This window comes from Micromonospora sp. WMMD723 (assembly GCF_049863385.1).
Taxonomy (GTDB): domain Bacteria; phylum Actinomycetota; class Actinomycetes; order Mycobacteriales; family Micromonosporaceae; genus Micromonospora; species Micromonospora wenchangensis.
Genome location: NZ_JBMKNR010000001.1, coordinates 5,964,732 through 6,021,917, shown reverse-complemented (window position 1 = coordinate 6,021,917; position 57,186 = coordinate 5,964,732). Strand labels below are relative to the sequence as shown.

Annotated in this window: 51 protein-coding genes (1 of these 51 cut by a window edge); 38 read left to right on the top strand and 13 right to left on the bottom strand. The window is 74.1% G+C overall.

The features are described from left to right. Positions 1-228: 228 nt before the first annotated feature. Entirely contained in the window at positions 229-441 is a 213-nt protein-coding gene (locus ACN261_RS26180; protein WP_425852651.1) for a hypothetical protein, read from the top strand. Positions 442-480: 39 nt separating this feature from the next. Further along, positions 481-1,452 (top strand): DNA polymerase domain-containing protein, encoded by a 972-nt coding sequence (locus ACN261_RS26175; protein ID WP_421482315.1) that lies wholly within the window; start codon positions 481-483, stop codon positions 1,450-1,452. Positions 1,453-1,560: 108 nt separating this feature from the next. Here the strand turns inward: ACN261_RS26175 and ACN261_RS26170 are convergent, their stop codons facing one another. Next, complete coding sequence (locus ACN261_RS26170) at positions 1,561-2,067, bottom strand: Lrp/AsnC family transcriptional regulator (protein WP_421482314.1); 507 nt, start codon at positions 2,065-2,067, stop codon at positions 1,561-1,563. A 72-nt stretch (positions 2,068-2,139) separates the two neighbouring features. On the opposite strand from ACN261_RS26170, the gene pdhA reads away from it, so the two are divergent. The 6 genes from pdhA to ACN261_RS26140 all read left to right on the top strand — a co-directional run bounded on the left by pdhA (position 2,140) and on the right by ACN261_RS26140 (position 9,738). Continuing rightward, positions 2,140-3,339, top strand: a complete 1,200-nt coding sequence (gene pdhA / locus ACN261_RS26165) for a pyruvate dehydrogenase (acetyl-transferring) E1 component subunit alpha (protein ID WP_425853653.1) — start codon at positions 2,140-2,142, stop codon at positions 3,337-3,339. Beyond that, positions 3,339-4,355 (top strand): alpha-ketoacid dehydrogenase subunit beta, encoded by a 1,017-nt coding sequence (locus ACN261_RS26160; RefSeq protein ID WP_421482313.1) that lies wholly within the window; start codon positions 3,339-3,341, stop codon positions 4,353-4,355. Before pdhA ends, ACN261_RS26160 begins: the two co-directional genes overlap by 1 nt. Further along, the gene (locus ACN261_RS26155; protein WP_425852648.1) at positions 4,352-5,836 is read left to right on the top strand and encodes a dihydrolipoamide acetyltransferase family protein; all 1,485 of its coding nucleotides are present in this window, start codon (positions 4,352-4,354) and stop codon (positions 5,834-5,836) included. The genes ACN261_RS26160 and ACN261_RS26155 overlap by 4 nt, the downstream gene beginning before the upstream one ends. A gap of 233 nt (positions 5,837-6,069) precedes the next feature. Continuing rightward, entirely contained in the window at positions 6,070-7,749 is a 1,680-nt protein-coding gene (locus ACN261_RS26150) for a right-handed parallel beta-helix repeat-containing protein (RefSeq protein WP_421482311.1), read from the top strand. 175 nt (positions 7,750-7,924) lie between these two features. After that, positions 7,925-9,202, top strand: a complete 1,278-nt coding sequence (locus tag ACN261_RS26145) for an Ig-like domain-containing protein (protein ID WP_421482310.1) — start codon at positions 7,925-7,927, stop codon at positions 9,200-9,202. 167 nt (positions 9,203-9,369) lie between these two features. Continuing rightward, complete coding sequence (locus ACN261_RS26140) at positions 9,370-9,738, top strand: STAS domain-containing protein (protein WP_421482309.1); 369 nt, start codon at positions 9,370-9,372, stop codon at positions 9,736-9,738. A gap of 175 nt (positions 9,739-9,913) precedes the next feature. Here the strand turns inward: ACN261_RS26140 and ACN261_RS26135 are convergent, their stop codons facing one another. Together ACN261_RS26135 and ACN261_RS26130 are read right to left on the bottom strand one after the other, a co-directional pair. After that, positions 9,914-10,297 carry an FKBP-type peptidyl-prolyl cis-trans isomerase gene (locus tag ACN261_RS26135; RefSeq protein ID WP_088646491.1) on the bottom strand — a complete coding sequence of 128 codons (384 nt, stop codon included), beginning with the start codon at positions 10,295-10,297 and terminating at the stop codon, positions 9,914-9,916. 237 nt (positions 10,298-10,534) lie between these two features. Then, complete coding sequence (locus tag ACN261_RS26130; protein ID WP_421482308.1) at positions 10,535-11,101, bottom strand: hypothetical protein; 567 nt, start codon at positions 11,099-11,101, stop codon at positions 10,535-10,537. Positions 11,102-11,326: 225 nt separating this feature from the next. On the opposite strand from ACN261_RS26130, the gene ACN261_RS26125 reads away from it, so the two are divergent. Beyond that, on the top strand, positions 11,327-12,016 hold the full coding sequence (locus ACN261_RS26125) for a CBS domain-containing protein (RefSeq protein WP_421482307.1): 690 nt from the start codon (positions 11,327-11,329) through the stop codon (positions 12,014-12,016). A gap of 33 nt (positions 12,017-12,049) precedes the next feature. Here the strand turns inward: ACN261_RS26125 and ACN261_RS26120 are convergent, their stop codons facing one another. Together ACN261_RS26120 and ACN261_RS26115 are read right to left on the bottom strand one after the other, a co-directional pair. Then, the gene (locus tag ACN261_RS26120; protein WP_421482306.1) at positions 12,050-12,766 is read right to left on the bottom strand and encodes a helical backbone metal receptor; all 717 of its coding nucleotides are present in this window, start codon (positions 12,764-12,766) and stop codon (positions 12,050-12,052) included. An 18-nt stretch (positions 12,767-12,784) separates the two neighbouring features. Beyond that, complete coding sequence (locus ACN261_RS26115; protein ID WP_421482305.1) at positions 12,785-13,894, bottom strand: DICT sensory domain-containing protein; 1,110 nt, start codon at positions 13,892-13,894, stop codon at positions 12,785-12,787. A 142-nt stretch (positions 13,895-14,036) separates the two neighbouring features. Here ACN261_RS26115 and ACN261_RS26110 point away from each other — a divergent pair, with 142 nt between their 5' ends. Both ACN261_RS26110 and ACN261_RS26105 read left to right on the top strand, forming a co-directional pair. Beyond that, a complete protein-coding gene (locus ACN261_RS26110; protein ID WP_421482304.1) occupies positions 14,037-14,909 on the top strand; it encodes a hypothetical protein in 873 nt (290 codons plus the stop codon). A gap of 321 nt (positions 14,910-15,230) precedes the next feature. Beyond that, positions 15,231-16,538 (top strand): hypothetical protein, encoded by a 1,308-nt coding sequence (locus ACN261_RS26105; protein ID WP_420115493.1) that lies wholly within the window; start codon positions 15,231-15,233, stop codon positions 16,536-16,538. Between the two features lie 218 nt (positions 16,539-16,756). On the opposite strand, the gene ACN261_RS26100 is transcribed toward ACN261_RS26105, so the two are convergent. Then, entirely contained in the window at positions 16,757-17,104 is a 348-nt protein-coding gene (locus ACN261_RS26100; protein ID WP_145922814.1) for a histone-like nucleoid-structuring protein Lsr2, read from the bottom strand. A gap of 243 nt (positions 17,105-17,347) precedes the next feature. Here ACN261_RS26100 and lon point away from each other — a divergent pair, with 243 nt between their 5' ends. Together lon and ACN261_RS26090 are read left to right on the top strand one after the other, a co-directional pair. Continuing rightward, a complete protein-coding gene (lon, locus tag ACN261_RS26095) occupies positions 17,348-19,684 on the top strand; it encodes an endopeptidase La (RefSeq protein WP_425852643.1) in 2,337 nt (778 codons plus the stop codon). A gap of 131 nt (positions 19,685-19,815) precedes the next feature. Beyond that, complete coding sequence (locus ACN261_RS26090; protein WP_421486828.1) at positions 19,816-20,181, top strand: DoxX family protein; 366 nt, start codon at positions 19,816-19,818, stop codon at positions 20,179-20,181. A gap of 56 nt (positions 20,182-20,237) precedes the next feature. Here ACN261_RS26090 and ACN261_RS26085 read toward each other — a convergent pair whose 3' ends face one another. After that, the gene (locus ACN261_RS26085; RefSeq protein WP_421482302.1) at positions 20,238-21,956 is read right to left on the bottom strand and encodes a DEAD/DEAH box helicase; all 1,719 of its coding nucleotides are present in this window, start codon (positions 21,954-21,956) and stop codon (positions 20,238-20,240) included. Between the two features lie 99 nt (positions 21,957-22,055). Between ACN261_RS26085 and ACN261_RS26080 the strand changes: the two genes are divergently transcribed. The 3 genes from ACN261_RS26080 (at position 22,056) to ACN261_RS26070 (ending at position 26,138) form a co-directional block, all read left to right on the top strand. Next, a complete protein-coding gene (locus ACN261_RS26080; protein WP_425852641.1) occupies positions 22,056-22,583 on the top strand; it encodes a 2'-5' RNA ligase family protein in 528 nt (175 codons plus the stop codon). Between the two features lie 115 nt (positions 22,584-22,698). Next, complete coding sequence (locus ACN261_RS26075; protein WP_421482300.1) at positions 22,699-24,972, top strand: glycoside hydrolase family 9 protein; 2,274 nt, start codon at positions 22,699-22,701, stop codon at positions 24,970-24,972. Positions 24,973-25,181: 209 nt separating this feature from the next. Continuing rightward, on the top strand, positions 25,182-26,138 hold the full coding sequence (locus ACN261_RS26070; protein ID WP_421482299.1) for a hypothetical protein: 957 nt from the start codon (positions 25,182-25,184) through the stop codon (positions 26,136-26,138). Positions 26,139-26,165: 27 nt separating this feature from the next. Here the strand turns inward: ACN261_RS26070 and ACN261_RS26065 are convergent, their stop codons facing one another. Beyond that, the gene (locus tag ACN261_RS26065) at positions 26,166-27,392 is read right to left on the bottom strand and encodes an SLC13 family permease (RefSeq protein WP_421482298.1); all 1,227 of its coding nucleotides are present in this window, start codon (positions 27,390-27,392) and stop codon (positions 26,166-26,168) included. A gap of 151 nt (positions 27,393-27,543) precedes the next feature. On the opposite strand from ACN261_RS26065, the gene ACN261_RS26060 reads away from it, so the two are divergent. Continuing rightward, positions 27,544-28,578, top strand: coding sequence for a linear amide C-N hydrolase (locus ACN261_RS26060; RefSeq protein ID WP_421482297.1), 1,035 nt, complete (start codon positions 27,544-27,546; stop codon positions 28,576-28,578). Between the two features lie 63 nt (positions 28,579-28,641). Here the strand turns inward: ACN261_RS26060 and ACN261_RS26055 are convergent, their stop codons facing one another. Then, positions 28,642-30,096: an LVIVD repeat-containing protein gene (locus tag ACN261_RS26055; RefSeq protein WP_425852638.1), complete on the bottom strand. Its 1,455-nt coding sequence runs from the start codon at positions 30,094-30,096 to the stop codon at positions 28,642-28,644. A 139-nt stretch (positions 30,097-30,235) separates the two neighbouring features. On the opposite strand from ACN261_RS26055, the gene ACN261_RS26050 reads away from it, so the two are divergent. The 4 genes from ACN261_RS26050 to ACN261_RS26035 all read left to right on the top strand — a co-directional run bounded on the left by ACN261_RS26050 (position 30,236) and on the right by ACN261_RS26035 (position 35,592). After that, positions 30,236-30,916 (top strand): DUF305 domain-containing protein, encoded by a 681-nt coding sequence (locus ACN261_RS26050; RefSeq protein WP_421482295.1) that lies wholly within the window; start codon positions 30,236-30,238, stop codon positions 30,914-30,916. A gap of 58 nt (positions 30,917-30,974) precedes the next feature. Next, positions 30,975-32,204, top strand: a complete 1,230-nt coding sequence (locus ACN261_RS26045) for a sensor histidine kinase (RefSeq protein WP_421482294.1) — start codon at positions 30,975-30,977, stop codon at positions 32,202-32,204. Continuing rightward, positions 32,201-32,866, top strand: a complete 666-nt coding sequence (locus ACN261_RS26040; RefSeq protein ID WP_421482293.1) for a response regulator — start codon at positions 32,201-32,203, stop codon at positions 32,864-32,866. Before ACN261_RS26045 ends, ACN261_RS26040 begins: the two co-directional genes overlap by 4 nt. A gap of 248 nt (positions 32,867-33,114) precedes the next feature. Continuing rightward, positions 33,115-35,592 (top strand): ABC transporter permease, encoded by a 2,478-nt coding sequence (locus tag ACN261_RS26035; RefSeq protein ID WP_421486827.1) that lies wholly within the window; start codon positions 33,115-33,117, stop codon positions 35,590-35,592. Positions 35,593-35,644: 52 nt separating this feature from the next. Here ACN261_RS26035 and ACN261_RS26030 read toward each other — a convergent pair whose 3' ends face one another. Together ACN261_RS26030 and ACN261_RS26025 are read right to left on the bottom strand one after the other, a co-directional pair. Then, positions 35,645-36,907 (bottom strand): nucleotide sugar dehydrogenase, encoded by a 1,263-nt coding sequence (locus tag ACN261_RS26030; RefSeq protein WP_421482292.1) that lies wholly within the window; start codon positions 36,905-36,907, stop codon positions 35,645-35,647. Positions 36,908-37,020: 113 nt separating this feature from the next. Beyond that, positions 37,021-38,418: a protein kinase domain-containing protein gene (locus ACN261_RS26025; protein ID WP_421482291.1), complete on the bottom strand. Its 1,398-nt coding sequence runs from the start codon at positions 38,416-38,418 to the stop codon at positions 37,021-37,023. 490 nt (positions 38,419-38,908) lie between these two features. On the opposite strand from ACN261_RS26025, the gene ACN261_RS26020 reads away from it, so the two are divergent. The 10 genes from ACN261_RS26020 (at position 38,909) to ACN261_RS25975 (ending at position 46,717) form a co-directional block, all read left to right on the top strand. Further along, positions 38,909-39,532, top strand: a complete 624-nt coding sequence (locus ACN261_RS26020; protein ID WP_421482290.1) for an RNA polymerase sigma factor — start codon at positions 38,909-38,911, stop codon at positions 39,530-39,532. A 16-nt stretch (positions 39,533-39,548) separates the two neighbouring features. After that, entirely contained in the window at positions 39,549-40,301 is a 753-nt protein-coding gene (locus ACN261_RS26015; protein WP_421482289.1) for a hypothetical protein, read from the top strand. Between the two features lie 141 nt (positions 40,302-40,442). Then, a complete protein-coding gene (gene egtA, locus ACN261_RS26010; RefSeq protein ID WP_421482288.1) occupies positions 40,443-41,678 on the top strand; it encodes an ergothioneine biosynthesis glutamate--cysteine ligase EgtA in 1,236 nt (411 codons plus the stop codon). Then, positions 41,675-43,012 carry an ergothioneine biosynthesis protein EgtB gene (gene egtB / locus ACN261_RS26005; protein WP_425852632.1) on the top strand — a complete coding sequence of 446 codons (1,338 nt, stop codon included), beginning with the start codon at positions 41,675-41,677 and terminating at the stop codon, positions 43,010-43,012. The genes egtA and egtB overlap by 4 nt, the downstream gene beginning before the upstream one ends. A gap of 16 nt (positions 43,013-43,028) precedes the next feature. Continuing rightward, positions 43,029-43,802 (top strand): ergothioneine biosynthesis protein EgtC, encoded by a 774-nt coding sequence (egtC, locus tag ACN261_RS26000; protein WP_421482286.1) that lies wholly within the window; start codon positions 43,029-43,031, stop codon positions 43,800-43,802. A gap of 40 nt (positions 43,803-43,842) precedes the next feature. After that, complete coding sequence (egtD, locus tag ACN261_RS25995; protein WP_421482285.1) at positions 43,843-44,814, top strand: L-histidine N(alpha)-methyltransferase; 972 nt, start codon at positions 43,843-43,845, stop codon at positions 44,812-44,814. 324 nt (positions 44,815-45,138) lie between these two features. Beyond that, complete coding sequence (locus tag ACN261_RS25990; RefSeq protein WP_425852630.1) at positions 45,139-45,726, top strand: TMEM165/GDT1 family protein; 588 nt, start codon at positions 45,139-45,141, stop codon at positions 45,724-45,726. Positions 45,727-45,765: 39 nt separating this feature from the next. After that, entirely contained in the window at positions 45,766-46,176 is a 411-nt protein-coding gene (locus ACN261_RS25985; protein ID WP_421482284.1) for a DUF1622 domain-containing protein, read from the top strand. Continuing rightward, positions 46,173-46,517 carry a hypothetical protein gene (locus tag ACN261_RS25980; RefSeq protein ID WP_425852628.1) on the top strand — a complete coding sequence of 115 codons (345 nt, stop codon included), beginning with the start codon at positions 46,173-46,175 and terminating at the stop codon, positions 46,515-46,517. Before ACN261_RS25985 ends, ACN261_RS25980 begins: the two co-directional genes overlap by 4 nt. Then, a complete protein-coding gene (locus ACN261_RS25975) occupies positions 46,514-46,717 on the top strand; it encodes a hypothetical protein (protein ID WP_204922861.1) in 204 nt (67 codons plus the stop codon). The genes ACN261_RS25980 and ACN261_RS25975 overlap by 4 nt, the downstream gene beginning before the upstream one ends. A gap of 46 nt (positions 46,718-46,763) precedes the next feature. Here the strand turns inward: ACN261_RS25975 and ACN261_RS25970 are convergent, their stop codons facing one another. Then, positions 46,764-48,641, bottom strand: coding sequence for a polysaccharide biosynthesis protein (locus ACN261_RS25970; protein ID WP_421482282.1), 1,878 nt, complete (start codon positions 48,639-48,641; stop codon positions 46,764-46,766). A gap of 188 nt (positions 48,642-48,829) precedes the next feature. Here ACN261_RS25970 and ACN261_RS25965 point away from each other — a divergent pair, with 188 nt between their 5' ends. The 7 genes from ACN261_RS25965 (at position 48,830) to ACN261_RS25935 (ending at position 56,704) form a co-directional block, all read left to right on the top strand. Further along, entirely contained in the window at positions 48,830-50,287 is a 1,458-nt protein-coding gene (locus ACN261_RS25965) for a polysaccharide biosynthesis tyrosine autokinase (protein WP_421482281.1), read from the top strand. Positions 50,288-50,444: 157 nt separating this feature from the next. Continuing rightward, positions 50,445-51,662, top strand: a complete 1,218-nt coding sequence (locus ACN261_RS25960) for a glycosyltransferase family 4 protein (protein ID WP_421482279.1) — start codon at positions 50,445-50,447, stop codon at positions 51,660-51,662. 110 nt (positions 51,663-51,772) lie between these two features. After that, positions 51,773-53,557 (top strand): DUF4012 domain-containing protein, encoded by a 1,785-nt coding sequence (locus ACN261_RS25955; RefSeq protein ID WP_425852625.1) that lies wholly within the window; start codon positions 51,773-51,775, stop codon positions 53,555-53,557. A 12-nt stretch (positions 53,558-53,569) separates the two neighbouring features. Then, positions 53,570-54,202 (top strand): hypothetical protein, encoded by a 633-nt coding sequence (locus tag ACN261_RS25950; protein WP_088646458.1) that lies wholly within the window; start codon positions 53,570-53,572, stop codon positions 54,200-54,202. 124 nt (positions 54,203-54,326) lie between these two features. Continuing rightward, positions 54,327-54,638: a MazG-like family protein gene (locus ACN261_RS25945; RefSeq protein WP_421482277.1), complete on the top strand. Its 312-nt coding sequence runs from the start codon at positions 54,327-54,329 to the stop codon at positions 54,636-54,638. Positions 54,639-55,170: 532 nt separating this feature from the next. Beyond that, complete coding sequence (locus tag ACN261_RS25940; protein WP_425853652.1) at positions 55,171-55,761, top strand: hypothetical protein; 591 nt, start codon at positions 55,171-55,173, stop codon at positions 55,759-55,761. Positions 55,762-56,290: 529 nt separating this feature from the next. Continuing rightward, positions 56,291-56,704 carry a protein-tyrosine phosphatase family protein gene (locus tag ACN261_RS25935; RefSeq protein ID WP_421482276.1) on the top strand — a complete coding sequence of 138 codons (414 nt, stop codon included), beginning with the start codon at positions 56,291-56,293 and terminating at the stop codon, positions 56,702-56,704. Between the two features lie 91 nt (positions 56,705-56,795). On the opposite strand, the gene ACN261_RS25930 is transcribed toward ACN261_RS25935, so the two are convergent. Then, positions 56,796-57,186, bottom strand: partial view of an ATP-binding cassette domain-containing protein gene (locus ACN261_RS25930; RefSeq protein WP_421482274.1) — the 3' portion only. The gene runs 1,886 nt beyond the window's last position; only the last 391 of its 2,277 coding nucleotides appear in the window; the start codon falls outside the window, past its right edge — the gene reads right to left on this strand; its stop codon occupies positions 56,796-56,798.

The following is a 57,186-nucleotide window of genomic DNA, read 5'->3' as shown; positions in this document are numbered from 1 at the left end:
GGTGCTGGGCCAGCACCCGCTGCGCGGTCCAGACGACCAGAGCGGGCGTGACCGGTCCGTCGTCCATCGGCATGGGGACCCCTCCCGGGTACGGGCAGCCGGGCACCGATCCCCGATCAGGTACCCGGACCGCTACCGGATGTGCCCCGTCAGCATCACCTGCAACGTGAACACCGTCAATGTTGGAAGTGGCAACGTGTGCACGGGGCACGTACATACGGTCGGAGCGTGAGACTCGTGGCCCTCTCCGACATCGCGGACATGCTCGGTGGCGTGTCGCGCACCAGGGCCACCGAGATCACCAACCGTCCGACCTTCCCGGCACCTATCGACACGGTGGCCAGCGGCAAGGTCCGCGTCTGGGACCGGGCAGCGGTGAACGCGTGGATCAGGCGGTACCGGCCGAACCAACCGCGTGGCGCAGACGACGACGAACGCTGAACGGCTCCGGGTGTCGGGGGTGGCCGTTACCGTGTGAGCGTGGCGACGGCGGCCGAGGAGATCCAGGTGGGGGAGCGGCTGGTCCGCGTCTCCAGCCCCGACAAGCCCTACTTTCCGGAGCGCGGGCTGACCAAGCGGGACGTGGTCGGCTACTTCCTCGCCGTCGGCGACGGCATCCTGCGCGCCCTGCGGGACCGCCCCACGATGCTGGAGCGCTGGCCGCGCGGCGTGTTCGCCGGGGCGAAGATCGGCACCCGGCAGGACAACCGGGGTGACGCCTTCTATCAGAAACGGCTTCCGGCCGGCGCTCCCGACTGGGTGCGCACCGCACACCTCACCTTCCCCAGTGGCCGTACCGCCGACGAGATCGCGCCGGGCGAGCTGGCGGTGGTGATCTGGGCGGCCAACCTCGGCACCCTGCGGTTCCACCCGTGGCCGGTGACGGCGGCCGACGTGGAGCGCCCCGACCAGCTCCGGATCGACCTGGACCCGCTGCCGGGTGTCGGCTTCGAGCAGGTGGTGCCGGTGGCGCACGAGGTCCGGGCGTTCCTCGCCGAGCTGGGCATGGTCGGCTACCCCAAGACCACCGGCGGGCGTGGCCTGCACGTCTACCTGTCCATCGAGCCCCGGTGGAGCTTCGGGGAGTGCCGGCGGGCGGTGCTCGCCCTCGGCCACGAGCTGGCGCGGCGGCTGCCCGACCTGGTCACCACCACCTGGTGGCGGGAGCAGCGGGACCGGCCGGTCTTCATCGACTACAACCAGATGGCCCGCGACCACACGGTGACCTCGGCGTACTCGATCCGGCCCACCCCGGCGGCGCTGGTGTCGGCCCCGCTGGACTGGGCGGAGCTGGACGACGCCCGCCCGGAGGACTTCGACGTGCTGAGCATGCCGGCCCGGTTCGCCGAACGTGGCGACCCGCACGCCGGCCTGGACGGCGACCGCTTCTCGCTGGAGCCGCTGCTGGCCCTGGCCGACCGCGCCGGCCTGGCCGCCCCGCCGGAACGCTGACCCACCGCGCCGGCCTGGCCGGGGCGTCCGGGTGGGCGAGGCGGCGCAGTCCCGCCGGAACGCTGACCGACCGCGCCGGGCGGGCCGTCGCACCGGCCGGGCCGCCACTCAGGCCCAGGGGCTGCCGGCCCCGTCGAACTCGTCGAAGACCAGCCAGGTGCGGGTGGACAGCACCCCGGCGATGCCCTGCACCCGGCTGAGCACCACGTCCCGCAGGGTGGCGTTGTCGGGCGCGCGGACCAGCGCCAGCACGTCGTGTTCCCCGCTGAGCAGCGCCACGTGCTCGATGTAGCGCACCCGGGCCAGCTCCGCCGACACCTCCCGCCAGGTGTTCTGCTGGATGGTCAACGAGATGTACGCCGAGGTGCCCAACCCGGCCGGCTCCGGCGCGACCAGTGCCCGGAAGCCGGTCACCACCCCGTCGCGTAGCAGCCGTTCCAGCCGGGCGTACGCGTTGGTGCGCGACACGTGCACCCGTTCGGCGAGGGTGCGCACCGACATCCGCCCGTCGCGGACCAGTTCGGCGAGGATGCGCCGGTCCACCTCGTCCAGCGGCGTGGCCGAACGTCCCGTTCCGCCCGTCCCGGCCCCGGCGGGGGTGGTCTCCTGGCCCATCAGCAGCTCCTTGAAATGCCAATCGTCCCGCGTTGGGCGCGCATGTTGAGTCAATCATCCGACGGCTGGAGCATAGGGCCACCACACGTCCAGGAGGTCCCCGCCGTGACGACCACACCCCAGGCGGTCCGCAGGGCATCCCCGCGTACCCGTCGACCGGCCACCCCGGTCGCCCCCGAACCCACCGCCGGCCTGCTCCCGCAGACCGAGCCGGTCCGGCTGCTCGACCCCGACGGCACCCCGCTGCCACCCCGCGCCGACCTGCCCGAACCACCTGTCGAGACGCTGCGCGAGATGTACCGCCGGATGGTCGTCGGCCGGCGCTTCGACGCGCAGTCCACCGCCCTGACCAAGCAGGGCCGGCTCGCCGTCTACCCGTCCTCGCGTGGCCAGGAGGCGTGCCAGGTCGGCGCGGTGCTGGCGCTGCGCGACGACGACTGGGTCTTCCCCACCTACCGGGAGTCGATGGCGCTGACCGCCCGGGGCATCGACCCGGTCGAGGTGCTCACCCTGCTGCGCGGCGACTGGCACTGCGGGTACGACCCGACGGTGGTCCGCACCGCGCCGCAGTGCACCCCGCTGGCGACCCAGTGCGTGCACGCCGCCGGCCTGGCCTACGGCGAGTCCTACCAGGGGCGGGACACCGTCGCGCTGGCGTTCATCGGCGACGGCGCGACCAGCGAGGGCGACTTCCACGAGGGGCTCAACTTCGCCGCCGTGTTCAAGGCCCCGGTCGTCTACTTCGTGCAGAACAACAAGTACGCGATCAGCGTCCCGCTGTCCCGGCAGACGGCCGCGCCGAGCCTGGCCTACAAGGGCGTCGGCTACGGGGTGCCCAGCGAGCAGGTCGACGGCAACGACCCGGTGGCCGTCCTGGCGGTGCTCACCCGGGCGGTGGCGTACGCCCGCGCCGGGCACGGGCCGTACCTGGTGGAGGCGCACACCTACCGGATGGAGGCGCACACCAACGCCGACGACGCCACCCGCTACCGGGACCCCGACGAGGTCGAGGCGTGGCGGGACCGTGACCCGGTGGCCCGGCTGGAGGCGTACCTGCGCAGCCGGGGCGAGCTGGACGACGCGGCGGTCGCGCAGATCGCCGCCGAGGCCGAGGCGTACGCCGCCGACCTGCGGGAGCGGATGCACGCCCAGCCGGCCGTCGACCCGCTGAGCCTGTTCGAGCACGTCTACGCCGAGCCGACCCCGCAACTGGTCGAGCAGCGCGAGATGGTCCGGGCCGAGCTGGCCGCCGACGCGGAGGGGGACGCCTGATGGCCACCATGACCATGGCGAAGGCCCTCAACGCGGCGCTCGCCGACGCGATGCTCGACGACGAGCGGGTGCTCGTCTTCGGCGAGGACGTCGGGCAGCTCGGCGGGGTCTTCCGGATCACGGACGGGTTGCAGGCCCGGTTCGGTGACAAGCGCTGCTTCGACACCCCGCTCGCCGAGGCCGGCATCGTCGGCTTCGCCGTCGGCCTGGCCATGTCCGGGCTGCGGCCGGTGGTCGAGATGCAGTTCGACGCGTTCGCCTACCCGGCGTTCGAGCAGATCGCCTCGCACGTGGCGAAGCTGCGCAACCGCACCCGGGGCGCGCTGAGCGTGCCGATGGTCATCCGGGTGCCGTACGCGGGCGGCATCGGCGGGGTCGAGCACCACTGCGACTCGTCCGAGGCGTACTACGCGCACACCCCCGGGCTGAAGGTGGTCACCCCGGCGACGGTCGAGGACGCGTACTCGCTGCTGCGGGAGGCCATCGCCGACCCGGACCCGGTGGTGTTCCTGGAGCCGAAGAAGCTCTACTTCGCCAGCGGCGAGGCCGTGCTGCCGGCCCGGACCGCCCCGTTCGGCCGGGCCGTGGTGCGCCGTCCCGGCACCGACGCCACCCTGGTCGCGTACGGCCCGGCGGTGCCGGTGGCGCTGGAGGCCGCCGAAGCCGCCCGGGAGGACGGCTGGGACCTGGAGGTCGTCGACGTACGGACCATCGTGCCGTTCGACGACGCCACCGTCACCGCCTCGGTCCGCCGTACCGGCAGGTGCGTGGTGATCACCGAGGCGCAGGGCTTCGCCGGGGTCGGCGCGGAGATCGCCGCCCGGGTGCAGGAGCGCTGCTTCCACGCCCTGCACGCCCCGGTGCTGCGGGTCGCCGGGCTGGACATCCCCTATCCGGCCCCGATGCTGGAGCACACCCACCTGCCCGGGGTGGACCGGGTCCTCGACACCGTGGCCCGCCTCCAGTGGGACGACCGGCCCGACCCGCGCTGGCTGGTGCAGGGGAGCGCGGCGTGAGCGCCCGCGCCGCCACCGGCACCCGGGTCTTCCTCCTGCCCGACCTCGGCGAGGGGCTGAGCGAGGCCGAGATCGTCGAGTGGAAGGTCGCCGTCGGTGACGTGGTCACCGTGGACCAGAGCGTGGTGGAGGTGGAGACCGCCAAGGCCGTGGTCGACGTGCCCTGCCCGTACGCCGGGCGGGTGGTCGCCCTGCACGGCGCGGTCGGCGAGACGCGCCCGGTCGGTCAGCCGCTGATCACCGTCGCGCCGGCCGACGGCGGCGACGAGCCCGCCGGGCACGCCACCTACCGCGAGGAGGAGCGGGCCGGCTCCGGCAACGTCCTGATCGGGTACGGCACCGGCCACGGCGGCACCCGGCGGCGGCGACGCCCCCGGCTGACCCTGGCCCCGGAGCCGGCCGCCGCGCCCGTCGCGGAGCCGGCCGTCGGGTCCGTCCCCGTCGGCACCGTCGGCCCGTCGTCCGCGCCGAGGGTCCCGGCCGGCGCGGGGACGGACACCCCGGCCACCGGGGCGTCCACCGACGGCGTCGTCCCGCCGGCCGGAGGCGGCACCGCGCCGGCCGGCGGGACGGCCCCCCTGGTCATCTCGCCGATCGTGCGCCGGCTCGCCCGCGAACACGGGCTCGACCTGGCCGGGCTGCGGGGCACCGGCCCCGGCGGCGTGATCCGTCGCGGCGACGTGGAGGCCGCCCTGACCACCGCCCCGCGGCGGCACACCGACGAACCGGGCCGGCCCGTCGCGGACCCGGCCCCGGCGGCGCACGTCGGACCGGTCCCCGCCGACGCGTCCGACGTGGTCATCCCGCTGACCGGCATCCGCCGGGTCATCGCCGACAAGCTCTCCCGCAGCCGTCGGGAGATTCCCGAGGTCACCATCTGGGTGGACGCGGACGCCACCGCGTTGCTGGCCACCCGGGCGGCGATCAACGCGGCCACGCCGGACGCCCCGGTCAGCGTGCTGGCCCTGCTGGCCCGGATCTGCCTCAGCGGCCTGCGCCGGTTCCCGCAGCTCAACGCGCACGTCGACACGGAGGGGCAGCGCATCGTCCAGTCGGCCGGCGTGCACCTGGGCATCGCCGCGCAGACCGACCGGGGCCTGCTCGTGCCGGTGCTGCGCGACGCCCAGCGGCTGACCACCCGGGAGTTGGCCGCCGCCCTGGCGCAGACCACCGCCGAGGCCCGCGCCGGCACGCTGCCACCGGCCCAGCTCACCGGCGGCACCTTCACCCTCAACAACTACGGCGTGTTCGGGGTGGACGGTTCCACCCCGATCATCAACCATCCGGAGGCGGCGCTGCTCGGGGTGGGGCGGATCGTGGACAAGCCGTGGGTGGTCGACGGGCAGTTGGCGGTCCGCAAGGTGACCCAGCTCAGCCTCACCTTCGACCACCGGGTCTGCGACGGCGGGGTGGCCGGCGGGTTCCTGCGGCACGTCGCCGACTGCGTCGAACAGCCGGCGCTGCTGGTGGCGAACGTCTGAGCGGTACGCCCGGAGCCGGTCACCCTGGGCGGGGTGACCGGCTCCGGCGCGCTGCCCGGCGTTCGTCCGGTTCGGCGCGACGACCGGCCGGCGGGTGTTTTCCGGTCGGCGGGCCGGGAATCCGGCGCGGGTCACGGACGCGCCGTACCTCCGGTGGGCGCGCACCGCACTGCGCGCGCCCGGTCGCGGCCCTGCCGTGTCGGTCGTGGACGCACCGCCGAGAGGAGCCACCCGTGCCGTACCAGGGTCTGCCCGTCGCCGTGCGGGACCGCCGTCCCCCCGTCGCCGGGGCACCGCTGTGGTGCAACGCCCACGACTACGGGTTGACCGGCGACGGGGTGACCAACGACCAACCCGCGCTGGCGGCCCTGGTGGACCGGCTCGGTGCCGGCTACGCGGCCGACGGCCGGGCCCGGGTGATCTGGTGCCCGCCGGGCATCTACTCCATCCGCGACGCCGGCACGGTGTGGCGCAGCGGGGTGTCGCTGATCGGTGCCGGCCCGGCCGCCACCCGGTTCCTGCTCAGCAACGAGGGCAACCGCAGCGACCCGACACCGTTGGCGTTCTGGACGGTGCTGCAGCACGGCGCGGACCGGGACCGGCACATCGCCGACTGCACCTTCGCCGACTTCGAGATCGACGGCTCCGGGGTGGCCATGGCCGAGTACAACTACCTGGCCAAGGGCCTCGGGTTGCAGTACGTCGTGCGCGGGGTGTTCCGCAACCTCTACATCCACCACACGGCGGCCAGTGGCCTGGGCTGCGACTTCCTCCAGGACACCCTGGTCGACGGGGTGGTGGTGGTCGGCTGCGGCCGGCTGGACAACGGCGAGCAGATGGGCGGCGCGGGCATCGGCATCGGCATCGGCGGCTGGGGCGACATGGAACGGCTCACCATCGCCAACTGCACCGCCCTGGCCAACGGCACCAACGGCATCTTCCTGGAACTCCAGAAGGACTACTGGACGCCGCCGCGCGGCTACCGGATCGTCGGCTGCCACAGCCAGGGCAACCGGTTCGGCATCTCGGACTGGGGTGCCGACGGGCTGATCGTCACCGGCTGCACGATGACCGGCAACCTGGAGGCCGGCTACGACGTGTCGGGCAACGGCACCTCGGGCGTCGCCGGCCGGGGCGGCCTGCTCACCGACTGCGTCATCGACGGCAACGTGGGCGACGGGATCAGCATGGGCAACACCCCGGGCCCGTACACGGTGCGGGGCAACCGGATCAGCGGCAACGGTGGTTACGGCTACCACCAGCACGACCTGGGTCGCGGCTACCCGCACCCGGCGCAGGACGTGGTGGTGGAGAGCAACGAGTTCTGGGGCAACGGCCTGGACGCGATCCGGGTGGACCGCCCGATGACCGACGCGATGCTGCTCGACAACCGCATCCGCAACAACGGCCGGCGGTGCGCCGAGGCGTCCCACGGCGGCGGCGAGTCGGTCCGGTACACCGAGCGGTCCCTGGTCGACCGCTCGGCGACCTGGGCGCAGGACAGCCACCGGGGCAAGGTGCTGCGGGTCGGCCGGCGGGTCGCGGTGGTCGCCACGAACACCGCCACCGAACTGCACCTCGCCCCGGTACGCCCCGACGCCTACAGCGGGTGGAGCGGGGACACTCCGCTGCCGGGCACCGCGTACGAGTTGCCGGCCGCGCCGCCGACCCGGGCCGGCATCGCGATCAACGCGGCGTTCGACTCGGCGACGGTGCGCGGCAACCGGATCTGGGACAACCACGACGAGCGCACCCAGACCCACGGCATGTGGATCACTGCCCGGGGCAGTTGCGTCGGCTGCCGGGTCGAGGACAACGACCTGGCCGGCAACGCGGTGGCGGCCCTGCGGCTGGACACCCCGCCGGTCGGCGGGCGGTGGCACCGTAACCACGGCGACCAGGACTGGGACTGACCGCCCGGGGTGTCCCGGCACGGCCGATCCCGGACATCGGCGGCACCGTGGCCGCCTGCCGCCCGCCGGGGTCGATAAGCCCGGCCCCGCCCGCCCGGTTCCCCGGAAAGCCCGACCCGCCCCGAGAAACGCTGTACAGAATGTGGCCAAGGGGACTGGAAACGGGGGATGGAATATGGACGTGAGGCGGCGATTGACGCTGATGGCGGTGACCATCGCGGCCACACCGTTGGTCCTCGGCGGGTGCACCGCCGAGCGGAAGCCGGCGGCCGGGGCGGCACCCGGCGCGGCGGCGGCCCCCACGGTGACGGTGACCCCCGCCGACCGGGCGAAGGACGTCCCGGTCAGCGCGGAGGTCGGCGCGACCGTGAGCAACGGCCGGGTGACCAGCGTCAAGCTCACCGACGACAAGGGCCGGGCGGTGGCCGGGGAGCCGCGGGAGGACGGGTCGAGCTGGGTGCCGGCGGCCCCGCTGGGCAACGGCCGGACCTACACCGCCGAGGTCACCGCGACCGGCGACGCGGGCCGGACCACCGTCGGGCGCACCACGTTCACCACGACCCCGACGAATACGAACCGGCAGGCGCTGACCAGCGTGCTCTATTTCGCCGGAAACCAGACGTACGGCACCGCGATGCCGGTGACGGTCGCGTTCGAACCGGCCATTCCGAAAGAGGCCAGGGCGGCCGTGCAGCGACGATTGTTCGTGAAGACCGATCCGCCCCAGCCGGGCACCTGGTCGTGGCTGGAGGACGGCAGTCAGGTCTACTACCGGGCCCCCGACTTCTGGCGCACCGGGACCACGATCAGCGTCCGCTCCGCACTGGAGGGGCTGCCCATCGGCAAGGAGTACGTCGGTGACGCCGACCGGCGGTCCACCTCGAGGATCGGCCGGCAGGTCGCCCTGGACATCGACAACGCCACCAAGCAGATGTCGGTCTTCCAGGACGGCAGGCTGGTCCGTCGGATCCCGGTCAGCCTCGGCAAGCCGAGCACCCCGAGTTCCAGCGGCAAGATGGTGATCATGGAGAAGCACCAGCAGACCCGCTTCGACACCCGGGGCGAGCCCGACGGCGGCTACGTGGTCGACGTCGAGGACGCCCAGCGCCTCACCTGGGGCGGCGAGTTCATCCACGCGGCCCCCTGGTCGGAGGGGGACCAGGGCTACACCAACGTCTCGCACGGCTGCGCCAACGTCTCCTCGTCCGCCGCCGACTGGCTGATGGGCATCACCCAGGTCGGTGACCTGGTGACCGTGAAGGGCACCGAGGTGCCGCTGCGGCCGGGCAACGGCTGGACCGCCTGGAACACGAGCTGGGCCGAGTTCGCCCGGGGCAGCGCGCTGCCCGTACCGCCGGGGTTGAAGCCGGCCCCCGCCACGAGCGCGCCGCACCCGGGGGCGGTCGCCGGTGGCTCGTCGCCGGCCCCCGCGCCGTCGGCCAGCGGCGGCTGACGCACCCGACCGCACCTGCGACGACCGGCCGTTCCGACGGCCGGTCGTCGCAGGTGCGACTCCACCCTGAGAAGGACTCGGGGTCGGCTCCGGGGCGACCCTGGGACTACCCCGAAACCCGCCCTGGGCAGGGCGGAAACGTCAGGGGTGGGGGCTACATTCGGGGCATGACGCAGGCAGAGGACCGGTTCCACGTGCGGCTGCGGGTGGCCGACGACGTGGTCGAGGTGCGCGCGGTCGGTGAGATCGACATCGCCACCGTGGGCGCGTTCCGGGCCGCCCTCTGGGCCGCACCGGCCCGCCCGCTGCTCCGGCTCGACCTGTCCGGGGTCCAGTTGCTCTCCGCGGCCGGGGTACGGGCGCTGGTCGCCGCCCATCTCAGGGTCCGGGCCCGGGGCGGTGAGCTGGTGGTGGTCGACCCCGATCCGGTGGTCGCCCGGGTGCTGCGGGTCGGCGGCCTGCACCGCGTCATCGCCGTCCGGCACGGCGACGCCCCGGTCGGGGCCCTGTCCCGCCCGCTGGCCGCCTGCGCCTGACCATGTGCCCCGGCGACCGCCGGGGCGGCACCGGAGAGCTGGCGACCGGGGCGGCACCGGGGTCCGGCGGCCGGGCCGTGCGCCGTGGGGCCCGGCGGCCGGGCCGCGCCACGGAGTCCGCCGGTCGGGGCCGCCGGGCGGTGCCGCCGGGCGGTGCCGGCGACCCCGACCGGCGTCAGCGCACGCCGAGCAGGTCGACGACGAAGACCAGGGTCTCGTTCGGCTTGATCACGCCGCCCGCGCCCCGGCTGCCGTAACCCAGGTGCGGCGGGATGGTGAGCCGACGGCGACCGCCGACCTTCATCCCCACCACGCCCTGGTCCCAGCCGGCGATGACCTGACCGCCGCCGAGCGGGAACTCGAACGCCTCGCCCCGGTTCCAGGACGCGTCGAACTCGCGACCGGTGGAGTGGGACACCCCCACGTAGTGCACGTTGGCGAGCTGGCCGGGACGCGCCTCCGGGCCCTCCCCGACGGTGATGTCCTCGATCACCAGGTCGGCCGGGGCCGCACCCTCGATCGGGCCGATCTCCGGCTTGCCTGCCTGGGGCGTGTTCATCTGCTGTTCTCCTCTGTCGTCACCCGATCGTCCGGACGGTGTCGATCCTGCCCGATCGCGAGGGCGTCGGCTGCCGCGGGCCCCGCCGACCGGGCCCCGCGCGTCGCGGGACCCGGCCCGCGGGAGCCGCCGTACCCGCATCCCGCCCGCACGGGGTCGGGCGCAGACGCGGCAGGGGCGCCACCGTGGCGGTGGCGCCCCTGCCGGTCGGTCGACCACCCGGGTGGGTGGGACCGGTCACCTGAGCCAGCCGAACCGGCGGACCAGCGGGAGGGTGGCCCAGACCCGGCCGAGGCCGAGGGTGTTCCCCGCGCCGACCAGGGCGAGGCCGGCCAGCACCGCGGCGTAGATCAGGTGGTCGTCCATGAAGGGGTTGTTCGCGGGAGGCAGGACGGCGGTCCACATCAGCACCATGAGCAGGCCACCGGCGACGGCGGCGATCCGCATCCCGATGCCGAGCAGCAGGGCCACCCCGATGCCGGCCAGGCCGATCATGAACAGCCAGTCGGCCCAGGCCGCACCGGCGATGTCCTGGTAGATCCCCTGGAACGGACCCTTCGCGCCGAAGGCGAGGAAACCCTTGGTCGGGCTGCCGCCGTTGATCCAGGCGTTCTTCGCCGGGGTCTCGTGGCCGAGGCCGAACAGCTTGTCCAGGAAGGCCCAGAGGAAGATCCAGCCGAGGGCCAGCCGGGTTCCGGCCCAGACGTACCGGGCGGCCCGCTGGCGGGTGGTCTCGGTTCCGGCCACCGGTGCGATGGTCCTGGCGGTGGTGTTCCGCTCGATCGTCGCGGTCATGGTCTCCACGTCCCTTCTCTGCCTGGCACCGCACTTCCCGGTGGCAGTTACATTCCACGCCGGTCGGCGCGGTCCCGGCAGGGCCGACCGGTCCGTGCCGGGACGGGACCTAAGTCCCCTGGTACGGGCGCCCGAACGGGACCTTCGGCCTCGGGTCTACCGGTCCACCCGCCCCTGCCCGGCCGGTCGGCGCAGCCCTAGCGTCGGACGGGAGAACCGGGCGAGGAGGTCGTGATGAGGACGTGGCAGGTGGACGACGTGATGACCCGGGAGGTCGCCACGGTGGGGGAGGAGACCCCGTACCGGGTGATCGTCGACATGCTGATCCGCCGGGGCATCAGCGCGGTGCCGGTGGTGGACGACTTCCGTCGGGTGCTGGGGGTGGTGTCCGAGGCGGACCTGCTGCACAAGGTGGAGCACTCCGGGGCGCAGGAGGAACGTCGGGTGTTCGCCGGGCGGCGGCGTCGGGTGTCCCGGGAGAAGGCTGGGGCGCTGGTGGCGAAGGACCTGATGACTTCGCCGGCCGTCACCACCTTCCCGGGGGCGTCGCTGCCGGCGGCGGCCCGGCTGATGGACCGGGAGGCGGTCAAGCGGCTGCCCGTCCTGGACGACCTGGGCCGGCTGGTCGGCATCGTCACCCGCAGCGACCTGCTGCGGGTGCACCTGCGCACCGACGCCGAGATCCGGGAGGACGTGGTGCAGGAGGTGCTGCGCCGGGTGCTCGCCGTGCGGGACGGGCTGGTCACCGTGCAGGTCCGCGACGGCGCGGTGCGGTTGGACGGCCGGCTGGACCGGCGGACCGCCGCCGAACTGGCGGAGAAACTCGCCGGCCAGGTCAGCGGCGTGGTCCAGGTCACCAGCACCATCGGGTACGACGTGGACGACGCCGGACTGACCGAGCGGGGGATCACCCCGGTGGCCTGACCGCCGACCCCGGGGCCCGCCCGGAGCCGACGGTCAGACCGGGGTGGCCAGTTGGGCGGCGAGCAGTCCCGGCGCTTCGGCCAGCGACGGGCCGTACCAGGTGAGGTGGCGGCCGGAGACCAGCGCGCAGGGGACGCCGGGGAAGGCGTCCGGCCCGTCGTCGGCGGTGAACGCGTACGGCTCGTCGGGGAGGACCACCAGGTCGGGCCGGCGGGCCCGCAGCGCGTCGAGGTCGGGACGCGGATAACGGTCCGGATCGTCGTCGTACACGTTGACCACGCCGAGCCGGCGCAGCACGTCCCCGGCGAAGGTGTCCCCGCCGAGCACCACCCACGGTCGCCGCCACACCGGCACCACGGCCCGCCGCACGGGGCCCGTGCCGGTGGGGGCGGCCCAGGCCCGGCGGGCGTCGAGCAGCCAGCCCGGCTCCCCGGTCACCCCCAGCGCGGCGAGCATCCCGGCCAGCTCGTCGAGGGCCTGCGGCACGGTCCGGGGGTAGGTGACCAGCACCGGAATCCCGGCCGCGGTGAGCGCGTCCGCGTCGGCACGGCGGTTCTCCTCCACGTTGAGCAGCACCAGGTCCGGCCGCAGTGCCCGGACCCGGTCCAGGTCGGGGTACTTGCTGCCGCCGACCCGGGCCACGTCCAACCCCGCCGGGTGCACGCACCAGTCGGTCGCGCCGACCAGCAGCTCCGGCGCGGTCACCGCCACCGCCTCGGTCAGCGACGGCACCAACGAGACCACCCGCACGTCGTCGTCCTCCCGTCCTCAGTGGGCGGCGCTGGCGACGGTCTCCCGGGCCACCGTCGCCACCGGGACACCCTCCCGGGCCGCCCACCCGACGGCGTGCCGCACCTCGGCCACCGGCAACGGCCGCCGGTCGGTCACGGTCACCGCCGTGTGCACCGCGAAGGACACGAACGGGTACGACCGGGCCAGCCCGGCCACGCAGTCGTGCACCTGACCGGCCACCGCCAACGCCTCCTCGCGGGTCAACGCCGGCAGCACCAGCAGGTACTCGTCGGCGGTGAGGCGGACGGCCCGGTCGACCGGGCGCAGCGGGGCGGTCAGCGCGGCGATCACGGCCTGAGCCTCGCGGGCGGCGCTGCGTCGCCCGAACCGTTCCGGGGCACCGGCCGGCTCACCGACGCGCACCCCGATCAGCGCCACCGGCAGGGTGCCGGCGGCGGTCACCCCGTCCATCCCGGTCCAGTGGCGCAGTGTCGGCTCGTCCACCAGCCCCGGCGGGCCGTCCCCCGGCTCGGCGTGCCGGCCCGGCCCGGCCCGGTGGGCGCGTTCCGCCCGGTCGGCCATCAGCCGCAACGCCGCCTCGGCCCGGCTCTCCCCGGGGGTGGCCGGCAGGTCCCGGACCCGGTGCAGCACCTGGTCGATCGCGGTCAGCGCGACCGGGGGGAGCCGGTCGCCGAGCTGGGTGCGCAGCCGGATCACCTCGTGCAGCGCCTCGTCGCGGCGGAACCCCCAGCGGCCGGCGAAGAGCCGCCCCTGTTCGAGGGTGTCGGCCGGCACCACCTCCCGGCGGTCCCGGGCCACCAGGCTCGCCCCGAACCGGGGGGTCAGCGCCACCACACTCCACTCGCGGGCCAGTTCCTCGGTGTCGTCGAGCGTCACCGGGTACGCCCCGGCGGGCAGCTCCGGCGGTGTCTGCCCGACCGACCCGACCACGGTGACCGTCGCGCCGGCCGCGATCCGGGCGTAGCGCTCCCGCTCCCGCAGGAAGTACGGCATCCGCTGGAACAGGGCGATCACCACCAGCGGGCCGTCCTCGGCGGTGGCCAGCGCCGACCGCTCGATGGCGTGGGAGACCGTGACGAGACTCCGCTTGGTCAACAGTTCCGGGGCCGGTCCGTCGTGCAGCACCCCGTGAGCGTAGAGATCGAGCCCGGGGCGCACCAACCGCCTGGTGCCGCGTCCGTCGCCCGAACCGGCGGGGCGGAGATCGCCCTCGACGTCCTAGACTCGGCCGGTCACTTTCGCCTGCCCCGGACGGACCGACCCGACGATGACGCGTACCGCCACCGACGACGACGCCCGGCTGCGGCCGGTACCGTCCGGTGTCGCGCCGCTGTTCGTCCGGGCCGGCCAGGCCGTGTACGCCGCCCGTCGGCTCGGTGACCTGGTGTCGCGGCGGCCGGCCGGGGTCACCGGGCACCAGTGGAGTTCCGCCCTGCGCGAGGAGTTCGACCACGTCGTCTGCGCGGCCGACACCGGTGTGCCGCTGTTCGCCCTGACCGTCGGCCCGACCGCGCCCCCGGGCTCGGCCGGGCAGCGGGCCGGGCGGATGGCCGCCGCGGTGTGCGCCGCCGTGGGCCTGCCGGTGCTGCGGATCGGCTCGCCCACGCTGCGGGCCGCCGGGCACGGCCGACGCATCGTCACGTACGTCATCGACGCGCGCGCCTACGCCGCCGGGGCCGCCCCGGACGGGTCGGACGACGCCCCGGTGGGTTTCCGGGACATCGTCGGCCGGCTGCCGGACGGGCGTACCGGGCCGGTCAACGATCTCGGCGCGTTGTCCCGGGCGGCGGCCGTCGAGGCGTACGTGTCGCGGCGGCTCAGCGATCCGATCGTGCGCGGGTTGCACGTGCGCTGGCGCGACGGGACGGCCGAGGGGTGGAGCTGGGTCGAGGTGCGTCCCGGCCGGTGCCTGGTGGAGCGGGTCACGGTGCACGAGGCGCGGCTGCACTGCGGGGTGGACCCGGGCCGGCTGGCCGAGGATCTCGCGGCGGTGGCGGTGGGTGAACGGCTGGCCGGGGCGGACGACGAGGAACCGGTCCTGCTCGACCGGGACGAGCTGCGCCGGCAGATCCGCGCCCTGCGGGACCGGCGTGACGAGTTGGCCGCCCCGTTCGCGTTCGAGCACCTCTGCGTGGACTGACCGCCGTCGAAACGGCCGGCCGCCGAGCGACCCGCCGTCATTTTCCGGCGACGGTTGGTGACATTGCGGCCCGCCCGGAAAACGGTCCGGGATTCCTCGATCCGCGTTGAACCTTCGCCGATGCCGGCCCGTACCTAAGCGGGAATGGACAGGATCTTCCCAGCCGCGCCACCCGACGCGGCGGACGGTGCGGAAAGGCATCGTCGGCCATCGACGTGCGACCGGAACGTCGCAGCGTCTCCGGCGGGGGTGACCGACCCGGAAAGGGTCGCCTCGTCGGGGGCGCGAGTCAGGTACCGGATCGAGAAGGAGAGCAATTCGATGCGCAGGTCCACAGGGGCACGCCGGTCTTCCGGTAACGCGCGGAGCAAGCGGCTGCTGGCGGCGGTCGGTGCGCTCGTCGTCTTCGGCGGTATCGCCGCCGTCACCCAGATCTCCTCGGCCGGGGACAAGCCGAGGCAGCAGACCCGCAACGTCTCGTCGGCCTGCGTCGCACCGAGCCCCGGTGCCACCTCGCCGAGCGGGCGCGGCAGCACCACCCAGACGTGGCAGAACGGCAGATGGGTCCGCAACCACTGGGGTGACGGGCAGATGTCCGTCGCCGAGTGCCAGGCCGTCAAGGCGGGCAACGCGCCGGTGACCACGCTGGCCTCGACGGTTGCCTGCCCGGAGGTCACCCCCCGGCTGCCGCAGATCCCGGCCCAGGCCAAGGCCGAGGTGGACAAGGAACTCGCCCTGCTCAAGACCCAGATCGACGACGCCAACAAGCGGTTGGCGGCCGAGGGGCGCAACGGCAAGGCGTTCATCGACAACGCCATCCTCGGCCCGCTGGCCGACAAGCGCCGGTCGGCGCTGAACCGGATCGCCACCGCGATCGGCCGCTTCGCCCAGCGCCCGCAGGGCTTGGAGCAGCTCGCCGGCTGCCAGGTGGCGGCCAACAACGGCGGCAACAACGGTGGTCAGAACGGCAACAACGGCGGCCAGAACGGCAACAACGGGAACAACGGCGGCCAGAACGGCAACAACGGCAACAACGGCGGCCAGAACAACAACGGCGGCAACAACGGCAACAACGGCAACGCCCTGGGCGTGCTGGCGAAGGACTGCGCCAACAGCCGGTTGCAGGCGCACGACGGCTTCCAGAACGGCAACCGGTGCGTCAGCACCGCGTTCGGCGAGGTGGGGGCGGCGGCCAACAACCCGTCGCTGCTGATCACGCAGTTCCCCAACCAGGTGCAGCGCAACCAGGCCTTCACCCTGAAGGTCTCCACCCGCAACCTGGTCCGCGACCGGTTCCTGGCGGCCGGCCAGGGCGGCTACTACCTGGAGAGTTCGGTGCTCAACGGTCAGGGCCTGACCCGCGGTCACTTCCACACCGCCTGCCGGATGCTCCAGAACACCAACCAGGCGCCCTCGAACCCGCAGGACGTGCCGGCGTTCTTCGTCGCCACCGAGGACGGCAAGGGCGGCAACCAGGCCGACGACGTGACCATCCAGATCCCGGGCCTGCCGCAGTCGGGTACGGCGCAGTGCGCGGTCTGGGCCGGCGACGGCTCGCACCGGGTGCCGATGATGGAGCGGGCCAACCAGACCCCCGCCTTCGACGTGGTGCGCATCCGGGTCAACTGACCCGACCGGCAACGACTGCGGGCCACCCCAGGATTCCCTGGGGTGGCCCGCAGTCGTTGCGTGCCCGCCGGTTCGCGTGCGGCGGGGCGGACAGCGTACCGGCGGATGTTTTCGGTGCGGGGTCGTGGGATGGAAATTGTGGACACGGCAAAAACGCCGGGGTCACGCTGGATATCCCAGCGTGACCCCGGCGTGCCCGTTCGTGATCCGGCCCGCTGTCAGCGGTTCTTCCACGCCTCCACGACCGAGACCGGGATGCGCCCGCGCTCGGAGATTTCGTGTCCGTTCTTGGTCGCCCATTCCCGGATGGCGCGGTTCTGCTCGCGATCCATTCCCGAGACACCGGGCCGGGCGGGGCGCCGGGCGGGGCGACCGGCCTCGACGGCACCTCGGCCCATTCGACGGCCAGCGGTGATGTAGGCGTCGAGCGCCTTGCGCAGCACCCCCGCGTTCTCGTCGGAGAGGTCGATGGTGTACGCCGCCCCATCCAGGCTGAACTCGACGGTCCGATCGGCCTTTCCGCCGTCGAGGTCGTCGGTCAGAACGGTGATTACTTTCCTTGCCATCGCCATTACTCCCTGTGGTGATCGGGGTGTGCTAAGAGTTTGACGTATCTGACGGCAAATCCGCAACAATATGCCTCCCTTTCATTTGGCGGGTCGCGCCAATCCTGGGAAATCCGGGTGCGGCCAATGCTGGCCGGCGGTGACGGTACGGCTGGGATGTGTCCTGAGTCACACGTCGGAACATGGGGCACGGTTTGTGACTTGAGTGAGACACGCTCAACCTCAAGTGATGGCAGGTGCTCGATGGCAACCCTTCCGGTACTTCCCCTGACCGACGTCGTCCTGCTGCCCGGCATGGTCATCCCGGTGACCCTCGACCCGACCACCCAGGCCGCCGTCGACGCCGCCCGGGCCAGCGGCGACAAGACCCTGCTCGCCGTCCCCCGCATCGACGGCGAGTACGGCCCCGTCGGCACGATCGCCACCATCGAGAAGGTGGGCCGCCTTCCCGACGGTGAGCCCGCCGCCGTGGTGCGTGGCCTCGCCCGCGCCCGGATCGGCTCCGGCGTCCCCGGACCCGGCGCGGCCCTCTGGGTGGAGGCCACCCGGATCGACGAACCCGCCCCCGCCGGCCGCGCCCGCGACCTGGCCCGCGAGTACCGCGCCCTGATGACCTCAGTGCTCCAGCAGCGGGGCGCCTGGCAGGTCATCGACGCGATGGAGCGGATGACCGACCTGTCCGAACTGGCCGACGCGGCCGGCTACGCGCCCTGGCTCAGCCTGGCGCAGAAGACCGAACTGCTCGCCGCCCAGGACGTCACCGCCCGGCTGGAACTGCTCGTCGGCTGGGTGAAGGACCACCTCGCCGAGCAGGAGGTCACCGAGCAGATCACCAGCGACGTGCGGGAGGGGCTGGAGAAATCCCAACGGGAGTTCCTGCTCCGCCAACAGCTCGCCGCGATCCGCAAGGAACTCGGCGAGGACGAGCCGGACGGCTCCGCCGACTACCGCTCCCGGGTGGAGTCCGCCGACCTGCCGGACAAGGTCCGCGAGGCGGCGCTGCGCGAGGTCGGCAAGCTGGAGCGCGCCAGCGACGCCTCACCCGAGGCGGGCTGGATCCGCACCTGGCTGGACACGGTGCTGGAGATGCCGTGGAGCACGCGTACCGAGGACAACACCGACCTGACGGCGGCGCGGGCGGTACTCGACGCCGACCACGCCGGCCTGGCCGACGTCAAGGACCGCATCCTGGAGTACCTGGCGGTGCGCAACCGGCGTGCCGAGCGCAACCTCGGGGTGGTCGGTGGACGCGGCTCCGGCGCGGTGCTCGCCCTCGCCGGCCCGCCCGGTGTCGGCAAGACCAGCCTCGGCGAGTCGGTCGCCCGGGCGCTGGGCCGCAACTTCGTCCGGGTCTCCCTCGGCGGCGTCCGCGACGAGGCCGAGATCCGCGGCCACCGGCGCACCTACGTCGGTGCGCTGCCCGGCCGGATCGTCCGCGCGCTGCGCGAGGCCGGCTCGATGAACCCGGTGGTGCTCCTCGACGAGGTCGACAAGCTCGCCGTCGGGTACGCCGGGGACCCGGCCGCCGCCCTGCTGGAGGTGCTCGACCCGGCCCAGAACCACACCTTCCGCGACCACTACCTCGAAGTCGACCTCGACCTGTCCGACGTGCTCTTCCTGGCCACCGCCAACGTGGTGGAGACCATCCCCGGCCCGCTGCTGGACCGGATGGAACTGGTCACCCTGGACGGGTACACCGAGGACGAGAAGGTCGCCATCGCCCGCGACCACCTGCTGCCCCGGCAGCTCCAGCGGGCCGGCCTGACCGCCGACGAGGTGACCGTCACCGACGAGGTGCTGGCGCTGATCGCCGGTGAGTACACCCGCGAGGCGGGCGTCCGGCAGCTCGAACGGGCCCTGGCCAAGATCCTGCGCAAGGTCGCCGTGGCCCTGGCCACCGACCCGACCCCGGTCCGGGTCGACACCGACACCCTGGCCCGCTACCTGGGCCGGCCGAAGTTCACCCCGGAGTCGGCCGAGCGGACGGCGGTGCCCGGCGTGGCCACCGGTCTCGCCGTCACCGGCGCCGGCGGCGACGTGCTCTTCATCGAGGCCACCAGCATGGACGGTGAGCCGGGGCTGACCCTCACCGGGCAGCTCGGCGACGTGATGAAGGAGTCCGCCCACATCGCGCTGTCCTACCTGCGCGCCAACGGGCGGCGCTACGGCCTCGACCCGAACGTCCTGGCCGGACGCCGGATCCACCTGCACGTGCCGGCGGGTGCGGTGCCCAAGGACGGCCCCAGCGCCGGCATCACCATGGTCACCGCGCTGGCGTCCCTGGTGACCGGCCGACCGGTACGGCCCGAGTTCGGGATGACCGGCGAGGTGACACTGTCCGGGCGGGTGCTGCCCATCGGCGGGGTGAAGCAGAAGCTGCTCGCCGCGCACCGGGCCGGCCTGACCGAGGTGATCATCCCGGCCCGCAACGAGCCCGACCTCGACGACCTGCCCACCGAGGTGCGCGAGGCGCTGACCGTGCACACCCTGGCCGACGTGGCCGACGTGCTCGCCCTGGCGTTGCGTCCGGCCGAGATCGACGCGGACACGCTCGGCGGTCGACCGGTCGGCGCCGCCTGACCGGAGCCCACCCACGGCCCCCGACGTCGCGCCCGGCGTCGGGGGCCGCTGCGGCCCCGTAATCTGGACCCCTCCCGTTTCCCGCATCCGCCACCGCCCGGTGGCACCCCCGGAGGCGACCACCCGTGAACATGTTCCTGTGGATCGTGCAGATCCTGCTCGCCGCGCTCTTCGCCGGCGCGGGACTGACCAAACTCATCCAGCCCAAGGAGAAGCTGCTCGACCGGATGGCATGGGTGCGGAACACCCCGCCGCTGCAGGTCAAGGCGCTCGGCGCGGCCGAGGTGCTGGCCGCGCTGGGGCTGGTCCTGCCCGGCCTCACCGGCATCGCCACGGTGCTCACCCCGCTGGCCGCCGTCGGGCTGGTGATCGTGATGGTCGGCGCGGTCGTGGTGCACGCCCGCGCCAAGGAACACCAGGGCACCGCGATGACCGTGGTGCTGCTGGTCCTGGCGGCGATCGTCGCCTGGGGGCGGTTCGGGCCGTACCCGCTCTGACGAACGCGACCGGCCCGCGCCCCGTCGAGGGGAGGCGGGCCGGTGTCGCGTCCGGGTCAGCGTCCGTCGACGCCGCGGTCGCGGCGTACGGTCGCCTTGCGGCCCTTGATGGTGCTGTTGCGCAGCCCGGCGATCACCTCGTCGGCGACGCCCTGCGGCACCTCCACCAGCGAGAACCGGTCGGCGATCTCGATCGAGCCGATGTCCCGGCCGCTGACCCGGGTCTCCCCGGTGATCGCGCCGACCAGGTCCTGCGGGCGGACCCCGGCCCGGCGGCCCAGGCCGATGAAGACCTGCGCGGTGCCGCCCGTGCGGGGCCGGCCACCGCCGCGCCGGTCCCCGCCCCGGCTGTCGAACCCGGGCCGGGCCTCGCGGGGCGGGCGGACCGCCACCTGCGGGATCTCCTCCTCGTCGTCGGAGCCCGGCAGCGCCGCCTCGTGGGCCAGCTTGACCGCCGCCAGCGCCACCTCCATCAGGTCGAACTCGTCCGAGAGCGACTCGACGATCACCCGGAACGGGTCCAGGTCGTCCTCCAGCAGGCTCTCCCGCAGCGCCGCCTGGGTCAGCGCCAGCCGCCGGGTGCGCAGGTCGGCCACCGTCGGGATCTTGTCGATGGTGATCCGCTGGCCGGTGACCCGCTCGATGGTCTTGAGCATCCGGTGCTCCCGGGGCTCGGCCAGGGTGATCGCCACCCCCTCCCGGCCGGCCCGGCCCACCCGGCCGATCCGGTGCACGTACGACTCCGGCGCGGACGGCACGTCGTAGTTGACCACGTGGGTGAGCTGCTCGACGTCCAGCCCCCGGGCCGCCACGTCGGTGGCCACCAGCAGGTCGGCGGTACCGGCGCGCAGCCGCCCCATCACCCGGTCCCGCTGCTCCTGGCTCATCCCGCCGTGCAGCGCCTCGGCCCGGTAGCCCCGCCCGTTCATCGTCTCGGTGAGCCGGTCGACCTCCTCCCGGCTGCGGCAGAAGACGATCGCCGCCGTCGGGGACTCCACGTCCAGCACCCGGCCCAGCAGCGCCGGCTTGTGCGCCCGGCTGACGATGTAGGCGCTCTGCCGTACCCGGGGGGCCTCGCCGGCCACCGGCTGCTCCCGCCCGATCTGGATGCGCTCCGGGTCGGTCAGGTGCTGGCGGGCCAACCCGTCGATCCGGGCCGGCATGGTGGCCGAGAAGAGCACCGTCTGCCGCTGCGCGGGCGCGTGCTCCAGGATCGCCTCGATGTCCTCGGCGAAGCCCATGTCGAGCATCTCGTCGGCCTCGTCCAGCACCACCGTGGCCAGCGAACCCAACCGCAGGGTGCCCCGGGCGATGTGGTCCAACGCCCGGCCCGGGGTCGCCACCACCACGTCCACGCCCAGGTCCAGGGCGCGCAGCTGGCGGCCGATCGGCTGGCCGCCGTAGATCGGCAGCACCCGGGCGCCCAGGTCCTTGCCGTAGCGGTGGAACGCCTCGGAGACCTGTACGGCCAGTTCCCGGGTGGGCACCAGGACCAGCGACACCGGGTCACCGCCCTGCCGGTCCTGCGGCATCCGCTGCAACAGGGGCAGGGCGAACGCGGCGGTCTTGCCCGTACCGGTGGCCGCCTGCCCGAGCAGGTCCCGTCCCGACAGCAGCAGGGGGATCGCCTCCCGCTGGATCGGGGTCGGCTCCTCGTAGCCGAGCGCGGCGAGGGCGCCCAGCAGCTCGGCGCGCAGCCCGAGATCCCCGAAGGCGGGCCCGCCGTCGGAGTCGTCGGGAGCGGAGAGGTCGGTCGGTGTGGGTGCGGAACTCATGACCAAAGTTTTCCATCACCCCGGTCGGGCCGTGCCGCCGACCGGCCCCACCGTGCCGACCGGCACAGCCGCGCCCGCCCGCCGGTTAGCCTGACGGGCGTGCGTACGGTGGAACTGCTCTGCTGCCCGGCGCTGGAGCGGACGGTGCGGGCCGCCTGGGACCGGCTGGCCGCGGCGGGGCTGCCGAGCCTGGCCCGGCACGGCCACCCGACGAACCGGCCGCACGTGACGCTGGCCGCCGTCGAGGCCTTCCCGCCCGGCGCGGCCGGCCGGCTCGCCGGTCTGTTCGCCACCGCGTTGCCGCTGCCGGTCACCCTGGAGCGGGTGACGGTGCTCGACGGTAGCGCGCCGCTGGTCTGGTTGGTCCGGCCCACGACGGCGCTGACCGCCCTGCACGCAGCCGTCTGGGCGGCCCTGGACGGCGCGGACGGGCGGCGGCCCTGGCACGCCCCGGGGAGCTGGGTGCCGCACCTGAGCCTCGCGTTGCGCTTCCGCGACCGCGACCGGCGGCTGGCCCGCGCGGTGGTCGGCGGCGACCGGCCGGAGGGCCGGTTCGTGGCGGCACGCAGCTACGACGGCGGGACCCGGACCGTCCGGCCGTTGGGCGGTGACTTCCCGGCGGACTGACGGTGGTCTATGGTGGGCGGAGCGCTCCCGTCGACGGTCCATCCGACCGCCCGGCGGATCACTGCTGCGCCGGTCCGGTCGGATGGTCACTGCCATCCCCACCGGAAGAGGCCCCATGCCCCAGCATCCCCGACGGCGTCCGGTCGCGCTCGCGGCTGCCGCCCTGCTCGCCCTCGGCGGGCTCGCGGCCGTGCCGCAGCTCGCCTCCGCCGCCCCCGACCCCGGCTCACCGGTCAAGGTCAACCAGGTCGCCTACGTGCCAGGGCTGCCCAAGCAGGCCACCGTCGTGAACTCCGCGAACTCCCCGCTCGGCTGGACGCTGCGCAACGCCGGCGGCGCCACGGTCGCCTCCGGGCAGACCACGGTACGGGGCACCGACGCGCTCTCCGGCGACCCGGTGCACATCGCGGACTTCTCGGCCTACGACACCCCGGGCACCGGCTACGTGCTGTCGGTCGGCGGGAGCAACAGCTACCCGTTCGACATCTCCGCCGACCCGGTCCGCCGGCTGCGCGGCGACTCGCTGGCGTTCTTCTACCACCAGCGCAGCGGCACCCCGATCGACGCCCAGTACGTCGGTTCCCGCTACGCCCGCCCGGCCGGGCACGTCAACGTCGCCCCCAACCGGGGGGACAACAACGTGCCGTGCCGCACCTCCTGCGGTTACACCCTGGACGTGCGCGGTGGCTGGTACGACGCCGGTGACCAGGGCAAGTACGTGGTCAACGGCGGCCTGTCCACCTGGCAGCTGCAGAACATCTACGAGCGCACGCTGTACGTGAGCGGGGCGGACAGGTCCGCCGTCGCCGACGGCACGCTGGCCATTCCCGAGCGGTCCAACGGGGTGCCGGACGTCCTCGACGAGGCCCGCTGGGAGTTGGAGTTCCTGCTCAAGATGCAGGTGCCGGACGGCCGGACCAACGCCGGCATGGTCCACCACAAGATCCACGACCAGAACTGGACCGCCCTGCCCACCCGCCCCGAGCTGGACAGCGAGCCCCGGCTGCTCTCCCCGGTGAGCACCGCCGCCACCCTCAACATGGCGGCGGTGGCCGCCCAGGCGTCCCGGCTGTGGAAGCCGTTCGACGCCGCCTTCGCCTCCCGGGCCCTGGCCGCCGCCGAGAAGGCGTACACCGCGGCGAAGGCCAACCCGAACCGGCTCGCCCCCGCCACCGACAACACCGGCGGCGGCGCGTACGAGGACAACACCGTCAGCGACGAGTTCTACTGGGCCGCGGCCGAGCTGTACGCCACCACCGGTGCGACCGGCTACCGCAACGACCTGAGCAGCTCCCCGCACGCCCGGGGCGCGGGCTTCACCCGGGGCGCGTACGACTGGAGCTGGACGGCCGGCCTGGGCGACACCACCCTGGTGCTGGTGCCGACCGGCCTGCCCAGCGGCGACGTGAGCACGATCCGCTCGGCGATCGTCGGTTTCGCCGACCGGATGCTCGCCCAGATCGCCAACCAGGGCTACCCGGCCCCGGGCAGTGGCAACGGCACGTACTACTGGGGTTCCAACGGCGCGGTCGCCAACAACGCCAACGTGCTCGCCCTGGCCTACGACCTGACCCGCACGACGAAGTACCGCAACGGGGCCTTCGCCGCCTACGACTACCTGCTCGGCCGTAACCCGCTCAACCAGTCCTACGTGGCCGGGTACGGCGACAAGCCGGTGCGTAACCTGCACCACCGGTTCTGGGCCAACCAGAACGACGGCTCGCTGCCCACCGCGCCGCCCGGCTCGCTCTCCGGCGGCCCGAACAGCGAGTTGCAGGACCCGGTCGTGCAGGCCCAGCTCGGTGGCTGCAAGCCGCAGAAGTGCTTCATCGACGACATCGGGGCGTACTCGGTCAACGAGGTGGCGATCAACTGGAACGCGGCGCTGGCCTGGCTGGTGCACTGGGCGGCCGAGCAGGCCGGCACCGGCAGCGGCCCGGACCCGACGCCGACCCCCACGGTGACGCCGCCGCCGACCACCACGCCGCCCCCGCCGACCACCACGCCCCCGCCCACCACCACGCCCCCGCCCACCACCACGCCCCCGCCGACCACCACGCCGCCGCCGGCCGGCGGGTGCGCGGTGACGTACTCGGCGAACAGTTGGAGCACCGGCTTCACCGGCAGCGTCACGCTGGCCAACACCAGCGCGGCGGCCTGGTCGTCGTGGCGGTTGACCTTCCGATTCACCGGTAACCAGCAGATCAGCCAGGGCTGGTCGGGCCGGTTCAGCCAGAGCGGCAGCGAGGTCACGGTGACCAACGAGAGCTACAACGGCGCGGTCGCGCCGAACGGCTCGGTCAACCTCGGCTTCAACGCCACCTACAGCGGCACCAACGCGACCCCGACCGGGTTCGCGGTGAACGGGACGGCCTGCACCCTGCGCTGACCCACCCGCACCGGGCCGCCCGTCGCACGTCGACGGGCGGCCCGGTCGCGGTCGGCCACCGGCCCAGGCCGGTGCGGGACCGGGCGACGCCGTCGGCCGCGTGTCGCCCTTCGGGGGGTGTGGGAGGAATGCTCGGTCTCCACCGGTTCACCACGGTTACGGTGGCCTCAGGTTCATCCGCACCGTGTCGCACCGGGAGAGGACCGACCATGCGCGTGCCCAGCCGAAGCCCCGGCCCCCAACCCGGCGTCACCCCGCCCGCCCCGGCCCGGCGGACGCCCGTCCCGACCCGTCCGGTGCGCCCGGCCGCCCCCGACCTCGACGCCTACCGGCAGGCGGTCGCCGAGCTGCTGGTCGAGGTCGGCGCGCTCGCGGGGACCGCCGGCACCGCCGCCCGTCAGGTGCTGCTCGACCAGCGGCTGCGCGAACCGGCGATCGCCGACGTGCTCGACGCCACCGGGCAGGGGGTGCTGGGCGCCCGGGAGACCCTGCTGCTGGAACTGGCCCGCCACCAGCCCGACCGGCCCACCCCGGGCCCCGACCTGACCGCCCTGGTCCGGATCTACCTGCTGTCCCGCATCGACCTGATGTGGTGGCGGGACACGACGGCCCTGGCGACCGACGATCAGGCCGACACGCACCCCGACCTGATCGACCTGGAATGGCTGCGCCGCCGTGGTCTGCTCGGCTTCCGCTACCGGGAACAGCCGGCGAGCGTCCTGGGTCGGGGGGTGCGCGCCGTCCGGGGCCGGCTGACGCCGGAGACCGCCCCGCCCACCGCCGGGGTGCCGTTGCGCCGGACCCGCCGTGAGGTCGTCGCACTCCTCAACGACCTGGCCCGGGAGTTCGCCCGCTCCGCCCCGCCCGGCACCCCGCCGTTGTGGGTGACCAACCTGGCCCACAGCGCCGAACACCGGTACCGGCTGCGTCGGCTCGGCCAGCCGGCCATGCTGCCCAGCGGCCACTGCCTCGGCTGGGCGGTGGACGTGGAACTGGCCTGGTACGCCCGGTTCGGCGCGCGGGACGTGCTGGCCGAGATCCTGCTGGCCCGGCAGGCCGCCGGTGAACTGAACGTCATCGACGAGGGGCCCGACTGGCACGTCTGCCTGGCTCCGGCCGCCCGCGCCCGGCTGCGCTCGGCGTACGAGGCCGAGATGGGGATCTGACCGGCCGGACGACGGGCCGCCGCCGGGTCAGCCGGCGATCAGCAGGGCGAGCACCGCGGCGAGGGTGCCGAGCACCGCGACCACGGCACTGGTCGCCACGAACCGGCGCAGCGGCACGGTCACCCCGGCGGCCCGGCACCGCTCGAACCACAGCAGGGTCGCCAGGGACGCCCACGGCACCGCCAGCGGCCCCACGTTGGTGCCGATCAGCAGCGCCAGCAGCCGGGTTTCGTCACCGGGTGGGAGCACCGCCTCGCCGGCCAGGTAGGCGGGCAGGTTGTTGACCAGGTTGGCCAGCAGCGCCCCGGTGCCCCCGGCGCGCAGCGCCCCCGCCGTGCCACCGGCGTCCCCGAGCAGCACGGACACCAGGTCGTCCAGCCCGTGCCGGCCGAGGGTCTGCACCACCAGGAACAGGCCGGTCACGAAGACCAGCAGCCGCCAGGGCAGCAGCGCCGGGCGCAGGGTGCGCCGGGACCGGACCGCGAAACCGGCCACCACCAGCCCGGCGGCGACGGCGGCGGCCACCCCGATCTCCACCCCGACCAGGATGCCGGCGACGAACAGCAGGCAGCCGGCGACCGCCGTGCCGAACAGCAGCCGGTCGGCCGGCCGGTGCGGCGGGGGAGGGGTGAACCGGTCGACGTCGCGCCGGCCCCGCCGCCAGTGCCACAGCCACAACCCCGCCATGGTCACCCCGATCGCCGCGAGCTGCGGCAACGCCATCCGGGCCGCGTACGCCGCCGGAGCCAGCGCGATCCGGTCGGCGGCGAGCAGGTTGGTCAGGTTCGACACGGGCAGCAGCAGGCTCGCGGTGTTGGCCAGCCAGACGGTGGTCATCGCCAGCGGCCCCGGGGCGACGTCCAGCTTGCGGGCCAGCGCGATCATCACCGGGGTGAGCAGGACCGCGGTGGTGTCCAGGTTGAGGGCGATGGTGGTGAGCGAGGCGAACCCGACGCAGAGCAGGAACAGGCCGGCGAAGCTGCCCCGGGCGGTGATCGCCAGCCGGGTGGCCAGCACGTCGAACACCCCGGCGACGGCGGTCAGTTCGGCGAGCACCACCACCGCGCCGAGAAAGAGCAGCAGCGGCAGGATGCGGTGCAGGGTCGCCCCGGCGTCGGCCCGGGGGAGCAGGCCGGTGACCACCGCGCCGAGACCCAACAGGGCCAGCCCGATCGCCACCCGGTCCAGCGGGTGCAGCCGCGGCCGGCGTGGCCGCTCGGTCGGTACGGGCGGGGTCCCGCCGGCAGGTGTCACGGCGGATGATCCTCGCACAGCCGGCCCTGCTCCGACGCCGGTTGGCCGCAACTGCCCGCCCGGCGGCACCGTACCGACCGGCCCGACATCGACGTGCGCGGTTACGGCCACGGTGGACATCCCGACACGGCTGCCCTAGCGTTCAGGAGATATGCGCAGGATGCTGCTGGGGGCCGGACTGGCCCTGTCGCTCGTCGCCACCGGCTGTGCCCAGGCCACCCCGACGGATCGGGCCACCCCGACGGAGTCGACCCGGACCGGTCCGGCGTCGGCGTCCGCGAGCCCGCCGCGCGCCTCCCGGCAGGACCCGGAGCAGGCTCGACGGACGCTGGACAGCCTGCGCAAGGTCGACGACCTGCCGCTCTACGAGATGACCTACGTCGGCGGCTACGACCCGACGGTGGGCACCGACGCCCGGCCGGACACCGGCCCGTTCGGCTGTTCCCTCTTCGCCGCCTCCGGCGACCCGGCCCGGCCGCTGTTCGCCCGCAACTTCGACTGGGACGCCAACCCGGCGATGGTGCTGCGCACCGATCCCCCCGAGGGGTACGCCTCGGTCTCCCTGGTCGACCTGTCCTATCTCGGGGTGGGCCCGGACCCGACCGGCGACCGCCGGCTGCTCGACGCGCCGCTGCTGCCCTTCGACGGGATGAACGAGCGGGGGCTGGCCGTCGGACTGGCCGCCGACGACACCGCGACGGCGAAGCCGGTGCCGGGCCGGCCCACGGTCGGGTCGGTGCGCATCCTGCGGTTGGTGCTGGACCGGGCGGCCACGGTGGACGAGGCGGTGGCGCTGTTCGGCCGGCACAACCTCGACTTCGACGGCGGGCCGCCGCTGCACTACCTGCTCGCCGACGCGGGCGGCCGGTCGGCGGTGGTCGAGTTCGTCGACGGGACCATGCGGGTGCAGCGCGGGCAGGGGCGGTGGCAGGCCCTGACCAACGTGCCGGTGGTCGACGTACCCGAGCAGCAGCGTCGTCGCGACCACCGCTACGGCGTCCTGGCGACGGCGCTGGACGCGGCCGACGGCCGGGTGGACCCGGCGGCGGCGCTGCGGCTGCTGGGCCAGGTCCGGCAGGGGCACACCCGCTGGTCGGTGACGTACGGGCTGCGCGACGGCGAGGTCCGGCTGGTCACCGTGGCCGGTGGTGGGCAGGAACGCCGCTACCGGTTGCCGATCCGCTGACCCCTCGCACGACGGACGGCCCGGCCCCCCGACGTGCGGGGGCCGGGCCGTCGCCGGTCGGGACTACCAGCTCAGGTAGCCGGCCTGGGTCTGCGCGTTCAGCTCGGGCACCCGGACGAGGTCGGCCGTCCAGGTCCGCCAGTCGTTGAGCTTCAGCACGTCCAGGCCCTTCTGGATGTCGCTGGAGTAGATGTGCCCGTTGTAGTAGTACGTCGACCAGGCGCCGCCGGTGGTGAGCTGGGTGTCCGACAGCGGCCCGCGCTCCCAGAAGCCGATCTCCTTCGGGCGGGTCGAGTCGGTGAAGTCCCAGACCGAGACCCCGCCCTGGTACCACGCCTGCACCATGATGTCCTTGCCGAGGACGGGGATCAGCGAGCCGTTGTGGGCCACGCAGTTCTCGGTGTCGGCGTTGCTGCGGGGGATCTTGTAGTAGCTGCGGAAGACCATCGTGCGGGCGTCGCCCCGGCCGGTGATGTCGTAGACGGCGTCCGCGCCCCGGTTCGGGCCGACGACCTCGTTGCAGGTGGCCGCGCCGCCGCCGCCGAGTTCGTCGGTGAACACCACCTTAGTTCCGGCGTTGTTGAACGTCGCCGAGTGCCAGAACGCGAAGTTGACCGTGTCCCGCACCCGGTTGATCACCCGGGGCGCCTCCCGGTTGCGGATGTCCAGCAGGACGCCGTCACCCATGCACGCGCCGGCGGCCAGGTCCTTGGCCGGGTAGGCGGTGATGTCGTGGCAGCCGGTGGTGGCCGAGGTCTGCCCGGGGACGCCCTCGTAGCCGCCGTCGGGGAAGAGGTTCGGGGTGGCCACCACGGCCGCCTCGGTGGGCCTGTGCACCGGGACCTTCACGATCGAGATCGAGTCGTGCGGCGGCTGGCAGTCGGGGAAGTCGGCCCGTGGGCTGTACGACGACACGTACAGGTAGACCGTCCTGCGGTCCTTGCCGGGGACGAGGGTGTGGGTGTGCGAGCCGCAGGCGGTCTCCACCGACTTGATGTAGCGCGGGTTGGCCTTGTCGCTGATGTCGAAGACCTTGATGCCCTCCCAGGACTCCTTCACCGTCGCCGGTTGGCTCGCGCTGGCGCACGAGTCGTCGGTGCGGGACGAGTCGGTGGAGAGGAAGAGCAGGTCGCCGTAGACCGAGATGTCGTTCTGCGAGCCGGGGCAGAGCACCTGCGACACGATCGTCGGGGCGCTGGGCCGGGCGATGTCGTAGATGACGAAGCCGTTGTAGTTGCCGACGAAGGCGTAGCGGCCCTGGAAGGCCATGTCGGTGCCGAGCGCGCTGGTGGTGTCGAACGGCGCCTGCTTGGGCAGGTTGGCGACCTGGCGCAGGTTGGGGCTGCTGGAGATCTCGTCGACGGCGAGGCCGGGGGCCGCCGGCGTCCCGCCCCGGGTCGCGGTGGCCGGTGCGGCGACGCCCGCCGGGCTGGTGGCGACGCTCGCCACCAGCAGGCCGGCGGCGACCACGCTGACGATCTTCAACTGCCGTGCTCGGGGCAGGGAGAACCTGATCATCGGCGGAACCCTTCGAAAGGGGACGATGCGTACTAGGCACCTTACCGGCCAGTGATGAGAGTTGATGTGAGCCGTATCACATCTATTGGTGGCAGTGAATGGATACGATCGCGGCGACCTCGACCGGAGGGGGAGTCGCATGACCGGCCGACGTGGGCGCATCCTGCTCGCCGTCACAGTCGCCGTCACCGTCGCGGTGCCGGTCGGGCTGGCCCTGCGCCCCGACGGACCGCCGACCCCGACGACGTCCGCCCCCACGGCGACGCCGACCACGACCGGTTCGCCCGACACCCCCGGGGTGATCGTGCCCGGCCGGCCGGGGGAGCCCGCCGCGACCCGGCCCGCGCGGGAGGTCCGCGCCCCCGGCACACCCCGGTACAACACCCCCGACGTCTGGTTCGTGCGGATGATGATCCCGCACCACCAACAGGCCCTCCAGATGGCCGAGCTGGCCCCCGACCGGGCCGCCAGCGCCCAGGTCAAGGCGATCGCCGCCCGGATCAGGGGTACCCAGGAGCCGGAGCTCGGCCTGCTGCGCGGCTGGCTCGCCGCCCGGGGCCTGGCCGCCGGGGAGCCCGGCCACGACCACGGCCGGATGCCGGGCATGCAGTCCCCCGAGGCGCTGCGGCAGCTCGACGCCGCCCGGGGCGCCGCCTTCGACCGGCTCTTCGTCCAGCTGATGACCGCCCACCACGCCGGTGCGGTGACCATGGCCACCGAGCTCCTCTCCGCCGGTGCCGACCAGCAGCTCAACGAGTTCGCCAACGCGGTGGCGACCGAACAGACCGTCGAGATCGCCCGGCTCCGCGCGCTGGTCTGAACCCCGGTCGGCCGACGGACCCGCAGCCACCCCGCGCGGGGCACTACGCTCGGTCACCGTGAGCCGTACCCTGTTCGGTCGCCCGCTGCGCGGCGTCGCCTTCGACGTCGGCGTCAGCGTGCTGGTGGTGCTCTTCACCCTGGTCACGGCGGCCCAGCCCGGGGCGTGGACCCAGCCCGGCGGCTGGCCGTCCGCACTGGTCGGCCTGGCCATGGCGGTGGCCCTGCTGTTCCGGCGCGGCCACCCCTCACTGGTCGCGACGGTCGTCGCCGCACTGGCACTGGTCCAGGTGGTCGCCGGCTGGGGGCCGCTGGCCTACGACGTCGCCGTGCTCGTCGCCCTCTACAGCGTGGTCAAGTACGCCGACCGGCTCCGCGACGGCATGCTGGCCGGCGGCGTCGCCGCCGTCGGGGTGCTGCTGGCCGCCTCGCAGACCGTCTCCCAGGCCGCCTGGTGGGCCACCGCGCTCTACTTCGGCCTGATCACCGGCGGGGTGTGGCTGGCCGCGCTGAACGTCCGCACCCGTCGCCTCTACGTGCTCAGCCTGGAGGAGCGGGCCGCCACCCTGGAACGGGAACGGGAGGCCGAGGCCCGTGCGGCGGTGGTCGGCGAACGCGCCCGGATCGCCCGCGAGCTGCACGACGTGGTGGCGCACAGCATGGCGGTGATGATCGTGCAGGCCGACGGGGCCCGGCTGATGTTCGACCGGGACCCGGAGACCGCCCGGCACGCGGTCAAGGTGGTGGCCGACACCGGCCGGCAGGCCCTGGAGGAGATGCGCCGGCTCGTCGACGTGCTGCGGGAGCCCGACCCGCCGGAGACGACGGCCGGCCCCGGCGCGGACACCGCCGACACCGAACCGGAACGCCGCCGCGCCACCGTCGCCGAACTGCCCGCCCTGGTGGGTCGGTTCCGCGACGCCGGCCTGCTGGTCGGGTACCGGGCCGGGGAGGTGCCGGCCACCCTGCCGCCCGGGCTCGACCTGACCGTCTACCGGGTGGTGCAGGAGGCCCTGACCAACACCCTCAAACACGCCGGGGTCGGCGCGCACGCCACGGTCGTGCTCGGCGTCGACGACGGGCTGGTGGTCCGGGTGACCGACGACGGGCGCGGTCGCCCGCCGGCCCGGCCGGCCCCCTCCGGCGGGCACGGCCTGGTCGGCATGCGCGAGCGGGTCGGCGTGTACGACGGCCGCCTCACCGCCGGCCCCCGCACCGGTGGCGGGTGGCAGGTCGAGGTACGGCTGCCGCTACCGTCGACCCCGGAGGCGGAGGTGATCGCGGCATGACCGTACGAGTGGTGATCGTGGACGACCAGGCGCTGGTCCGGGCCGGCTTCCGGATGGTGCTCGACTCCCAACCCGACCTGACCGTGGTCGGCGAGGCGATCGACGGGGCGGACGCGCTGCGGGTGCTGGCCGGGGTCGAGGCCGACGTGGTGGTGATGGACCTGCGGATGCCGACCATGGACGGGGTGGAGGCGACCCGCCGGATCTGTGCCGCCTCCACCGACGGTCGGCCCCGGGTGCTGGTGCTCACCACGTTCGACACCGAGGCGGACGCGTTCGCCGCGCTGCGCGCCGGGGCCAGCGGGTTCCTGCTCAAGAACGTGCCGCCGGAGGAACTGCTGGCGGCGATCCGGGTGGTCGCCCAGGGGGACTCGGTGGTCGCCCCGTCGATCACCCGTCGGCTGCTCGACCGGTTCGCCGACCGGCTCGGCCCGGCACCCGCGCAGGACCCGCGACTGGCCCAGCTCACCGACCGGGAACGGGAGATCCTGCTGCTCGTGGCGCAGGGGCTGGCCAACGCCGAGATCGCCGCCCGGGTGCACGTCGCCGAGGCGACGGTGAAGACCCACGTCGGGCGGATCCTGGCCAAGCTCCAGCTCCGCGACCGGGTCCAGGTGGTGGTCCTGGCGTACGAGAGCGGCCTGGTCACCCCGGGCGGCTGAACCCGGGTACGACCTGGGTCGTACGGGTCACCCCGGTCGGGGTCGACCTGTGGCGCAGCCGGGTCGCGCGTGCGGGTGGACGCGGGTCGCCGGGGCGTTGCCTAGCGTCGGAGGGGTCCAGTGCCACGCCGACCGGGAGTCCCCATGTCCGTCCCTGCCGCCGTCCGTCCCGCGCCCCGCCCACCCGCCGAAGGCGGCCGACCCGCAGGTCCCCGGGCCGGGCGTAGCCGGTGGGGGCGGTGACCGGGATGTGGCGGTTGACCCTGCGTACGCTGCGCGCCGACGCGCTGCGTCTGCTGCTCTCCTCGGTGGCGATCGTGCTCGGTGTCGCCTTCGTCGCCGGCACGCTGATGCTCACCGACGGCATGCAGGCCGGGGCCTACGAGCGGGCCGGCGCCTTCGACAAGCACACCGACCTGGGCGTCTACGCCGACCGGACCGTCCTGCCGCCGTCCCTGGTCGACCGGGTGCGCACGGTCGACGGGGTGGCCGAGGCCGCCGGGGAGCTGACCGCCCTCGTCGGGGTGGTCGGCGTCGACGGCCGGCCGGTGCTCGGCGTCGGATTGCTCGCCGCGATCCCCACCGGACCCGCGTTGCGCTCCTACGACGTGGTCGCCGGCCGGCTGCCCGACCGCCCCGGCGAGGTGGTCCTCGACGCGTCCACGGCCGCCGCGCAGGGGTTCACGCTCGGCGGCCCGGTCGGCGTCGGCGGCGCGACCGGCGCGGCCCGCCCGTACACCCTGGTCGGCACGGTCGACGTGGCCGGAACCACGCGCGACGTCGGCGGCCCGTTCGTCGGGTTGGTGGGCGCGGACGCGCTGGCCGTCAGCGGACGACCGGGCTACGACCGGATCATGGTGGCCGCCGCGCCGGGAACGGCCGGCCCGGCCCTTTCCGAGCGGGTGGCCGCCGTGGTCGGTGGGGACGCCACGGTGAAGTCGCGGCAGCGCATCCTCGACGAGGCCGTCGAGGACGGGGTGCGCGACCTCGACCAGTTCCGTCTGGTGCTGCTCGTCTTCGCCGGGGTGGCGGTGGTGGTGGCGGGGTTCGTCATCGCCAACACCTTCGCCATCGTGCTCGCCCAGCGGACCCGGCGGACCGCGCTGCTGCGGCTGGTGGGGGCCCGTCGGGGCCAGGTCTTCCGGGCCGCCGTGCTGGAGGCCGCGGCGCTCGGGCTGGCCGGCTCGGCCCTCGGGGTCGCGCTCGGGGCCGGGCTGGCCACCGGGGCGGCGGCCCTCGTCCCCCGGCTCGACCTGCCGCTTCCCGCCGCCGGCCTGACGGTGACCGCCCGGACGGTCGGGATCAGCCTGCTGCTCGGCATCCTGGTGACCGTCGGGTCCGCGCTGCTGCCCGCCTGGCAGGGCACCCGGGTGCCGCCGGTGGCCGCCCTCGCCGACGCCGCCGGGCACCCGGCCCGGGGCGCCGGGCGGCTCCGGCTGACCCTCGGCGCGCTGGTCGGCGTCGCCGGCATCGCCGCGCTGGCCGGGGCCGCCGCCGTCGGGCAGATCGTCCTGGTCGCCGTGGGTGGGGTGCTGTCCTTCTTCGGGATGGTCATGTTCGGTCCGCTGCTGGTACCGGTGCTGGTCCGGTTGCTCGGCCGGCCGTTGCGGCAGGTGTTCGGGGCCACCGCCGCGCTCGCCGTCGCCAACGCGGCCCGCAACCCGCGCCGGGTGTCGGCGACCGCCACCGCCCTGGTGATCGGCATCGGGTTGGTCTCGGCGTTCGTGGTCGGCGCCGGCAGCGTCAAGGCGGGTATCGAGCGTGCGGTCGACGCCCGCATCGGCGTCGACTTCGTGGTCACCGGTGTCGGTGTCGAGCTGCCCGCCCCGCTCGCCGGGGAACTGGCCGCCCGGCCCGAGGTGGGGGTGGTGCACGAGCACCGCAACCGGGTCGTCGACGGTGTCGAGCTGCGGTCGGCGCACCCGGCGCTGGCCCGGCGTTCCCTCGACGCGGTCGACGCCGGGGACGTCGCGGAGCTGAAGCCGGGATCGGTGCTGGTGCACCGCGAACTGGCCGCCGCCCGGGGTTGGCGGGTGGGGTCGACGGTCACCGTCGCCGGGCGTCCGTTCCGGGTGGCCGCCGTGGTCGCCGCCGACGGCCCGACGTCGCAGGGGGTGCCCGCCGGGCACGTGGTCGACCTGGCCGACAGCGACTTCACCGCGCTCTACCCCGACGAACGCGGCCAACTTGCCGAGGTCGAGCCGGCCGACGGGGTGTCCGCCGCGCGGGCCCGCGCCGCCATCGAGACGGTGCTCGCCCGGTACCCGACGGTGAACCTGATGGACCAGGCGGCCTACAAGAAGATGCTCACCGGCACGGTGGACATGCTGCTCGCCTTCGTCACCGCGCTGCTCGGCCTGGCCGTGGTGATCGCCCTGGTCGGCGTCGCGAACACGCTCAGCCTCGCGGTGGTGGAACGGACCCGGGAGAACGCCGTGCTGCGTGCCCTGGGGTTGTCCCGGGGGCGGATGCGCCTGCTGCTGGCCATCGAGGCGGTGCTGACCGCCCTGGTCGGCGCGCTGCTGGGCACCGCGCTGGGGGTGGCGGTGAGTGCCGGCACGGTGGCCTTCGTCGCCCGGCTGGGTGGCGGCTTCACGCTGGTGCTGCCCTGGGGCCGGCTCGGCCTGACCCTCGCCGTGGCGGTGCTGGCCGCGCTGGCCGCCTCGGTGCTGCCGGCCCGGCGTGCCCTGGCCCGCCCGGTGGTCGAGGCGCTCGGCGAGCAGTGACCCCGGCCGTCGCCCCGCCGCCCGGCCTGCCCGCCGCCCGGCGGGGCGACGGTCAGAGCCGCTCCACCATCGCGCCCCGGCACCGGTCCCGGGTGTCGAAGACGTACCGGGCGTGCCGGGTGACCAGGTCGTAGTCGAAGCTGTCGTGGTCGGTGACCAGGACCACCGCATCGGCCGCCGCGACCTCCCGCGCGGTCAGGTCGACCACCACCACACCGCCGGGGATGTGCTGCGGCTCGGCGTACGGTTCCACCGCGTGCACGTCCGCGCCGAGCGCCTGCAACCGGCGGGCCACGTCGACGGCCGGCGAATCGCGCATGTCACCGGTGTTCTTCTTGTACGCCAGCCCGAGCAGCAGCAGCCGCGCCCCGTTGACCGGCCGGCCGATCCGGTTCAACCCGGCCATCACCCGCTGGGCCACGTGCTCGGGCATCTGGTGGTTGATGTCGTCGGCCAGCTCGATGAACCGGAAGGGCCGGCCCAGGGTGCGCTTGACCTGCCAGGACAGGTAACACGGGTCGATCGGCAGGCAGTGCCCGCCGACCCCCGGGCCGGGCCGGAACGGCATGAACCCGAACGGCTTGGACGAGGCGGCCTCGATGGCCTGCCAGGCGTCGATGCCGAGCTGGTGGGAGGCCATCGCCAGCTCGTTGATCAGCGCGATGTTGACCTGGCGGAAGGTGTTCTCGATCAGCTTGGTCAGCTCGGCCACCCGGGTGGAGTCCACCGGCACGGTCCGCTCGACCAGTCGCCGGTAGAAGCCGTCCACCCGCTCCAGCGACGCCGCGTCCACCCCGGACACCACCTTCGGGGTGTTCTCCAGCCGCCACGTCGGGTTGCCCGGGTCGATCCGCTCCGGGCTGTAGCCGAGGTGGAAGTCACCCGGGCTGCGCAGCCCGCTCGCCGCCTCCAGCAGTGGCCGGAGCAGGTCCTCGGTGGTCCCCGGGTAGGTGGTCGACTCCAGCACCACCGTGCAGCCGCGCCGTACGTACGGGCCGACGGCGGTACCGGCCTGCTCGACGAAGCTCAGGTCGGGGACCCCGTCGCGCAGCGGGGTGGGCACGGTGATCACGCAGATGTCGAAGCCCTCGGCGTCCGGGTACTCGGTGCTCGGCCGGTACCGTCCGCTGGCCAGGGCCCGACCCAGCCGGTCGGCCGGGATGTCCTCGACGAAGGACTCGCCGGAGGCCAGCCGCTTGACCCGGTCGGCGTCGACGTCCAACCCGACCACGTCCAGCCCGGCCTCGACGGCGCGCATGGCCAGCGGCAGTCCGACGTATCCCTGACCGATGACGACCAGCTTCTGTGCGTTCATCCGGGCTCCCTGCAAGCGTGTCCTTGCAGGGAGCCTAGATGGCGATATAGCGATCTACGTCCGTTTTGGTATTCCTGGGGTCTGCGGTGTTCCCGGTGCCGGGCGACGACCGGTCAGGTGCCGGCCGGCGGCGGGTTGTTGCCGCCCCCGCCGCCCGCCTCGGTCGTGGTCGCCGTCGGCTCGCCCGCGGTCGGTCCGGTGGTGGGCGTACCTGTCTGGGCGGGCTCGCTGGTGGCCGGCTCCGACGGGGTGGGCGGCGCGGAGTTCGTCGGCGGCGGCACGGACGAACCGTTCGGCAGTGGCGTCGGGCTGACCGACACCGACGGCGACGGCTTCTCGTACTGGTTGGTCGGCCGGGGTGGACGCGACGACTCGTCGGCGCCGGTCTCCTCGACCACCGCCGGGATCTCGGAGCGGTCGGTGGGGGCCACCGCCGGGCCGGTGCTGCGGATGTTGGGCACACCGCTGTCGAGCGACTTCGAGGCGCCCAACGCCGCACCGAGCGCGGTCAGGGCCACCAGCACCGCGGCCAGCGCGCCGACCAGGGAACCCCGGCGGCGCCGCCGCGACCCCGAGCCGACCACCGTCGTCGACGTCCCCGCCGGGCCGACCCGGGCGTGGTCGGCCCGGGACGGGTGGCGCAGCGGCGGCGTCACCAGTGCGGTGGCGGCGGTGTCGTCACCGGCGGCGGCGCGGGCGGCGGTGGCCATCTCGGCGCCGGTGGCGAAGCGGTCCGCCGGGTCCTTCTCCAGCGCCCGCGCCACCAGCGCCCGGACCGCCACCGGGATGTCGGCGGGCAGCTCCGGCGGCTCGTCGTCCAGGTGCCGCACGGCCACCTGGAGCGGGTTGTCCCCGGTGAACGGCGGCTGCCCGGTCAGGCAGCAGTACGCCACCGCGCCCAGGGCGTAGATGTCGGTGGCGGCCGACACGGGCCGGCCGGACGCCTGCTCGGGTGCCATGTAGAGGGCGGTGCCCGGCACCGCGTTCGTGCTGGTGATGCTCGTCACATTGGTGGAGCGGGCGACGCCGAAGTCGACCAGCACCACCGTGCCGTCCTCCTGCACCAGCAGGTTGCTCGGCTTGACGTCGCGGTGCACGATGCCGCCGGCATGCGCGGCGTGCAGGGCCTGGGCGGCCTGCGCCACGACCGACATCGTCTCGTCCACGTCCAGGTGGCCGGCGGACTCGATCCGCCGCGACAGCGGTTCGCCCTCGACGAACTCCATGACCAGGTAGTCGGCCCGGCCGCCGTCGTCGAGCCGGTCCTCACCGCAGTCGAAGACCTGCACGATGCCGGGGTGGCGCAGCGCCGCCATGATCCGCGCCTCGGCGCGGAACCGGGCGATGAAGTCGGGATCCGAGACGAGTGCCGGCAGCAGCACCTTCACCGCGACCTGGCGACCCAGAACCAGGTCGGTGGCCCGCCACACATCGCCCATGCCGCCGGTGGCGACACGTTCGTCCAGGCGGTAGCGACCGCTGAGCACGACCTCGGATGACAACACCCCCATACCGTACCCAGGGTCCTCCCGTCCGGCAGACGCCGATATCCCTTCGGGGTTCTCGCGGGAGGACCTGTCCAGGTCCCGGCGGGGGTCGGCCTGACGGTCGGTCACCGGTGGCCGTCGTGCGGTCACCGATGGTGCGTGGTGACGTCATGGGGGGTGGAGGGCGTGGCGGTAAGCGTCCGGAGGGTGATCGGTGTTACGCCGACGCGCCGCCAGCGAGATTGATCTATCTCACCTTTTCCGCCCCATCGACCGCTTGCCTGCGCCCTGCTCCGGCTCCTAGTGTTGCCCCCTCTGGCCCGTCCCGGTGCCGGTACCGCGCCCAGACCCGACGCCGTACTCTCCCGGCGGCGTACCAGACGGATCACCCGGCGTCGGGTGCGAGCGGGGCAGCGGGGGGGCTGAAGGTGCGCGAAGGGGTCCGCTGGTCGGGCCGGGGCGGCGGCGTGTCCGCCGGTCGCCGGCCCGGGTCGGTCGACGGGGTGGCCCGGCGGTGACCGACGACCTGACCGGGGCGGTCGCGGCGGCGCAGGCCGGCGACGAGGAGTCGTTCCGCGTCCTCTACCGCAGCCTCCAGCCGGGCCTGCTGCGCTATCTCACCGCGCTCGTCGGCGCGGACGCCGAGGATGTGGCCTCCGAGACCTGGTTGCAGATCGCCCGGGACCTGTCCCGCTTCACCGGCGGCGAGTTCCGCGCCTGGGCGGTGACGATCGCCCGGAACCGGGCCATGGACCACCTGCGCCGCCAGCGTCGCCGCCCGTCCCTGCCGGTTCCCGTCCAGGACCTCAGCGACCTCGCCGGCGACGCCGACACCGCCGAACGGGCCGGCGAGACGATCGGCACCGAGTCCGCGCTGGCGTTGATCTCCACCCTGCCGCCCCGGGAGGCCGAGGCGGTGCTGCTGCGGGCGGTGATGGGACTGGACGCGGAGACCGCCGGTCGGGTGCTCGGCCGGCGGCCGGGTGCGGTCCGCACGGCCGCGCACCGGGGGCTGCGCCGGCTGGCGGCCATGCTGGAACGCGGGGACGCTCCCCGTTCGTCCGACGACGAGCGGGTCGCCCCGCCCCGCCCCCGGCCGACGCCGCACGCGTCGCGGGCCGAGCCGGCGGACGGCTGACATGAGGGGAGACTGGATGAACCTCCGCCGGTCGGCCCGCTCCGGTCGGCCGGTGAGCCGGGCCGAGGCCGAGCGGCTGCTCGATTCGACCGGGCCGGGGACCGCGCCGTCCACCGACGATCCGCTCACCCGGTTGCTGGCCGCGGCCGCCGCACCGGCCCGGGTCGACGAGCTCGCCGGTGAGCAGGCGGCGCTGGCGGCGTTCCGGGCCGCCCGGGGCGCGGCGGCACCCGGGCCCGTCCCGGCCGGCCGACGGCGTCCCCGGCTGTCCACCGGCGTGGTGGCCTGGATCGCCGCGCTGGCCGCCACCGCCACCGCCGGGGTCGCCTTCGCCGCCGGGGCCCTCGACCGTCCCGCCGAGCCGACACCCGGACCCGTCCCGTCCGCCACCGCCACGCCCACCGGTGCCGACACCGACCGGCCGTCCCCGTACCGGTCCGAACCGCAGCGGCAGAGCCCGTCGCGGCGGCCCGGCGGCACCGTGCCCGGTGGCGGTCCCTCGGCGCCGCCCACGCCGCCCGGCCACACTGGGCCGGCGAACACCGGCAAACTGGTCGGGCAGTGCCGGGCCTACCTGGCCATGCCGCCCCCGCAGCGTGCGAAGGCGGTGACCAGGCCCGGGTACGCCGACCTGGTGGCCGCCGCCGGCGGGGCCGACCGGGTGGAGGCGTACTGCCGCACCCTGGTTCCGCAGCGCCCGTCGGCCAAGCCGTCCGCTGCCACCGGTGGTCCGGCGGGCCCCGGCGGGGGGCCCGGCCCCAAAAACTAGTCGAAAAGGCTTCACAATTATTTCTTCCCGTCGGGTCTGCGGGATCGGTCCCCGAGTCAGAAGATGGAGGACGGGACGGTCCCTGTCGGCCGTGCCCGCCGGCCGGCATGGTCGGACCCTGCGTCGGGAGGAAACCGTCTCGTGGTGACGTCGCCCGGGCTGGACCGGTCGACCGTGCTCGGCGAAGTCGCCGAGGCGGCCGGGCACCTGGCCCGCATCTGTTTCAAGACCGGCCCACCCACCCTCACCGGCGTCGAACTGGAATGGACCGTCCACGACGCCGCCGACCCCGCCCGGCCACTGGACCGGACGCGGCTCCGGGCGGCACTCGGGCCGCACAGCCCACCCACCCTGGACGACACCAGCCCGGCCCGCCCCCTGCGGCACGGCAGCACCGTGACCGTCGAGCCGGGCGGCCAGGTGGAGGTGTCCACCGCGCCGCGATCCTCGGTCGCCGCGCTCGTCTCGGCCACCCAGGCCGACATCGACGAACTTGACGCCCTGCTCGCCCGTGCCGGCCTGGTGCGCGGGCAGACCGGCATCGACCCGTGGCGGGACCCCCGCCCGGTGGTCGACACCCCGCGTTACCGCGCCATGCGCTGCGTCTTCGACCGGCGCGGCCCGGCCGGGCAGACCATGATGTACAGCACCGCCGGCCTCCAGGTCTGCCTCGACGTCGGCCAGGCCACCGGCCTGGCCGAGCGCTGGGCGGCGGTGCACGCGGTCGGGCCACCACTGGTGGCGGCCTTCGCCACCGCCGACCGGCACGCCGGTCGGGCCACCGGCTGGGCGTCCGCCCGGATGGCCGCCTGGCTGGACATCGACCCGGCCCGCACCGGCCCGGTCTGGTCGGCGCACCAGCCGGACCGGGACCCGGTCGCCGCCTGGACGCAGTACGTCCTCGCCGCGCCCCTGCTCTGTCTACGCCACGACGGCCCGGACTGGACACCCCCGCACGGGGTCACGTTCGCCGACTGGATAGCCGGGGCCCTGCCCGACCCACCCACCACCGACGACCTGGACTACCACGTCAGCACGCTCTTCCCACCGGTACGCCCGCGCGGCTACCTGGAGGTCCGCTACCTCGACGCCCAGCCCGGCCGGGACTGGACGCTCCCACTGGCCGTGCTGACCGCGCTGCTGGGCGACGAGCGGACGGTCCGGGCGGCCCGGACGATCGCCGCGCCGGTGGCCGACCGCTGGCGCACCGCCGCCCGGTGCGGGCTGGCCGACCCGGCCCTGGCCACGGCGGCCGTGGCCCTGCTCGACCTGGCCCGGGAGACGCTGCCGACGCTCGACCTGCCGACCGACACCCACGACGAGATCGACCGCGGGATCCGCCGACGGATCGCCGCAGCGCAGAGGGGAGACCGGTGACCACCACCGAGCAACCGGGCGCGCAGCCCGAGGCGTTGCGCAGCCGGATCGCCGCCGAACTGGCCCGGACCCGGGCCCGCACCGACGCGTTGACCAGCGCGGTGGACGACGAGGACCTGGTCCGGCAGCACTCGACACTGATGTCGCCGCTGGTCTGGGACCTCGCCCACGTGGGCAACCAGGAGGAACTGTGGCTGGTCCGGGACGTCGGTGGGCGGGAGCCGGTGCGGCGCGACATCGACGACCTGTACGACGCGTTCAAACAGCCCCGTAAGGACCGCCCCTCCCTGCCGTTGCTGCCCCCGACCGAGGCGCGGGCCTATGTGGCGACCGTGCGGGACAAGGTGCACGACCTGCTCGACGGGGTCCGGTTCTCCGAGCGGCCGCTGGTCGCCGACGGCTTCGTCTTCGGCATGATCGTGCAGCACGAGCAGCAGCACGACGAGACCATGCTCGCCACCCACCAGCTACGCTCCGGGCCGGCGGTGCTCGACGCGCCCCCGCCCCCCGAGCCCCGGGCCCGGGTCGCCGCCGAGGTGCTGGTGCCGGCGGGGCCGTTCACCATGGGCACCTCGACCGACCCGTGGGCGCTGGACAACGAACGCCCGGCGCACACCGTCGACCTGCCCGCGTACGTCATCGACGCCGCGCCGGTCACCAACGGCGCGTACCGGGAGTTCCTCGCCGACGGCGGGTACGACGACCCGCGCTGGTGGAGCGCGGCCGGTTGGCGGCACCGCACCGAGGCCGGGCTGACCGCGCCGATGCACTGGCGACGCGACGGCGACGGCTGGGCCTACCAGCGGTTCGGCCGGTGGGCCCCGGTACGCGACGACGAGCCGGTGGTGCACGTCTGCTGGCACGAGGCGCAGGCGTACGCGCGGTGGGCCGGCAAGCGGTTGCCGACCGAGGCGGAGTGGGAGAAGGCGGCCCGCTGGGACCCGGCGACCGGGCGCGCCCGGCGCTGGCCGTGGGGCGACGACGAGCCGACCGCCGAGCACGCCAACCTGGGGCAGCGGCACCTGTGGCCGGCGCCGGTCGGGGCCTATCCGGCGGGCGCCTCGCCGCTCGGCGTGCACCAGCTGATCGGCGACGTCTGGGAGTGGACGGCGAGCCCCTTCCACGGCCATCCCGGCTTCACCGTCTTCCCCTACCCGGAGTATTCGGAGGTGTTCTTCGGCGGCGACTACCGGGTGCTGCGTGGCGGCTCGTTCGGCACCGACCGGGCGGCCTGCCGGGGCACCTTCCGCAACTGGGACCACCCGATCCGGCGGCAGATCTTCAGCGGTTTCCGCTGCGCCCGGGACGCCCGGCCCGAGGAGGCCCACGGGTGAGAGGCGGTGTCGCCTGATGTGCCGGCACCTGGCGTACCTCGGCCCCCCGGTGACCCTGCGGTCGCTGCTCTACGACCCGCCGCACTCGCTGGTCCGGCAGTCCTGGGCCCCCCGGGACATGCGCGGCGGCGGCACGGTCAACGTCGACGGCTTCGGCGTCGGCTGGTACCCCGGCCCCCGCGGGACGGATGGCGGGGACGACGGTCGCGGCGGGGCCCCGGTGCGGTACCGCCGGGCCGGCCCGATCTGGTCCGACCCGACGCTGCCCGAGCTGGCGGCGGTGACCTGCTCCGGCGCGGTGCTGGCGGCGGTGCGCTCGGGCACGGTGGGCATGCCGGTGCAGGAGAGCGCCGCCGCGCCGTTCGCCGGGGGGCGGTGGTTGTTCAGCCACAACGGGGTGGTGCGTGGCTGGCCGGACTCGGTGGTCGGGCCGGCCGGCGGCCTGCCGGTGCGGGACCTGCTCACCCTCGACGCGCCGACCGACTCGGCGCTGCTGTGGGCGCTGGTCCGGCACCGGCTGCGGGCCGGCGCGTCACCGACCGAGGCGGTCGTCGCGACCGTCCGGGAGGTCGCCGCCGCGGCCCCGGGATCACGGCTGAACCTGCTGCTCACCGACGGCGTGTCGGTGGTGGCGAGCGTGTGGGGGCACGCGTTGTCGGTGCGCGCCGACGACGGTACGGCGCTGCTGGCCTCCGAGCCGGTGGACGACGCGCCCGGCTGGCGAGAGGTGCCCGACCGGCGGTGGGTCCGGGCGGGACCGGACGGCGTGCACGTCGGTGAGTTGGATTGACCGGACGGAACAGGACGTTTTCGGTGCAGGAGAGGACGACATGAGCGCGGAACCGCTGGAGATCTACCTGGAGGAACGGGACCTCGACCGGGCGTTGCGGTCCGACGTGCGGACCGGGCTGGCCGCCGACCCCAAGTGGCTGCCCCCGAAGTGGTTCTACGACGCCCGGGGCAGCGAGCTGTTCGAGGAGATCACCCGGCTGCCGGAGTACTACCCGACCCGGGCGGAACGGGCGGTGCTGGCCGAACGGGCGCCGGACATCGCGGCGGCGACCGGGGCGAAGACCCTGATTGAGTTGGGCTCCGGTTCGTCGGAGAAGACCCGGCTGCTGTTGGACGCGTTCACCCGGCACGGCGGGCTGGGCACCTTCGTGCCGCTGGACGTGTCGGTGAGCGCGCTGCGGCAGTCCACCGCGCAGATCGCCACGGACTATCCGGCGCTGCGGGTACGCGGCATCGTCGGGGACTTCACCCGCCAACTGGACCGGCTGCCGACCGGTGGTCGCCGGTTGGTGGTCTTCCTGGGCGGCACCATCGGCAACCTGGTGCCGGCCGAGCGGGCCGACTTCCTGGCCGCCATGCGCGCCGCCCTGGAGCCGGGCGACCACCTGCTCGTCGGCACCGACCTGGTCAAGGACCCGGCGGTGATCGTGCCGGCGTACGACGACGCGGCCGGGGTCACCGCCGAGTTCAACCGCAACGTGCTGCGGGTGATCAACCGGGAGTTGGCCGCCGACTTCGATCCGGACGCGTTCGCCCACGTCGCCCACTGGGACCCGGCGCAGGAGTGGATCGAGATGCGGCTGCGGGCCCGACGCCCGATGCGGGTCCGCGTCGACGCGCTCGACCTGACCGTCGAGTTCGCCGCCGACGAGGAACTGCGTACGGAGGTGTCGGCGAAGTTCCGGCAGGCGGGGATCGGCGCGGAGCTGACGGCGGCCGGATTCCTGCCGACGGAGTTCTGGACCGACCCGGCCGGCCTGTTCGGGGTCACCCTGGCCCGCGCCGCCTGACCGGCACCCGGCGGCCGACGGACGGGCCGGTGCCGGCCGGTCCGCCGGTGACGACACCGCCGGCCCGGTGTGTCGGGGCGTCGACGGGCACCTGCGGGGTGACCCGGCGCACCCGGCGCACCGGCCGGCCGGGCCGGTCGGTTAGGCTGTCAGGCGCGAAGGGGAGTAGCCCCCAATGTCGTGGTCGACACACTGGTGCGTTCCGCACCCGGCCACGCGGCCCCACCAGCGGTGGGGCGGGCGAGACCTTCGACTCGGGCTGTCAACACAGCCGGGTCGAGGTCGCCCCGTCACCTCCTCCCGGCCTGATCGGGAAGGTTCCTCATGGACGGTTTCCTCGTCGCGCTGGTCGTCAGCTTCGGCGTCATCTTCGTCGCCGAGCTGGGGGACAAGTCCCAGCTCATGGCGCTCACGTTCGCCACCCGGTTCAGGACGGTCCCGGTGCTGATCGGCATCACCGTCGCCACCGCGATCGTGCACCTGGCCTCGGTGGCGATCGGCGTCGGCCTGAACGCGGCGCTGCCCACCGGCTGGATCTCGCTGGCCGCCGGCCTGGCGTTCCTCGGCTTCGGCGTCTGGACGCTGCGCGGCGACAAGCTCACCGAGGAGGAGAAGCGCAAGGCGGAGAAGACCGGCAAGTCCGCCATCTTCGCCGTCGGTGTCGCGTTCTTCCTGGCCGAACTGGGCGACAAGACGATGCTCGCCACCATCACCCTGGCCACCAAGTACGGCTGGTTCGGCACCTGGCTCGGTTCGACGCTGGGCATGGTGGCCGCCGACGCGTTGGCCATCCTGGTCGGCCGGCTGCTCGGCCGGCACCTGCCGGAGCGGACCATCCGGTACGGCGCGGCGGTGCTCTTCGCCATCTGCGGCCTGTGGCTGATCCTGGAGGCGGTGCGCGAGCTGTCCTGACCGTCGACTAGCCGGGGTGCGGGCGGGTAACGCCACCCGGTGAGCCTGGACGAGCTGCTGCGCCACGGCGACGCGGTCGTGGTGGGGGTCGTGGAGACCATCGGCGCGACCGTCATCGTCGTCGGCGCGCTCTGGGCGGCGCTGCGGTTCGTGGTCGAGGGGCTGCGGCACCGCAGCGCCGCCGTGTTCACCCCGATCCGGCTCTCCCTCGGCCGGTTCCTCACCCTCGGCCTGGAGTTCCAGCTGGCGGCGGACATCCTGCGGACCGCGGTGTCGCCGACCTTCGCCCAGCTGGGTCAGCTGGCCGCGATCGCCACGATCCGTACCGCGCTGAACGTCGTGCTGCGCCGGGAGATCGCCCAGGAGAAGCGGCAGGTGGACGCCGGTGACCGGGCGCACCCCGACCCGCAGCCGGCCCCGACCGGGGACGGCGGCGGGTCGTCCCGATGACCGGGGTCGCGGTGCTGCTCGCCACCGGGGTGAGCGCGCTCGCCCTCGGCGTCGGCGCGGTGGTGCTACTGACCACCCGGTCGTGGCGGACCGCCCTGCGGGTCCTGCTCGACCTGCTGGTCGCCGCGGGTCTGCTCCGGCTGGCCGGCGGCCGGAGCTGGTCGGCGCTGGCGACGGCGGCGGCGGTCGTGGTGTTGCGCCACCTGCTCGGGGCCGGCCTGAACGCGGCGGCGTCCACCGCGCCGCCGACTACCGACCCCCGGACGTGGGTAAGCCGAGCACACCCCCACCGGGGGCCAGCAGGGCACGAACCGAACGTGACGGGAAGGATTCCCCTATGAGCCGGCACGACGAGCCGAACGAGTACGGCTTCGCGGGCGGGGCCACCGCGCCGCAGCCCCCACCCGGTGGCCGCCCCGACGAGCAGGACCGGGCCGAGGCGGTCGCGGTGCCGGGTGACGACCTGACCGGGTCGGTCACCGAGGCGCTGGAGGAGACCGAGCCGGACGGGCGGGACGACGACGCCGGGCGTCACCGCTGAGCGCAACCCGCCGTCCGCCCGGCGTGCCGCCGGGCGGACGGCGGGTTCAGCGTGGTGACGGCAGGGTGGACAGCCGGGCGGTGTCGTCGACCCGGACGAGGCGGTCATCGCAGCAGGCCGCCAGCCGTTTGACCAGCTCTTCCGGGTCGCCGTACGGGTCGAGCCCGGCCAGCTCCGCCGGGTCCAGCGCGGGGACCCGGACGTGGGAGATGAGCGGGTGCAGCGGCCGGCTGTCGATCTCGTCGACGCCGAACAGGTCCTCGTGCAACTTCTCCCCGGGGCGCAGGCCGGTGTAGACGATCTCGGGTGGCTGGGCCGCCTCGGCCGCCAGCCGCTGGGCCACCTCGGCGATGCGTACCGGTTCGCCCATGTCCAGCACCAGCGCCTCCCCGCCCCGGCCGACGACGGCGGCCTGGAGCACCAGGTGCACCGCCTCCTGCACGGTCATGAAGTACCGGGTCACGTCCGGGTGGGTCACGGTGATCGGCAGCCCGGCCCGGACCTGGGCCTGGAACGCGGTGAGCACCGAACCCCGGCTGCTGAGCACGTTGCCGAAGCGGACGCTGAGGAACGCCCCGCCGTACCGTTCGGCGTAGTGCGCGGTCAGCCGTTCGGTGATCCGCTTGGAGTAGCCGAGGACGCTGATCGGGTTGGCCGCCTTGTCGGTGGAGATGTTCACGAACTCGGCGACGTCGCGGCACGCCTCCAGCACGTTGAGCGTGCCCTGGACGTTGGTCTTGACCGCCTCGCCCGGGTGGCGCTGCAACAGGGTGAGGTGTTTGAGGGCGGCGGCGTGGAAGACGATGTCGGGTCGGCGTTCGGCGATGATCCGGGCGATCCCGTCGGCGTCGCGGAGGTCGGCGAGGATCAGTTCCGGCCCGTCCAGCAGCGCCCGCCCGTGCAGGGACATCTGCAGCGCGTGCAGCGCCGACTCGTCCCGGTCGAGCATCATCAGCTCGCCGGGGTCGCAGCGGGCGATCTGCCGGCACAGCTCCGAGCCGATCGAGCCGCCCGCGCCGGTGACCAGCACCCGGCGTCCGGCGAGCCCGTTGCGCTCCACCGGTAGTTCGGCGACCCGCTGGGCTCGTCCGAGCAGGTCGGTGAGCTGTAGGTCGCGGACGGCGTGTGCGGTGACCGGGCGGTCCAGCAGCTCGCGTACGGGCGGCAGCACCTTGAACGCGGCGCCGGCCTGCAGGGTGCGGCTGCGTACGTCACGCATCAGCTCGGCGTCCGAGCCGTTGATCGAGAAGATCACCGTGGCGGCCCGGGTGGCGCGGACGGCCTGGATCAGTTGCTCCCGGCCGCCGAGCACCCGGAGCCCGGCCACCCGCAGCCCCTGCCGCTCGGGGTCGTCGTCGAGCAGCCCCACCGGGAGGTATCCGCTGGTCGGGTCGCCGAGCAGCACCCGGACGAGGCGTTCGCTGGCCGCGTCGACCCCGTAGATCAGGGTCCGGTCGGCCGAGCGGGCGGGCCGGGCGTCGCGGTCGCGTCGCCACCGGTAGGTGACCCGGCCGGCCCCCATCAGCAGCAACGCCACGGCGGCGCCGAGGATCGGCACGCTGGCCGGGATGGGTCGTTCGGCCATCGGCAGCAGCGCGGCCAGCGCCACGGCGGCGGCCAGCACGACGGTCCCGCCCAGGTCGCGGGCCTCGCCGACGCTGCCGACCGGGTGTCGGCCCCGGGCGGTGAACCGGACCTGTTCGAGCGCGGCGTGGATGACCGCGCACACGCCGGCGGCGCCGAGGGCCAGGGCGCACTGCCGGGGGGTGATGCCGAACTCGTACCGGGCCCAGGAGGCGACCAGAAAACCTGCGCACCAGGAGGCGGTGTCGAGCGTTAGCAAGGACAGGGCCTTCGCGCGTCGCGTGACCCAGTCGCGCCGCTGGCTGGGGTCGTCATCCGTCTGGGGGTCTACGTGGTTCATTGGCGTCCTCTGCGTTTTGTTCCGTGATTGCGAGGATTCGGCACTGGCGAGCGGTTTGCATCGTATACGTTGTTTCTGCACCGTAAAGGACTACTCGCTGCGTTTAGATACTCTCACGGCGTTATGGGAACCTAGGGAGACTTCGTGCTTTTTCACCAGCTGGCCGTTCCGCCGGAACGGAGGGCGTGATGGACGTCCGCACCTGCCTGCGCCTGGTCCGCCGACACTGGTGGATCGTCCTGGTCACGCTGATGCTGACGGTCGGCTCGGCGGCGCTGGTCACGGTCCGCACGGCGCCCCGTTACGTGGCCTCGGTGACGTTCTTCGTCACCGCCCCCAACCAGGGCGTGAGCAACGCCTACCAGGGCGAACTCTTCCTCCAGCAGCGGGTGAAGTCGTATGCCGACCTGCTGCGCAGCGACCGCCTGGCGCAGGCCGTGGTCGCCGACTCCGGCCTCGGCCTCACCGCCGACGACATCCAGCGCCGGGTCGCCACCTCCACCGAACCGGGCACCGTGCTGCTGCGGGCCAGCGTCACCGACACCGACCAGACCCGGGCCATGAAGGTAACCGAGGCCCTGTCGGCCAAGTTCGTCGAGCTGGTCAAGAAGATCGAGACCACGTCGGACGGCAAGGCCGGACCGACCCGGATCGAGGTGGTGGGCGGCCCCCGGGTCAGCGCCAGCCCGGTCTCCCCGCAGCCCAACCGCAACCTCGCCCTCGGCGTCCTGGTCGGGCTCCTGCTCGGCGTGGCGCTCGCCGTGCTGCGCGGCATGGTCGACGTACGGCTGCGTGACGCCGCCGGCCTGCAACGTGCCACCGGCAGCCCACTGCTCGGCGACATCCCGTTCGACCAGGCGGCCAAGGCGGCCCCGCTGATCGTCGGCGAGGCGGCGACGTCGGCCCGCGCGGAGGCGGTCCGCAAGCTGCGGACCAACCTGCGCTTCGTGGACGTGCACGAGCCGGCCCGGGTGATCGCGGTGACCAGCGCGCTGCAGGGGGAGGGGAAGACCACCCTGTCCTGCAACCTGGCGATTGCGCTGGCCGAGGCGGGCTGGCGGGTGCTGCTGGTCGACGCCGACCTGCGCCGCCCGAAGGTCGCCGACTATCTCGGCGTCGACGGCGGCGTCGGGCTCACCGACGTGCTCGTCGGCGACGTCCAGGTCGGTGACGTGGTGCAGCGCTGGGGCGACAAGTCCCTGCTGGTGCTGCCCAGCGGGTCGACCCCGCCGAACCCGAGCGAGCTGCTGGGGTCCAAGTCGATGGCCGACCTGCTCCTGTCGCTGCGCGAGTCCGCCGACATCGTGGTGATCGACACCGCGCCCCTGCTGGCCGTCACCGACGGCGTGGTGGTGGCCGTGCAGGCAGACGGCGCGTTGCTGGTCACCCAGCAGGGGCGTACCTCGCGCGCCCAGGCCGCCGCGGCGGCCCGGTCCCTGCACTCCGTGTCGGTACGGCTGCTCGGGTGTGTGCTCAACATGGCCAAGGTGGCCCGCGCGGACGCCTACCAGTACGAGGCGTACCGGATCGCCACCGCGTCGCCGGCGTCGGTGCCGGCCGACCGCGCCACCGCCGCGCACCGCGAGGACCAGGGGCTGCACCCGGCCAGCGACCGGACGCAGGAACTCACCCGGCTGCCGCGATGAGTGCCGCCGCGGGTCCGTCCGTCCGTCCCGCCCTGTCCGCCACGGGCGGGGCGGCGACGGCGGCCCGCGGGTCGGGGGCGGCGGTGCGCCGTCGCCCCCCGGCCCTCGACCGCGTCGGTCGACGACCCGTCGACAGAACGCGGAGGGGAGCGCGGCGATGAGGGTGGGAATCCTGTCGTACCACTTCCCGCCGGAACCGGCGTTCATCCCCGGCAGCCTCGCCGAGGAGCTGGCCCGGCGCGGACACGAGGTGCGGGTGCTGACCGGGTTCCCGGACTATCCCGGCGGCCACGTCTATCCCGGGTGGCGGCAGCGCTGGCGGCACGTGACCCACAGCGAGCGGTTGACCGTACGCCGGGTGCCCCGCTACGCGGGCGGCGACGCCTCGCCCACCGCCCGGATGGCCGGCTACCTCTCCTTCGCCGGCAGCGCGGCGCTCGCCGGACGGCGGTACCTGGCCGGCGTCGACGTGCTCTACGTCTTCCAGTTCCCCGCGACCAGCTTCGCCGCCGCCGGGCTGCTGCGGCTGCTCGGCCGGGTGCCCACCGTGCTGCACGTGCAGGATCTCTGGACCGGGGAGGTCGCGGCCGATCCGCAGCGGCCCGGCCGGATCACCACCACCATGCGCCGGGTGTTGCGGGCGGCCGACGCGGTGGCGGTCACCGCCCCCTCGATGCGGGACCTGGTGCTCGCCGACGGGGTCGCCGGGGACCGGGTGCGTACCGTGCCCAACTGGACCGACGAGCGGATCTTCCAACCGGTGCGCGCCGGCCGGGCCGCCCAGGCACTGGTCCGTGGGGACGCGCGCTGCGTCGTCATGCACGCCGGCACGATCGGCGAACGGCAGGGCCTAGAGACCGCGGTCCGGGCGGCGGCGGCGCTGCGCGACCGGATGGATCTGGTGCTGGTCGGCTCCGGGGCGCAGGAGCGGCGGGTACGGGGCCTGGCCGGCGAACTCGGGGCCGGCAACGTACGGTTCCTCGACCGGCGGTCGCCGGGGGAGATGCCCGAGCTGTACGCCGCCGCCGACTACCAGCTGGTGACCCTGCGGGATCTGCCGGAACTGAACGGGACGGTGCCGAGCAAGGTGCAGTCCGCGCTGGCCTGTGCCGCCCCGCTGGTGGCCTCGGCCGGGGGCGACACCGCGGCGCTGGTGGAGCGGGCCCGGGCCGGGCTGTCCTGCCCGCCCGAGGACTGGGCCGCGCTGGCCGACCGGTTCTGGCTGGCCAGCACGATCCCACCGTCCGCGCGGGCGGAGATGGGGCGGCGGGGGCGGGAGACCTATCTGCGGGAGATGTCCCTGCGGGCCGGGGTGGACCGGATCGAGTCGCTGCTGCGGGACGTGGCGTCCCCCCGGGTGCCCGCCGGGCAATAACCGTGAACTAAAGCAAGTACGAAAATTCGGTAACAGCCTGACAGTGGCATTTGTCGTGCTACAAAGCTCATGAATGGTCATATCGCCCGAAAGGGAGAGCGGAGCGACGGGTGGCGGAGAGCGGTAGGTCGCGCAGCGGCCGACGGAGACTGCGGCGGCGGACCCGGCGACGGGTCCGCCGGGCCCTGCTGGTCTGCCTGGTCGTCGGGTCGGTGCTGTTCGGTGCCGCCGGCTGGGTGGGGTTCCGGGGCTGGCAGGCGCGCGCCCACCTGGTCAACGCGGCCGGGCTCGCCCGGGAGCTGAGCACCCAGGTGCTCGGCGGCGACCTCGACCGGGCCCAGCGCACCCTGGCGGCGTTGCAGGAGCAGGCCGGGGCTGCCCGGACCGCCACCGGGGACCCCGGGTGGGCGCTCGCCCGGCACGCCCCGTACGCCGGGGACGACGTCGCGGCCGTCCGGACCATCGCGGTGGCCATCGACGACCTGGCCCGGGAGGCGTTCCCGGCGCTGCTGCGCACCGACCTGACCACGCTGGTGCCGACCGAGGGGCGGCTGGACCTGGCCCGGCTGCGGGCCGCCTCGGCGGACCTGACCGCCGCCGACGTCGCGGTGCGCAGGTCCCGGGCCGGCCTCGACGCGGTACCCGCCGAGGACCTGGTCAGCCAGCTCGGCACGGCGTTGACCGAGTTGCGGGCGGAGATCGAGCGGCTGGCCGGGCTGACCGGAGCGGCGGAGCGGGGTGCCCGGGTGCTGCCCGCCCTGCTCGGCGCGGACGGGCCACGCAGCTACCTGCTGCTCTCGCAGAACCTCGCCGAACTGCGCGCGACCGGCGGCATGTTCGGCGCGTACGCGGTGATCCACGCCGACGACGGGCGGGTCCGGATGCGCGAGCAGGGCACCAGCGCCCAGTTCGGGCGGTTCACCCCCGCGCTGCGGGTGGACGAGGAGGTGCGTCGGCTCTACACCGACCTGCCGGGCATCTACCCGGCCGACGTCAACCTGAGCCCGAACTTCCCCGCTGCGGCGAAGCTCTACCGGGAGATGTACCGGCGGCACAGCGGCGTGACCGTCGACGGGGTGCTGACCGTCGACCCGGTGATGCTGTCCTACCTGCTCCAGGCCACCGGGCCGGTGCAGGTGCCCGGCGACGCCACCCTGGTCAGCAACCAGGTGGTGCGCACCCTGCTCAGCGACGCCTACCAGGGCCGCGACGACACCGGGCAGGACGCCTTCTTCGCCGCCTCGGCCTCCGCGGTGTTCGACGCCTTCCTCACGAAGAAGGTCAACCCAAGAGTGCTTTTGTCGGCTTTAGACCGCTCCATCACGGAAAGACGGATACTGTTCTGGAGTGCCCGATCCACGGAACAGCGGACGTTCGCCGACACCCGGCTCGCCGGTGCGCTCCCCGAACAGGAGACCACCCCGACCGTCGGGGTCTTCCTCAACGACGGCAGCGGCGCGAAGCTCGGCTACTACCTACGGCCGACGGCGACCCTCACCACCGGCGACTGCGCCGACGAGGGGCGGCGGCAGCTCAAGCTGCGCTTCACCCTGCACTCCTCGGCCCCCGACTCGGGTCTGGCCAAGTCGGTGCTCGGCCTCGGCCTGGCCGGCGACCCGTACACGGCCCGGACCCTGATCTCCGTCTACAGCCCGGCGGGCGGCACGGTGCTCAGCGCCCGGGTCGACGGAAAACCGACCTCGCTGGGCAGCGGGATCGAACGTCGCCGGCAGGTGGTCATCGCCACCGTGGACGTCGGTCCCGGCGCCACCCGGACCCTCGACGTGGACCTGCTGACCGGCAGGAACACCACCGGCACCGCCGAACTCTGGCACACACCGACCGCCACCCCATGGACCACCCAAGTAGTTCCCGCACCTAGCTGCAAACAGTAGGAGGAGACCATCATGCGGCTATCCCGCATTCTCATGGCGCTGACGGTCGGTCTGGCCATCGTGGCCGTGCCGACCGCCGCGGGGGCTGCTCAGCCGCAGCCACCCGCCGACAGCACGCCGCAGCCGCCACCGTACCCGCCCGTCACGCCCTCGCTGACGGCCAACCCGACGACCATCTTCCTCGGCGAGACGGTGGTGCTCACCGGCACCGGCTTCGGGCCGAACGAGATCGTCGACATCGACGTCACCGTGGCGCCCCTCGCCGCGGCCGTGCCGGGGCAGGCACCGGCCCGACGCAGCGACGGCACCACCGTCGCCATGGTGAAGGTGGACTACTCGCAGCCGCAGCCCGCGCCGCGGCACTTCACGGCGCAGACGGACGCGAACGGTAACTTCACCGTGAGCTACCGGCCGAGCGACGTCGGGCGGATCACCTTCACGGCGACCGGACGCACCTCGGGGCGTACGGCCAGCACGACGATCACCGTGCTGCCGAAGAAGAAGCCGCACCCGCACCTGCCGGTGACCGGTGACAACCTGAGCACGCCGCTGAAGGTCGGCGGCGGGCTGGTCGGCGCCGGTGTGGTGCTGATGCTCACCGCGTTCGGCTGGCGGCGTCGCCACCGGTTCGGCATGACCCGCTGACCCGGAATCCCTGCGGTACCCGGTGCCCGTCGGACCTTCCGGTCCGGCGGGCACCGACCGTTGCCGGTACGCCGCCGACCGCCCCCGGGCGCGGATCGTCACCCCCGTCCGGTTCACTGGACGGGTGGACGAGGTGATCTGGAACGCGGCCCGCGCCGCCCGCGCCTGGCTGGACGCCACCAACGGCACCGACCAGACCGAGCTGACCTGCCGCATCCTCAAGCTCAGCGAGGAGGCCGGGGAGGCCGCCGGAGCCTGGATCGGTGTGCTCGGCCAGAATCCCCGTAAGGGGGTCACCCACACCCGTGCGGAGGTGGCCGCCGAGTTGGCCGACGTGGTCTTAACCGCCCTGGTCGCCATCGAGAGCCTGGGCCTGGACGCCCGGTCGGTGGTGACCGCCTGCGCCGCGAAGGTCGAGTCCCGGATCACCCCCTGACGACCCGCCCGACCCCGATGGCCGGCACTGCCCCGGCCCTGGCCCTGGCCCTGGCCCCAGTGCCGGTGCCGGTGCCGGTGCCGGTGCGACGATCGTCCGGTATCACCCGGTCCGACCGCTGTCGTCGTGACCGGCGGCACCCCCGGGCCGGAATCCCGACCCCGCCCCCGGCGTTACACCCTGCGTACGACCGCAGCAGCACCCGGACCACCCGACGTCCCGGCCGCCGGCGGAATGACCCGGCACCGACGCTCGTTACACCCCCGGTACGACCGCAGCAGGCAGTACCCCGGCCGACCCCGCACCCCCCGGGCGGGAATGGCCCCGGACCCCCGGTCGTTACACCTGAACCCCGGCACGAGCGGCAACCACCCCGGCCGGGAACCCCCTCAGACTTTCCCCCCGTATGAGCGCCCCCGACGTGGTGCCCACGCCCCCTTCCGCTGCCCGTCCCCCACGGGCACACCCAGCCCTCCACCGGCCGGGTCGGGGCGTCTACCCCCGAAGGAGCAACCCCATGAAGACCACCATCATGAACACCACCATCCTGCGTAAGAGCGTCCTCGGCATCGCCGGTCTCGCCGTCGCCGGAGGCATCGCCGCCGGCCCGCTCAACCACGACACCCCCACCATCGACACCCGCCCCGTCGCCGCCGTCCAGGCCGACAAGCCCACCGTGGACACCACCAAGCTGATCCCGCACGGCGTGCAGGGCGAGCAGTCCCGCATCGACCTCAACGACGAGCAGACCAGCAACGCCAAGGCGATCATCGCCGCCACCAAGAAGGCCGGCATGGACGAACGGGCCGCCGTCGTGTCCATCGCGACCAGCCTGCAGGAGTCGAAGCTGGAGAACCTCGGCCACCTCGGTGACCGCAACGACCACGACTCGCAGGGCCTGTTCCAGCAGCGGCCGTCCAGCGGCTGGGGCACCGTGGAGCAGATCACCGACCCCGAGTACGCCACCCTGGCGTTCCTCAAGGGCCTCAAGCAGGTCGACGGCTGGCAGGACATGCCCCTGACCAAGGCCGCCCAGACCGTCCAGGTCTCCGCCTACCCCGACCACTACGCCCAGTGGGAACAGCAGGCCGCCGACCTCGTCGCCCAGCACTGGAACAGCTGACCCCCGTACGACACGATGGCCGGCACCCCGCGTGGGGTGCCGGCCATCGCCACGTCCACCCGTGCCTGCCGATGGTTCGGTGGCTGCCGGCGGATCGGCGGACGGGCGGTGCGGTGCGGATCGTGGAGACTTCTTGCTGCCCCAGGCACCACAACTCTCCACACAGGGCCACGCGGTGATGCCGTCTGGCAGGGGCACCCGGGACCGCGCTGCCCTGGCGGACCTCGCCCAGCCCGCTGTCGCCGTTGCGGTCAGCGTGCGTCGGCCAGCCGGCCACAGCGGACCGACGGATCGATGGTGACGTGGGTCACCGGAGGGTGGGGAAGGAGTAGGTGGGGTGCCGCGTTGTGCGGGGTGTCGGTGTGTTCGGTGTCCCCGGGCCTCACCTGAAATGCCCTCGCGGAGTTCCGTTCGGCTGGAGCCGCGTCGCGCCACGCGCCGAGAGGCGACCCGCACATCGACACGCGCCGCCCCCGACCCGTCAGGGTCGGGGGCGGCGCGCTGTGCGCGCAGCGGGCAGAATCACGGGGTGGACTGGTCCAGCACGACCGGGGTGGTCACCCTGCCCAGCGGCGCGACCGTACGCGGGCGGCGGGTGGCCGACGCGGTGTCCCCGGCCGACTTCGCCCTGATCCTGGCACCCGGGCCGACCCCCGCCTGGGCGCACCGGCGCATCCGGTGGCCCGACTTCTGGTTGCCGACCGACCGGGTCGACGCCCTGGACGCCTTCCGTGAGGCGTTGCGCCGCGCCCACGCCGGCGACCGGGTGGAGGTGGCCTGCCGGGGCGGGATCGGCCGGACCGGCACCACCCTCGCCGCCCTGGCGATCCTCGACGGGGTGCCGGCCCGCGACGCCGTCCGGTGGGTCCGTGACCGCTACCATCCGAAGGCCGTCGAGACCCCCTGGCAGCGCGCCTGGCTGCGCCGGCTCCCCGACCACTGACCGGTGTCCCGACCGCGTCGGCCCGTCCCGACCGCGTCGGCCCGCCCCCGTCGGCGGCCGGCCACCGACGGGGGCGGGGGAGTGGCCCCGCTCAGCGGGAGGCGACGTACTCGCGCAGGTGTCGGGCGGTGAGGGTGTCACCGTGGGTGACCAGGTCGGCGGGGGTGCCGGTGAAGACGATCCGGCCGCCGTCGTGGCCGGCACCGGGGCCCAGGTCGACGATCCAGTCCGCGTGCGCCATCACCGCCTGGTGGTGCTCGATGACGATCACCGTGTTGCCGGCGTCGACCAGCCGGTCCAGCAGGGCGAGCAGTTGGTCCACGTCGGCCAGGTGCAGGCCGGTGGTCGGCTCGTCCAGGACGTAGGTGGCCGCCTTCTCGGCCATGTGCACGGCCAGCTTGAGCCGTTGACGTTCCCCGCCGGACAGGGTGGTCAGCGGCTGTCCCAGGGTCAGGTAGCCGAGGCCCACCTCGGTCAGCCGG

Excerpts from the sequence above, each read along its gene's own strand:
- ACN261_RS26170 (WP_421482314.1), bottom strand. The coding sequence starts at position 2,067 with ATGGGCCAGGAGACCACCCCCGCCGGGGCCGGGACGGGCGGAACGGGA.
- ACN261_RS26160 (WP_421482313.1), top strand. The coding sequence starts at position 3,339 with ATGGCCACCATGACCATGGCGAAGGCCCTCAACGCGGCGCTCGCCGAC.
- ACN261_RS26145 (WP_421482310.1), top strand. The coding sequence starts at position 7,925 with ATGGACGTGAGGCGGCGATTGACGCTGATGGCGGTGACCATCGCGGCC.
- ACN261_RS26140 (WP_421482309.1), top strand. The coding sequence starts at position 9,370 with ATGACGCAGGCAGAGGACCGGTTCCACGTGCGGCTGCGGGTGGCCGAC.
- ACN261_RS26135 (WP_088646491.1), bottom strand. The coding sequence starts at position 10,297 with ATGAACACGCCCCAGGCAGGCAAGCCGGAGATCGGCCCGATCGAGGGT.
- ACN261_RS26125 (WP_421482307.1), top strand. The coding sequence starts at position 11,327 with ATGAGGACGTGGCAGGTGGACGACGTGATGACCCGGGAGGTCGCCACG.
- ACN261_RS26110 (WP_421482304.1), top strand. The coding sequence starts at position 14,037 with ATGACGCGTACCGCCACCGACGACGACGCCCGGCTGCGGCCGGTACCG.
- ACN261_RS26105 (WP_420115493.1), top strand. The coding sequence starts at position 15,231 with ATGCGCAGGTCCACAGGGGCACGCCGGTCTTCCGGTAACGCGCGGAGC.
- ACN261_RS26100 (WP_145922814.1), bottom strand. The coding sequence starts at position 17,104 with ATGGCAAGGAAAGTAATCACCGTTCTGACCGACGACCTCGACGGCGGA.
- lon (WP_425852643.1), top strand. The coding sequence starts at position 17,348 with ATGGCAACCCTTCCGGTACTTCCCCTGACCGACGTCGTCCTGCTGCCC.
- ACN261_RS26090 (WP_421486828.1), top strand. The coding sequence starts at position 19,816 with ATGTTCCTGTGGATCGTGCAGATCCTGCTCGCCGCGCTCTTCGCCGGC.
- ACN261_RS26085 (WP_421482302.1), bottom strand. The coding sequence starts at position 21,956 with ATGAGTTCCGCACCCACACCGACCGACCTCTCCGCTCCCGACGACTCC.
- ACN261_RS26075 (WP_421482300.1), top strand. The coding sequence starts at position 22,699 with ATGCCCCAGCATCCCCGACGGCGTCCGGTCGCGCTCGCGGCTGCCGCC.
- ACN261_RS26070 (WP_421482299.1), top strand. The coding sequence starts at position 25,182 with ATGCGCGTGCCCAGCCGAAGCCCCGGCCCCCAACCCGGCGTCACCCCG.
- ACN261_RS26060 (WP_421482297.1), top strand. The coding sequence starts at position 27,544 with ATGCGCAGGATGCTGCTGGGGGCCGGACTGGCCCTGTCGCTCGTCGCC.
- ACN261_RS26055 (WP_425852638.1), bottom strand. The coding sequence starts at position 30,096 with ATGATCAGGTTCTCCCTGCCCCGAGCACGGCAGTTGAAGATCGTCAGC.
- ACN261_RS26050 (WP_421482295.1), top strand. The coding sequence starts at position 30,236 with ATGACCGGCCGACGTGGGCGCATCCTGCTCGCCGTCACAGTCGCCGTC.
- ACN261_RS26040 (WP_421482293.1), top strand. The coding sequence starts at position 32,201 with ATGACCGTACGAGTGGTGATCGTGGACGACCAGGCGCTGGTCCGGGCC.
- ACN261_RS26035 (WP_421486827.1), top strand. The coding sequence starts at position 33,115 with ATGTGGCGGTTGACCCTGCGTACGCTGCGCGCCGACGCGCTGCGTCTG.
- ACN261_RS26030 (WP_421482292.1), bottom strand. The coding sequence starts at position 36,907 with ATGAACGCACAGAAGCTGGTCGTCATCGGTCAGGGATACGTCGGACTG.
- ACN261_RS26025 (WP_421482291.1), bottom strand. The coding sequence starts at position 38,418 with ATGGGGGTGTTGTCATCCGAGGTCGTGCTCAGCGGTCGCTACCGCCTG.
- ACN261_RS26015 (WP_421482289.1), top strand. The coding sequence starts at position 39,549 with ATGAACCTCCGCCGGTCGGCCCGCTCCGGTCGGCCGGTGAGCCGGGCC.
- egtC (WP_421482286.1), top strand. The coding sequence starts at position 43,029 with ATGTGCCGGCACCTGGCGTACCTCGGCCCCCCGGTGACCCTGCGGTCG.
- egtD (WP_421482285.1), top strand. The coding sequence starts at position 43,843 with ATGAGCGCGGAACCGCTGGAGATCTACCTGGAGGAACGGGACCTCGAC.
- ACN261_RS25990 (WP_425852630.1), top strand. The coding sequence starts at position 45,139 with ATGGACGGTTTCCTCGTCGCGCTGGTCGTCAGCTTCGGCGTCATCTTC.
- ACN261_RS25980 (WP_425852628.1), top strand. The coding sequence starts at position 46,173 with ATGACCGGGGTCGCGGTGCTGCTCGCCACCGGGGTGAGCGCGCTCGCC.
- ACN261_RS25975 (WP_204922861.1), top strand. The coding sequence starts at position 46,514 with ATGAGCCGGCACGACGAGCCGAACGAGTACGGCTTCGCGGGCGGGGCC.
- ACN261_RS25970 (WP_421482282.1), bottom strand. The coding sequence starts at position 48,641 with ATGAACCACGTAGACCCCCAGACGGATGACGACCCCAGCCAGCGGCGC.
- ACN261_RS25965 (WP_421482281.1), top strand. The coding sequence starts at position 48,830 with ATGGACGTCCGCACCTGCCTGCGCCTGGTCCGCCGACACTGGTGGATC.
- ACN261_RS25960 (WP_421482279.1), top strand. The coding sequence starts at position 50,445 with ATGAGGGTGGGAATCCTGTCGTACCACTTCCCGCCGGAACCGGCGTTC.
- ACN261_RS25950 (WP_088646458.1), top strand. The coding sequence starts at position 53,570 with ATGCGGCTATCCCGCATTCTCATGGCGCTGACGGTCGGTCTGGCCATC.
- ACN261_RS25940 (WP_425853652.1), top strand. The coding sequence starts at position 55,171 with ATGAACACCACCATCCTGCGTAAGAGCGTCCTCGGCATCGCCGGTCTC.